At 43.9% G+C, this 57671-nt stretch carries 67 protein-coding genes, 1 rRNA gene and 1 other annotated feature (1 of these 69 running past the window's edge); of the genes, 2 read left to right on the top strand and 66 right to left on the bottom strand.

Annotation, left to right across the window (positions count from 1 at the left end; translation table 11 throughout):
- The 54 genes from rpsM to BLS49_RS18850 all read right to left on the bottom strand — a co-directional run.
- A protein-coding gene (gene rpsM, locus BLS49_RS19115) for a 30S ribosomal protein S13 (protein WP_018753970.1) crosses the window boundary here: on the bottom strand, positions 1-280 show its 5' portion. 89 nt of this gene lie to the left of the window's left edge; only the first 280 of its 369 coding nucleotides appear in the window; it begins with the start codon at positions 278-280; the stop codon falls past the left edge of the window.
- Between the two features lie 20 nt (positions 281-300).
- Positions 301-414: a 50S ribosomal protein L36 gene (gene rpmJ, locus BLS49_RS19110; protein WP_003333770.1), complete on the bottom strand. Its 114-nt coding sequence runs from the start codon at positions 412-414 to the stop codon at positions 301-303.
- 182 nt (positions 415-596) lie between these two features.
- Positions 597-812, bottom strand: a complete 216-nt coding sequence (gene infA, locus BLS49_RS19105; protein ID WP_017692098.1) for a translation initiation factor IF-1 — start codon at positions 810-812, stop codon at positions 597-599.
- 14 nt (positions 813-826) lie between these two features.
- Positions 827-1129: a KOW domain-containing RNA-binding protein gene (locus BLS49_RS19100; RefSeq protein ID WP_091234557.1), complete on the bottom strand. Its 303-nt coding sequence runs from the start codon at positions 1127-1129 to the stop codon at positions 827-829.
- A 3-nt stretch (positions 1130-1132) separates the two neighbouring features.
- Positions 1133-1885, bottom strand: coding sequence for a type I methionyl aminopeptidase (map, locus tag BLS49_RS19095; protein ID WP_091234554.1), 753 nt, complete (start codon positions 1883-1885; stop codon positions 1133-1135).
- A 4-nt stretch (positions 1886-1889) separates the two neighbouring features.
- A complete protein-coding gene (locus BLS49_RS19090) occupies positions 1890-2534 on the bottom strand; it encodes an adenylate kinase (RefSeq protein WP_091234551.1) in 645 nt (214 codons plus the stop codon).
- Positions 2535-2627: 93 nt separating this feature from the next.
- Entirely contained in the window at positions 2628-3926 is a 1299-nt protein-coding gene (secY, locus tag BLS49_RS19085; RefSeq protein ID WP_091234548.1) for a preprotein translocase subunit SecY, read from the bottom strand.
- Positions 3926-4366 (bottom strand): 50S ribosomal protein L15, encoded by a 441-nt coding sequence (gene rplO, locus BLS49_RS19080; protein WP_091234544.1) that lies wholly within the window; start codon positions 4364-4366, stop codon positions 3926-3928. The genes secY and rplO overlap by 1 nt, the downstream gene beginning before the upstream one ends.
- A 107-nt stretch (positions 4367-4473) precedes the next feature.
- Positions 4474-4659: a 50S ribosomal protein L30 gene (gene rpmD / locus BLS49_RS19075; protein ID WP_091234541.1), complete on the bottom strand. Its 186-nt coding sequence runs from the start codon at positions 4657-4659 to the stop codon at positions 4474-4476.
- Positions 4660-4671: 12 nt separating this feature from the next.
- Positions 4672-5169: a 30S ribosomal protein S5 gene (gene rpsE / locus BLS49_RS19070; RefSeq protein WP_091234539.1), complete on the bottom strand. Its 498-nt coding sequence runs from the start codon at positions 5167-5169 to the stop codon at positions 4672-4674.
- A gap of 27 nt (positions 5170-5196) precedes the next feature.
- Positions 5197-5565, bottom strand: coding sequence for a 50S ribosomal protein L18 (rplR, locus tag BLS49_RS19065; protein WP_091234536.1), 369 nt, complete (start codon positions 5563-5565; stop codon positions 5197-5199).
- A gap of 79 nt (positions 5566-5644) precedes the next feature.
- Positions 5645-6187, bottom strand: coding sequence for a 50S ribosomal protein L6 (gene rplF, locus BLS49_RS19060; protein WP_091234532.1), 543 nt, complete (start codon positions 6185-6187; stop codon positions 5645-5647).
- A 30-nt stretch (positions 6188-6217) separates the two neighbouring features.
- Complete coding sequence (gene rpsH / locus BLS49_RS19055) at positions 6218-6616, bottom strand: 30S ribosomal protein S8 (protein WP_091234528.1); 399 nt, start codon at positions 6614-6616, stop codon at positions 6218-6220.
- 31 nt (positions 6617-6647) lie between these two features.
- Positions 6648-6833, bottom strand: a complete 186-nt coding sequence (locus BLS49_RS19050) for a type Z 30S ribosomal protein S14 (protein ID WP_085279072.1) — start codon at positions 6831-6833, stop codon at positions 6648-6650.
- Between the two features lie 46 nt (positions 6834-6879).
- Positions 6880-7422 (bottom strand): 50S ribosomal protein L5, encoded by a 543-nt coding sequence (gene rplE, locus BLS49_RS19045; protein ID WP_091234524.1) that lies wholly within the window; start codon positions 7420-7422, stop codon positions 6880-6882.
- Between the two features lie 33 nt (positions 7423-7455).
- Positions 7456-7809 carry a 50S ribosomal protein L24 gene (rplX, locus tag BLS49_RS19040; RefSeq protein WP_091234522.1) on the bottom strand — a complete coding sequence of 118 codons (354 nt, stop codon included), beginning with the start codon at positions 7807-7809 and terminating at the stop codon, positions 7456-7458.
- Positions 7810-7855: 46 nt separating this feature from the next.
- On the bottom strand, positions 7856-8224 hold the full coding sequence (rplN, locus tag BLS49_RS19035; RefSeq protein WP_091234520.1) for a 50S ribosomal protein L14: 369 nt from the start codon (positions 8222-8224) through the stop codon (positions 7856-7858).
- Positions 8225-8260: 36 nt separating this feature from the next.
- Positions 8261-8524: a 30S ribosomal protein S17 gene (gene rpsQ / locus BLS49_RS19030; protein WP_091234517.1), complete on the bottom strand. Its 264-nt coding sequence runs from the start codon at positions 8522-8524 to the stop codon at positions 8261-8263.
- Positions 8525-8575: 51 nt separating this feature from the next.
- Positions 8576-8776: a 50S ribosomal protein L29 gene (gene rpmC, locus BLS49_RS19025; RefSeq protein WP_091234513.1), complete on the bottom strand. Its 201-nt coding sequence runs from the start codon at positions 8774-8776 to the stop codon at positions 8576-8578.
- A complete protein-coding gene (rplP, locus tag BLS49_RS19020; RefSeq protein ID WP_059040326.1) occupies positions 8766-9200 on the bottom strand; it encodes a 50S ribosomal protein L16 in 435 nt (144 codons plus the stop codon). Before rplP ends, rpmC begins: the two co-directional genes overlap by 11 nt.
- 2 nt (positions 9201-9202) lie before the next feature.
- Positions 9203-9871 carry a 30S ribosomal protein S3 gene (gene rpsC, locus BLS49_RS19015; protein WP_091234511.1) on the bottom strand — a complete coding sequence of 223 codons (669 nt, stop codon included), beginning with the start codon at positions 9869-9871 and terminating at the stop codon, positions 9203-9205.
- Positions 9872-9884: 13 nt separating this feature from the next.
- On the bottom strand, positions 9885-10217 hold the full coding sequence (gene rplV / locus BLS49_RS19010; protein ID WP_091234508.1) for a 50S ribosomal protein L22: 333 nt from the start codon (positions 10215-10217) through the stop codon (positions 9885-9887).
- A 35-nt stretch (positions 10218-10252) separates the two neighbouring features.
- Positions 10253-10531, bottom strand: coding sequence for a 30S ribosomal protein S19 (gene rpsS / locus BLS49_RS19005; protein WP_091234505.1), 279 nt, complete (start codon positions 10529-10531; stop codon positions 10253-10255).
- Positions 10532-10607: 76 nt separating this feature from the next.
- Positions 10608-11438, bottom strand: coding sequence for a 50S ribosomal protein L2 (gene rplB / locus BLS49_RS19000; RefSeq protein ID WP_091234502.1), 831 nt, complete (start codon positions 11436-11438; stop codon positions 10608-10610).
- A 26-nt stretch (positions 11439-11464) separates the two neighbouring features.
- Positions 11465-11755, bottom strand: a complete 291-nt coding sequence (gene rplW / locus BLS49_RS18995) for a 50S ribosomal protein L23 (RefSeq protein ID WP_091234499.1) — start codon at positions 11753-11755, stop codon at positions 11465-11467.
- Positions 11755-12378 carry a 50S ribosomal protein L4 gene (gene rplD, locus BLS49_RS18990; RefSeq protein ID WP_091234496.1) on the bottom strand — a complete coding sequence of 208 codons (624 nt, stop codon included), beginning with the start codon at positions 12376-12378 and terminating at the stop codon, positions 11755-11757. The genes rplW and rplD overlap by 1 nt, the downstream gene beginning before the upstream one ends.
- A 26-nt stretch (positions 12379-12404) precedes the next feature.
- Positions 12405-13028 (bottom strand): 50S ribosomal protein L3, encoded by a 624-nt coding sequence (gene rplC / locus BLS49_RS18985; RefSeq protein ID WP_091234493.1) that lies wholly within the window; start codon positions 13026-13028, stop codon positions 12405-12407.
- A gap of 44 nt (positions 13029-13072) precedes the next feature.
- Entirely contained in the window at positions 13073-13381 is a 309-nt protein-coding gene (gene rpsJ, locus BLS49_RS18980; RefSeq protein WP_017692074.1) for a 30S ribosomal protein S10, read from the bottom strand.
- 251 nt (positions 13382-13632) lie between these two features.
- Positions 13633-14823, bottom strand: coding sequence for an elongation factor Tu (gene tuf / locus BLS49_RS18975; RefSeq protein ID WP_091234489.1), 1191 nt, complete (start codon positions 14821-14823; stop codon positions 13633-13635).
- Positions 14824-14928: 105 nt separating this feature from the next.
- Positions 14929-17007, bottom strand: a complete 2079-nt coding sequence (gene fusA, locus BLS49_RS18970) for an elongation factor G (RefSeq protein WP_091234486.1) — start codon at positions 17005-17007, stop codon at positions 14929-14931.
- 47 nt (positions 17008-17054) lie between these two features.
- Complete coding sequence (gene rpsG / locus BLS49_RS18965; RefSeq protein WP_091234482.1) at positions 17055-17525, bottom strand: 30S ribosomal protein S7; 471 nt, start codon at positions 17523-17525, stop codon at positions 17055-17057.
- 71 nt (positions 17526-17596) lie between these two features.
- Complete coding sequence (gene rpsL / locus BLS49_RS18960; protein WP_091234479.1) at positions 17597-18019, bottom strand: 30S ribosomal protein S12; 423 nt, start codon at positions 18017-18019, stop codon at positions 17597-17599.
- Positions 18020-18161: 142 nt separating this feature from the next.
- Positions 18162-18413 carry a ribosomal L7Ae/L30e/S12e/Gadd45 family protein gene (locus BLS49_RS18955; RefSeq protein WP_091234476.1) on the bottom strand — a complete coding sequence of 84 codons (252 nt, stop codon included), beginning with the start codon at positions 18411-18413 and terminating at the stop codon, positions 18162-18164.
- Between the two features lie 223 nt (positions 18414-18636).
- Positions 18637-19563 carry an alpha/beta hydrolase gene (locus BLS49_RS18950; RefSeq protein ID WP_091234471.1) on the bottom strand — a complete coding sequence of 309 codons (927 nt, stop codon included), beginning with the start codon at positions 19561-19563 and terminating at the stop codon, positions 18637-18639.
- 376 nt (positions 19564-19939) lie between these two features.
- Positions 19940-23554 (bottom strand): DNA-directed RNA polymerase subunit beta', encoded by a 3615-nt coding sequence (gene rpoC / locus BLS49_RS18945; RefSeq protein ID WP_091234465.1) that lies wholly within the window; start codon positions 23552-23554, stop codon positions 19940-19942.
- Positions 23555-23635: 81 nt separating this feature from the next.
- Positions 23636-27181, bottom strand: a complete 3546-nt coding sequence (rpoB, locus tag BLS49_RS18940; protein ID WP_091234461.1) for a DNA-directed RNA polymerase subunit beta — start codon at positions 27179-27181, stop codon at positions 23636-23638.
- Positions 27182-27515: 334 nt separating this feature from the next.
- The gene (locus BLS49_RS18935; protein WP_091234458.1) at positions 27516-28115 is read right to left on the bottom strand and encodes a class I SAM-dependent methyltransferase; all 600 of its coding nucleotides are present in this window, start codon (positions 28113-28115) and stop codon (positions 27516-27518) included.
- 322 nt (positions 28116-28437) lie between these two features.
- Positions 28438-28803: a 50S ribosomal protein L7/L12 gene (gene rplL, locus BLS49_RS18930; protein WP_091234455.1), complete on the bottom strand. Its 366-nt coding sequence runs from the start codon at positions 28801-28803 to the stop codon at positions 28438-28440.
- 63 nt (positions 28804-28866) lie between these two features.
- Positions 28867-29376, bottom strand: a complete 510-nt coding sequence (rplJ, locus tag BLS49_RS18925; RefSeq protein WP_091234452.1) for a 50S ribosomal protein L10 — start codon at positions 29374-29376, stop codon at positions 28867-28869.
- Between the two features lie 164 nt (positions 29377-29540).
- Positions 29541-29689: a sequence feature (ribosomal protein L10 leader region), on the bottom strand.
- A gap of 81 nt (positions 29690-29770) precedes the next feature.
- On the bottom strand, positions 29771-30463 hold the full coding sequence (rplA, locus tag BLS49_RS18920; RefSeq protein ID WP_091234449.1) for a 50S ribosomal protein L1: 693 nt from the start codon (positions 30461-30463) through the stop codon (positions 29771-29773).
- A 153-nt stretch (positions 30464-30616) separates the two neighbouring features.
- Positions 30617-31042 (bottom strand): 50S ribosomal protein L11, encoded by a 426-nt coding sequence (rplK, locus tag BLS49_RS18915; protein WP_016310704.1) that lies wholly within the window; start codon positions 31040-31042, stop codon positions 30617-30619.
- Between the two features lie 71 nt (positions 31043-31113).
- Positions 31114-31647, bottom strand: coding sequence for a transcription termination/antitermination protein NusG (gene nusG, locus BLS49_RS18910; RefSeq protein WP_091234446.1), 534 nt, complete (start codon positions 31645-31647; stop codon positions 31114-31116).
- A 23-nt stretch (positions 31648-31670) separates the two neighbouring features.
- Positions 31671-31862, bottom strand: coding sequence for a preprotein translocase subunit SecE (gene secE, locus BLS49_RS18905; protein ID WP_091234443.1), 192 nt, complete (start codon positions 31860-31862; stop codon positions 31671-31673).
- Positions 31863-31883: 21 nt separating this feature from the next.
- Positions 31884-32033 carry a 50S ribosomal protein L33 gene (gene rpmG, locus BLS49_RS18900; RefSeq protein ID WP_071784256.1) on the bottom strand — a complete coding sequence of 50 codons (150 nt, stop codon included), beginning with the start codon at positions 32031-32033 and terminating at the stop codon, positions 31884-31886.
- A gap of 431 nt (positions 32034-32464) precedes the next feature.
- Positions 32465-33115: an RNA polymerase sporulation sigma factor SigH gene (gene sigH, locus BLS49_RS18895; protein ID WP_091234440.1), complete on the bottom strand. Its 651-nt coding sequence runs from the start codon at positions 33113-33115 to the stop codon at positions 32465-32467.
- Positions 33116-33275: 160 nt separating this feature from the next.
- Positions 33276-33797 (bottom strand): NYN domain-containing protein, encoded by a 522-nt coding sequence (locus BLS49_RS18890; RefSeq protein WP_091234437.1) that lies wholly within the window; start codon positions 33795-33797, stop codon positions 33276-33278.
- Positions 33798-33802: 5 nt separating this feature from the next.
- The gene (rlmB, locus tag BLS49_RS18885) at positions 33803-34555 is read right to left on the bottom strand and encodes a 23S rRNA (guanosine(2251)-2'-O)-methyltransferase RlmB (protein ID WP_091234434.1); all 753 of its coding nucleotides are present in this window, start codon (positions 34553-34555) and stop codon (positions 33803-33805) included.
- A 54-nt stretch (positions 34556-34609) separates the two neighbouring features.
- Positions 34610-35158, bottom strand: a complete 549-nt coding sequence (locus BLS49_RS18880) for a Mini-ribonuclease 3 (RefSeq protein WP_281243749.1) — start codon at positions 35156-35158, stop codon at positions 34610-34612.
- Positions 35155-36573 carry a cysteine--tRNA ligase gene (cysS, locus tag BLS49_RS18875; RefSeq protein ID WP_091234427.1) on the bottom strand — a complete coding sequence of 473 codons (1419 nt, stop codon included), beginning with the start codon at positions 36571-36573 and terminating at the stop codon, positions 35155-35157. Before cysS ends, BLS49_RS18880 begins: the two co-directional genes overlap by 4 nt.
- 43 nt (positions 36574-36616) lie before the next feature.
- On the bottom strand, positions 36617-37252 hold the full coding sequence (cysE, locus tag BLS49_RS18870) for a serine O-acetyltransferase (protein ID WP_091234424.1): 636 nt from the start codon (positions 37250-37252) through the stop codon (positions 36617-36619).
- Positions 37253-37678: 426 nt separating this feature from the next.
- Positions 37679-39133, bottom strand: a complete 1455-nt coding sequence (gene gltX, locus BLS49_RS18865) for a glutamate--tRNA ligase (RefSeq protein WP_091234421.1) — start codon at positions 39131-39133, stop codon at positions 37679-37681.
- 50 nt (positions 39134-39183) lie between these two features.
- Positions 39184-39669, bottom strand: a complete 486-nt coding sequence (gene ispF / locus BLS49_RS18860; protein WP_091234417.1) for a 2-C-methyl-D-erythritol 2,4-cyclodiphosphate synthase — start codon at positions 39667-39669, stop codon at positions 39184-39186.
- A 15-nt stretch (positions 39670-39684) separates the two neighbouring features.
- Positions 39685-40392: a 2-C-methyl-D-erythritol 4-phosphate cytidylyltransferase gene (gene ispD, locus BLS49_RS18855; RefSeq protein WP_091234414.1), complete on the bottom strand. Its 708-nt coding sequence runs from the start codon at positions 40390-40392 to the stop codon at positions 39685-39687.
- 95 nt (positions 40393-40487) lie between these two features.
- Positions 40488-41579, bottom strand: coding sequence for a PIN/TRAM domain-containing protein (locus BLS49_RS18850; protein ID WP_091234617.1), 1092 nt, complete (start codon positions 41577-41579; stop codon positions 40488-40490).
- Between the two features lie 209 nt (positions 41580-41788).
- On the opposite strand from BLS49_RS18850, the gene BLS49_RS18845 reads away from it, so the two are divergent.
- On the top strand, positions 41789-42184 hold the full coding sequence (locus BLS49_RS18845) for a nucleoside triphosphate pyrophosphohydrolase family protein (RefSeq protein ID WP_091234411.1): 396 nt from the start codon (positions 41789-41791) through the stop codon (positions 42182-42184).
- A gap of 83 nt (positions 42185-42267) precedes the next feature.
- On the opposite strand, the gene pssA is transcribed toward BLS49_RS18845, so the two are convergent.
- From pssA to BLS49_RS18795, 10 genes are all read right to left on the bottom strand, one after another.
- The gene (gene pssA, locus BLS49_RS18840) at positions 42268-42999 is read right to left on the bottom strand and encodes a CDP-diacylglycerol--serine O-phosphatidyltransferase (protein ID WP_091234409.1); all 732 of its coding nucleotides are present in this window, start codon (positions 42997-42999) and stop codon (positions 42268-42270) included.
- A gap of 51 nt (positions 43000-43050) precedes the next feature.
- Positions 43051-44127 (bottom strand): DNA integrity scanning diadenylate cyclase DisA, encoded by a 1077-nt coding sequence (gene disA / locus BLS49_RS18835; RefSeq protein WP_091234614.1) that lies wholly within the window; start codon positions 44125-44127, stop codon positions 43051-43053.
- 13 nt (positions 44128-44140) lie between these two features.
- Complete coding sequence (gene radA, locus BLS49_RS18830; RefSeq protein WP_091234406.1) at positions 44141-45508, bottom strand: DNA repair protein RadA; 1368 nt, start codon at positions 45506-45508, stop codon at positions 44141-44143.
- A gap of 441 nt (positions 45509-45949) precedes the next feature.
- Positions 45950-48394: an ATP-dependent protease ATP-binding subunit ClpC gene (gene clpC / locus BLS49_RS18825; RefSeq protein WP_091234403.1), complete on the bottom strand. Its 2445-nt coding sequence runs from the start codon at positions 48392-48394 to the stop codon at positions 45950-45952.
- A gap of 44 nt (positions 48395-48438) precedes the next feature.
- A complete protein-coding gene (gene mcsB / locus BLS49_RS18820; protein ID WP_091234400.1) occupies positions 48439-49497 on the bottom strand; it encodes a protein-arginine kinase McsB in 1059 nt (352 codons plus the stop codon).
- A 12-nt stretch (positions 49498-49509) separates the two neighbouring features.
- The gene (gene mcsA, locus BLS49_RS18815; protein WP_091234397.1) at positions 49510-50034 is read right to left on the bottom strand and encodes a protein-arginine kinase activator protein McsA; all 525 of its coding nucleotides are present in this window, start codon (positions 50032-50034) and stop codon (positions 49510-49512) included.
- 46 nt (positions 50035-50080) lie between these two features.
- Positions 50081-50539 (bottom strand): CtsR family transcriptional regulator, encoded by a 459-nt coding sequence (locus tag BLS49_RS18810; protein ID WP_091234393.1) that lies wholly within the window; start codon positions 50537-50539, stop codon positions 50081-50083.
- Between the two features lie 357 nt (positions 50540-50896).
- Complete coding sequence (locus BLS49_RS18805; protein ID WP_091234389.1) at positions 50897-51736, bottom strand: sugar ABC transporter permease; 840 nt, start codon at positions 51734-51736, stop codon at positions 50897-50899.
- Complete coding sequence (locus BLS49_RS18800) at positions 51733-53046, bottom strand: carbohydrate ABC transporter permease (RefSeq protein ID WP_091234386.1); 1314 nt, start codon at positions 53044-53046, stop codon at positions 51733-51735. Before BLS49_RS18800 ends, BLS49_RS18805 begins: the two co-directional genes overlap by 4 nt.
- Positions 53047-53132: 86 nt before the next feature.
- Positions 53133-54443 (bottom strand): sugar ABC transporter substrate-binding protein, encoded by a 1311-nt coding sequence (locus BLS49_RS18795; RefSeq protein ID WP_091234383.1) that lies wholly within the window; start codon positions 54441-54443, stop codon positions 53133-53135.
- A 340-nt stretch (positions 54444-54783) separates the two neighbouring features.
- Here BLS49_RS18795 and BLS49_RS18790 point away from each other — a divergent pair, with 340 nt between their 5' ends.
- Positions 54784-55494, top strand: coding sequence for an HAD family hydrolase (locus tag BLS49_RS18790; RefSeq protein ID WP_091234380.1), 711 nt, complete (start codon positions 54784-54786; stop codon positions 55492-55494).
- A gap of 142 nt (positions 55495-55636) precedes the next feature.
- Here the strand turns inward: BLS49_RS18790 and BLS49_RS18785 are convergent, their stop codons facing one another.
- Positions 55637-56671, bottom strand: coding sequence for a LacI family DNA-binding transcriptional regulator (locus BLS49_RS18785; protein WP_175471475.1), 1035 nt, complete (start codon positions 56669-56671; stop codon positions 55637-55639).
- Positions 56672-57589: 918 nt separating this feature from the next.
- A 5S ribosomal RNA gene (gene rrf, locus BLS49_RS25820) occupies positions 57590-57671 on the bottom strand; the annotation flags it as partial.

Here is a 57671-nt window from a genome sequence, read left to right as displayed (position 1 = left end):
GGCGATGACGAACACCGCGGTAGCAGCCGATTTCAATCAACCGCTTAATATTTAAGGAAATTTCACGACGCAAGTCGCCTTCAACCTTGACTGTTTTGTCGATCGTTTCGCGTAGTTTGCTAACCTCATCTTCCGTCAAATCACGAACACGAGTGTCCGGATTGATGCCTGTAGTGTTCAGGATTTTCTGGGAAGTCGTTTTACCGATTCCGAAAATGTAAGTTAAGGCGATCTCAACGCGTTTATCACGTGGCAAATCCACACCAGCTATACGTGCCATTTTACGCTACACCCCCTTCTTTAACCTTGTTTTTGTTTGTGTTTAGGATTTTCGCAAATCACCATGACATTGCCTTTGCGACGAATGACTTTGCATTTTTCGCAAATTGGCTTTACAGAAGGTCTCACCTTCATGTTGATTACCCCCTCAAAGTTAAGCCGAACAAAACTTTCATCGTAAGCGTATGCTGTTCTGCAGAGCAAAACTCTCATTATCACCTATGCTTGTTTTGCGAAGCAAAACTCTCTTCGTAAGGAATTCTAGTTTTACTCAACCTGAATATAATAACACACATTTGTTACAAATGGTACTAAATCTATTTACGATACGTAATACGACCTTTTGTAAGATCGTATGGCGATAATTGAACAACTACTTTATCACCAGTTAGAATCCGGATAAAGTGCATACGCAGCTTCCCGGATACGTGAGCAAGAATTTGATGACCATTCTCTAGCTCAACTTTAAATGTAGCGTTTGGCAACGGTTCTAAAACCGTGCCTTCGACTTCAATGACATCTTCTTTAGCCACAGTCAGTCTCCTTTCTATTCGGCATTAGAATTGGCGAATTCCGCATAAGCGTTCACTGCGAAACGCAGTTTACCGTTTGTTACGAAGCCGCATTCTTGCAAACTTTGAACTACCTCGCCGCTGATCATCGGCTGAAATTCAAGATGCTGTATATTTTTACGTTTAGGCTGGTCAAACTTCCGTCTGTCCCCATCCGCGATCATCACAAATTTGTCATCGACGATTCCAATGATCACGTAAACGTCACCTGCATCTCTACCCTTCAGAACTTTCACCAATTGACCGAGCTGTGCTTCCTTGAGGTGCTTCACCTTCATCACCTACGCATCCAGCTTAGTGAAAATTTCCATGCCATCCGCTGTAACAGCCACTGTATGCTCAAAGTGAGCACATAGTGATCCATCCACAGTGACGACCGTCCAATTATCTTCCAGTGTTCTGACATACCGTTTCCCAACGTTAACCATCGGTTCAATCGCAAGCACCATTCCTGGTTTCAGGCGTGGACCACGATCCGGAGTGCCATAGTTAGGAATTTGCGGTTCTTCATGCAATTCAGATCCTATGCCGTGTCCGACATATTCGCGAACAACAGAAAAACCTGCATCTTCAATGAATTTCTGGATTTCATGCGAGATGGTGAACAAGCGTACATCAGGTTTGACAAGTGCTAGACCTGCATATAGCGATCCTTCGGTTACTTCCAGAAGCTTCTTCGCTTCTTCAGAAATCTCACCAACTGGATAAGTCCAGGCTGAATCACCATGAAAACCACGATATTCAGCGCCAATATCAAGACTGACGATGTCGCCCTCGTTCAATTTGCGTTTGCTAGGAAATCCATGTACCAATTCTTCGTTAACCGATGCGCAAATACTATAAGGAAAACCGTTGTAGCCTTTGAAAGACGGCAAAGCGTCTTGACTGCGAATGAACTTATCGGCAATGTGATCGAGCTCGCCCGTCGTAATCCCAGGCTCAATCGATTTCGCCATGAGTCTGTGCGTTTCAGCTACGATACGCCCTGCTTCTCTCATAAAGCCCAGTTCCGTTTCGGATTTACAAATGATCATTAACCTAACCTCGCAGTATAGATACGATTTCTTTCGTTACCGTATCAATTTCCTGTTCTCCATCTACTTGACGAAGCAATCCTTTATCTTCATAGAACTTGAGGAGAGGTGCCGTTTTGTTGATATATTCGTCCAGACGTGTTCCTACGCTCTCTTCATTATCGTCGGAGCGCTGATACAACTCGCCGCCGCACTTATCACAAACACCTTCCTGAACAGGCGGATTAAAGAGCACATGAAATGTAGATCCACAAGACTTGCAAATTCGACGTCCTGTTAGACGAGCTAGCAATTTATTGCGATCTACTTTCAAGTTGACGACATGTTCCAGTTTTCTACCTAACCCGCTAAGCAATTCTTCCAGCGCTTCCGCTTGAGAAAGGGTTCTTGGAAAACCGTCCAATAAAAAACCTTTTTCGCAATCGGACTGCTGAAGACGCTCACGAACGATACCGACCGTTACATCATCGGGAACCAGAAGACCTTTATCCATATACTCTTTCGCTTGTACTCCTACAGGTGTTGCCTGTTTAATCGCCAGACGAAATGCATCGCCAGTGGAGATGTGAGGAATACCGAATTCGTTAACGATGGCCTCTGCTTGTGTTCCTTTACCTGCCCCAGGAGGTCCCATGAATAAAATGTTCATGTCTATCACTCCCTCCAAGACTGATTCTACTTAGAAAACAGCACAATAGGTGCCAGGCGAGTTCAGAATCCAACTCGGCCCGGAACCTATCGACTATTTATTGATAAAGCCTTTATAGTGACGCTTAATTAATTGTCCTTCGATTGTCTTCATCGTATCCAGTGCAACACCGATAACGATAAGGATCGAAGTACCACCGATTTGAACAGTACGCGGCAAATTAGCGAGCGCCCCCAAACCGATTGGCAAGATGGAAATGACAGCCAGGAAAATCGCTCCCGTCATTGTCAGACGAGTTAATACCTTAGTCAGGTATTTCTCGGTTGTTTTACCTGGACGAATTCCTGGAATGTAACCGCCATTTTTCTTCATATTTTCAGCCATTTGCTGTGGATTCATCTGTACGAAAGTATAGAAGAATGTGAAGCCAATGATCATGACAATATAAAGCACCATTCCCAAAGGACGGTCTATAGCAAAGTTATCACTGATCCATTTTGCCCAATTATGTGTCGACCAGAAGTTCGCGATTACAACAGGGAATTGTAGCAACGATACAGCAAAGATAACTGGAATAACACCCGCTGCATTGATTTTGAGCGGAATATGCGTGTTTTGTCCACCGTACATCTTGTTACCTACAACACGTTTAGCATACTGTACCGGAATTTTCCGAATAGCCTGCTGAATATAGATAACGCCGATAACGATCAATACACATACAAGAACGACTGCAATCGATTTAACTACGTTCATGAAGTTTTGACCCTCAACGATAAACTCGGATTGAGCGATACTCTGAATATGAGATGGAATAGCAGCAACGATCCCTGCAAAGATAATCAAGGAAATACCGTTGCCAATACCCTTCTCAGTAATCTGCTCACCAAGCCACATCAAGAAAGATGTACCTGCAGTCAATACAATTGCAATTACAAGATAATCAGCAAAGGTTGCATTAGGCACCATGTCCGTTCCATACAAGCGGTTGAAACCAATTGAAGTAGCAAAGGCTTGAATGATAGCTAGAATTACTGTACCGTAACGAGTAATCTGAGCCATTTTTTTCTTACCATGCTCCCCTTGTTTTGCCCATTCCGCAAATTTTGGAATTACATCCATAGAGAGAAGTTGGACGATGATGGATGCCGTGATATAAGGCATAATCCCGAGCGCGAAGATCGAGAAATTCTTGAGCGCTCCGCCCGAGAAGGTATTCAAGAGCCCAAACAACTCGCTTCCCGCACTATTTACTGATTCAAATACAGACGTATCAACGCCCGGAACCGGAACGAAGGAACCGATCCGGTAAATAATGAAAATAAACAGCGTGAAAAGAATTCGATTGCGCAGGTCCTGAACATGCCATATGTTCTTAATGGTTTTAATCATTAGATCACCTCGGTTTTACCGCCGGCAGCCTCGATTTTCTCTACCGCAGATTGAGAGAACTTATTTGCTTTCACTGTCAATTTGACAGTAACTTCACCGTTGCCAAGAATCTTGATTCCGCTCTTCGCGTTTTTCACGATTCCTTGTTCAAACAACAGTTCAGGAGTTACTTCCGTATCCGCCGCAAAGTTGTTAAGTTCCTCGATGTTCACAATCGCATACTCTTTCCGCGTTGGATTCGTAAATCCGCGTTTTGGCAAGCGACGATACAGCGGGTTTTGGCCGCCTTCGAAGCCCGGACGCACACCACCGCCGGAACGAGCGTTTTGACCTTTGTGACCACGCGTAGATGTTTTACCCATACCGCTACCTGTACCACGACCTACGCGTTTACGTTCATGACGTGATCCAGCAGCTGGGGAGAGCTCATGTAACTTCATCGTTCGTTGCACCTCCTTATTTATTGTTGACATTTGAGCATATCGTTAACCCGTTAACCGGGTTAACTCTATGGATCAAAGTGACGTTTCGCAGTTAGTCCAAAGGATTACTCCGAAATTTCTTGTACTTTTACCAAGTGGCTTACATGATTCACCATACCACGGATGGCTGGGTTGTCGTTATGAACCACAGTTTGGTTGATCTTGCGAAGTCCCAATGTTTTCACGGTAGTACGTTGGTTCTCCGGACGACCGATCAAACTACGCACGAGGGTAATTTGCAGTTTAGCCATGAGATTCCCTCCTTAACCGAGAAGTTCTTCGACGGATTTACCGCGTAATTTCGCAACATCTTCAGCGCGTTTCAGACGGGACAAGCCCTCTAAAGTCGCGTTAACCATGTTGATGGAATTCGAAGAACCTAAAGATTTTGTTAGAATGTCGCCTACGCCAGCAAGTTCGAGAACCGCACGAACTGGTCCACCAGCGATAACCCCTGTACCTTCAGATGCAGGTTTCAACAGTACACGACCAGCACCGAAATGCCCAGTAACCAGGTGAGGAATAGTAGTTCCTACGAGTGGAACATACACAAGATTTTTCTTAGCATCTTCAATTCCTTTGCGAATTGCATCAGGAACTTCGCCAGCTTTACCGATACCAGCGCCTACCCAGCCTTTGCCGTCGCCGACAACTACAAGAGCACTGAAGCTAAAACGGCGTCCGCCTTTAACTACTTTAGCAACGCGGTTAATATTTACAACTCTTTCAGACAATTCTAGAGTGTTCGGATCTACACGCAAGTCGTTAACCTCCTTTTAGCAAATATTTTAGAATTCAAGACCTGCTTCACGGGCAGCGTCAGCCAATGCTTGAATACGTCCATGGTAGAGGTATCCTCCACGGTCGAAGACAACATTTTTATGGCCTTTTTCTGCAGCACGTTTGGCAACCAATTCGCCGACTTTACGAGCAGCTTCTACGTTGCCCCCGTTGTTGATATCAGCGCTGATTTCTTTATCTACTGTAGAAGCAGATGCAAGAGTTACGCCAGCAGCATCGTCGATCAATTGTGCATAAATATGTTTGGAAGAGCGGTATACGTTAAGTCTTGGACGTTCAGCCGTTCCTTGGATTTTTTTCCGTACACGCAAATGTCTTTTCAGACGTGCTTTATTTTTATCACCTTTTGTAATCATGACTCCATTTCACTCCTTTCGGTTTACCTTCACAAGCTGTTCATATCAACACGCCAGTAAAAGCCCGCTAAGAAGAAACTTATTTCTTCTTACCGGCTTTACCTTCTTTACGAATGATGCGTTCACCTTCGTACTTGATACCTTTACCTTTGTAAGGTTCAGGTGCACGTACAGCACGAATTTTCGCAGCGTATTCGCCTACGCGTTCTTTATTGATCCCACTCACGATGATTTTTGTATTTGAAGGAACTTCGAATACAATACCGGCCTCAGGAGTGATTTCAACTGGATGAGAGTAACCAACGTTAAGAACGAGTTTCTCACCAGATTTGCTTGCACGGTAACCTACGCCAACGAGTTCGAGTGTTTTGGAGAAGCCATCGGTTACTCCACTCACCATGTTGTTCACTACGCTACGAGTAGTACCGTGAAGTGAACGATGCAATTTATTATCAGAAGGACGATCAACTGTAATTAGGTTTTCTTCAACCGTTACTTTGATGTCCTTATGAAGCTCACGAGTCAAGGTACCTTTAGGTCCTTTAACTGTAATTACACTATTATCGAGTGTGACATTCACACCACTTGGTACTGTAATTGGTTTGCGACCAATACGAGACATTTGCTGCACCTCCTTGTTTTGTGACGTTTATTACCAAACGTAGCAGACAACTTCGCCGCCAGCTTTTGCTTGACGAGCTTCTTTGTCAGTCATAACTCCTTTGGAAGTCGAGATAATCGCGATTCCAAGACCACCGAGAACACGAGGAACTTCATTACTCTTCGTGTACACGCGAAGGCCTGGTTTACTGATTCTCTTAAGTCCGGAGATGACGCGCTCATTGTTAGGGCCGTATTTCAAGAAAATACGAATGATCCCTTGTTTGTTATCTTCAACATATTCTGCATCACGGATAAAACCTTCACGCTTCAAGATCTCAGCGATTTGTTTTTTGATCGTTGACGCAGGCAACTCTACAGTCTCGTGGCGAACCGTGTTCGCGTTACGAATACGTGTAAGCATATCTGCAATTGGATCTGACATAGTCATACGTGTAAACCTCCTTCCCGTTGTTGATTGTTTACCAGCTTGCTTTTTTCACGCCAGGAATCTGGCCTTTATAAGCTAATTCACGGAAGCAAATTCTGCAAATTTTGTACTTTTGCAACACCGAATGTGGACGACCACAACGTTCGCAACGGGTATATGCCCGTACCTTAAATTTAGGTGCACGTTGTTGTTTAACTTTCATCGAAGTTTTTGCCACTTAGCCTGACACCTCCTAAATAGTTTCGGAGAATTTAAAACTCAACTTATTTCACAAATGGCATACCGAGCCCGGTCAACAATTCGCGGGATTCTTCATCGGTTTTTGCCGTAGTTACGATAACGATATCCATACCACGTACTTTATCAACTTGATCATACTCGATTTCAGGGAAGATCAATTGTTCCTTGAGGCCGAGTGTATAGTTACCACGTCCGTCAAATGCTTTCGTCGATACACCGTGGAAGTCACGTACACGAGGAAGCGTAACATTAAACAGTTTGTCGAGGAAATGATACATACGTTCGCCGCGAAGAGTTACCTTCACACCGATTGGCATGTTTTCACGGAGTTTGAAACCTGCGATGGATTTTTTAGCGCGAGTGATAACTGGTTTTTGACCAGAGATCAGTTGCAAATCGTTAACCGCAGAATCAAGTACCTTAGAGTTAGATACAGCTTCACCAACACCCATGTTGATAACAACCTTCTCAATTTTAGGCACTTGCATTACAGTCGAATAGTTGAATTTTTGAATCAAAGCAGGTGTCACTTCGTTCAAAAAACGTTCTTTCAATCTAGCTGCCATGAATCATGGACCTCCTTTCTTTACGTTCCTGGATTAGTCGATTACTTCTCCGGATTTCTTAGCAACACGAACTTTTTTACCGTTGTCCAATACTTTGTAACCGATACGAGTTACTGTTCCGCTCTTAGGATCAACGTGCATAACGTTCGATACATGAATCGGAGCTTCTTTCTCGATAATGCCGCCTTGCGGATTCAATTGGTTAGGTTTTTGATGCTTCTTAACCATGTTGACGCCTTCCACAAGCACGCGGTTTTCACGAGGATAAGCAGCGATAACACGGCCTTTTTTACCTTTGTCTTTACCGCTGATCACGATAACCGTATCGTCTTTTTTGACGTGCAGCTTATTGTTATGGGATTCAAGAACTTTTTTCAGTCTTGGCATTTTCGTACACCTCCTGTTTCTTCAGCTTAATAATCGGGGTTAGGTTTTAGATAACTTCCGGAGCCAAGGAAACGATTTTCATGAAATCTCTATCACGAAGTTCGCGAGCAACAGGTCCGAAAATACGAGTACCGCGTGGGCTCTTGTCATCCTTAACTACAACTGCTGCATTCTCATCGAATGCGATGTAGGAACCGTCTTTACGACGAACCGAACGTTTTGTACGAACAACAACCGCTTTGACTACGTCACCCTTTTTGACAACGCCGCCTGGTGTTGCTTGTTTCACAGAACAAACGATCAAGTCACCGATTTGCGCTGTACGACGACCGGTACCACCCAAAACGCGGATACACATCAATTCCTTCGCGCCGGAGTTGTCAGCAACATGCAAACGTGTAAATGGTTGAATCATGGATATTTCCTCCTTTCAGTCTAAGCTACCGAGCAATTAGATGATTACCGCTTCTTCTACCACTTCAACAAGTCTCCAACGTTTGTCTTTGGACAAAGGACGAGTTTCAGCAATTTTAACGATATCACCGATTTTAGCTGTATTATTTTCATCATGCGCTTTAAATTTCTTAGTGTATTTAATGCGCTTATGGTACAGATCATGTTTCTTATAGGTTTCTACAGCTACAACGATGGTTTTATCCATTTTGTCGCTGACGACTTTACCAATTTGCACTTTACGGGCATTACGTTCGCTCATGGTTAGCCTCCTTCCTAGAATTAGGCGCTTTCCTTAGCTAGGAGAGCGTTATTAACTAATGATCCCAAGTTCTCTTTGACGTAATACGGTTTTAGCACGAGCTATTTCCTTACGCACGTCACGGATACGAGTCGGGTTGTCAAGTTGGCCAGTAGCCAGTTGAAAACGGAGGTTAAAGAGTTCTTCTTTAAATCCTGCGACTTTTTGTTCAATCTCAGCAGTGGTTAAGTTGCGAAGTTCATTAGCTTTCATTTGCTTCACCACCCAATTCTTCACGTTTCACAAACTTAGTTTTGATCGGCAGTTTGTGAGCAGCAAGACGCATAGCTTCACGTGCGATTTCTTCAGATACTCCGGCAAGCTCAAACATGATTTTGCCTGGTTTCACAACTGCGACCCATTTTTCTACGTTACCTTTACCACTACCCATCCGGACTTCAAGAGGCTTTTGAGTAATCGGTTTGTCAGGGAAAATTTTAATCCATACTTTACCGCCACGTTTGATGTAACGCGTCATTGCAATACGCGCTGCTTCGATTTGACGGTTTGTGATCCAAGTTGGCTCAAGAGCTTGCAGACCGTATTCACCGAAGTTAAGTTCAGTGCCGCCTTTAGCTTGGCCTCTCATATTACCGCGTTGTTGCTTGCGGTGTTTTACGCGTTTTGGTACCAACATGATTAGTTGCCTCCTTCCTGAGCAGCTTGTTGTTTCTTAGCCGTAGGAAGAACCTCTCCACGATAGATCCATACTTTTACGCCGATACGGCCGTAAGTTGTATGCGCTTCTGCCGTACCATAATCGATGTCGGCGCGGAGCGTATGAAGTGGAACAGTTCCTTCACTGTAGCCTTCCGAACGAGCAATTTCAGCACCGCCGAGACGACCGCTGACTGCTGTTTTAATCCCTTTCGCTCCTGAACGCATAGTTCTTTGAATCGCTTGTTTCAGCGCACGACGGAAAGAAACACGACGTTCCAATTGTTGTGCGATGCTTTCTGCGACAAGAATCGCGTCAAGATCAGGGTGTTTGATTTCAGAGATGTTAATGTGAACCTTTTTGCCACCTGCGATTTTCGTAATTTCGTTGCGCAGATTTTCTACTTCAGAACCACCTTTACCAATTACCATACCTGGTTTGGCAGTGTGGATCGTTACGTTCACACGATTAGCCGCTCTCTCGATTTCAATGCGAGATACAGCGGAGTCTTTCAATTTATTTTTCAGATGTTCACGAATTTTTACGTCTTCAAGCAAAAGATCACCAAAGTCTTTGCCTGCGTACCATTTAGATTCCCAATCACGGATAATCCCTACTCGTAATCCGACCGGATTTACCTTTTGGCCCACACGTTTTCCCTCCTTATTTTTCGGATACCACCAATGTAATGTGGCTGGTGCGTTTGTTGATCCGGCTTGCGCGTCCCATTGCACGAGGGCGGAAACGTTTCATTGTCGGACCTTGGTTTACAAAAGCTTGAGATACAACCAATTTATTTACATCCAGAGAATAATTATGTTCAGCATTAGCAATCGCCGAGTTCAAAAGCTTTTCCACGATCGGGGAAGCCGCCTTTGGAGTGTGACGGAGAATTGCGATAGCTTCGCCAACTTGCTTGCCGCGGATCAAATCAACAACGAGTTGAGCTTTCCGTGGAGCAATGCGAATTGACCTTGCATGTGCTTTAGCTTCCATCTGTTTTACCTCCTCTCAAACGAAGAACTTATTAATTAACGTCTCGTTTTCTTATCGTCGTCCGTATGACCTTTGTAGGTACGGGTTGGAGCAAATTCGCCCAGCTTATGTCCTACCATATCCTCAGTAACATATACTGGCACATGTTTACGGCCATCATAAACTCCGAACGTATGACCAATGAATTGCGGGAAAATCGTAGAACGACGTGACCAAGTTTTGATAACAACTTTCTTGTTCGAAGCGCTCACTTCTTCCACTTTCTTCAACAGGTAACCATCAATAAATGGCCCTTTTTTCAGACTGCGACCCATTAAGATATCCTCCCTTCGTTACGCTGCTCGTTTCCATCTTTTATCCACAGCCGCGAAGCGATCCGCAAAAGGCGGATTACTTCGTGCGGCGGCGAACGATATATTTATCAGATGCCTTGCCTTTTTTACGCGTTTTGTAACCAAGGGTCGGTTTGCCCCAAGGAGACAATGGAGATTTACGACCGATAGGAGCGCGACCTTCACCACCACCGTGAGGGTGATCGTTAGGGTTCATAACTACACCGCGAACCTCTGGACGTTGTCCGAGCCAGCGATTACGGCCAGCTTTACCGATTTTCACAAGTTCGTGATCACCGTTACCTACAGAACCAATTGTAGCGCGGCAAACTTTAAGAATCTTACGAACTTCACCAGATGAAAGGCGAACTGTTACGTATTTTTCTTCTTTACCAAGCAATTGAGCTTCAGTACCAGCTGCACGAACGAGTTGTCCACCTTTACCAGGTTTCAACTCAATGTTGTGGATAACTGTACCTACCGGAATGTTTTCCAGTGGAAGAGCGTTACCGATTTTGATGTCGGATCCTACTCCAGATTCGATTACGTCGCCAACTTTAAGCCCTTTCGGAGCGATAATGTAGCGTTTTTCACCGTCTGCATAATGAATCAAAGCGATGTTAGAAGTCCGGTTCGGGTCGTACTCAATCGTAGCAACGCGGCCTGGAATTCCATCTTTGTTCCGTTTGAAGTCGATGATACGGTATTTACGTTTGTGTCCGCCGCCATGATGACGAACTGTAATTTTACCTTGGTTGTTACGTCCAGCCGTTTTGCTCAGTGGTGCAAGCAATGATTTCTCAGGCTGATTCGTTGTGATTTCTTCAAAAGTTGACACGGACATACCACGTCTAGCAGGTGATGTCGGTTTGTACTTTTTAATTGGCACTAGATTTCCCTCCTTACTTCAACGATTTATACCGATTCAAAAAACTCGAGCGGTTTGCTGCCTTCAGCCAATGTTACGAACGCTTTTTTCCATTCGGATCTGTATCCGAAATGACGGCCATAACGTTTTGGTTTTGCAGGAACGCGCAAGGTATTTACATTGCTCACTTTCACATTAAAGATCGCTTCTACAGCTTGTTTGATTTCGGTCTTGTTAGCACGAATGTCCACTTCAAACACATATTTCATGCCATCCATGTATCCAGCCGTACGTTCCGTAATCACCGGGCGCTTAATAATATCACGAGGATCTTTCATTACGCGAGCACCTCCTCTACCTTCTGAACTGCTTCTTTCGTAATGATCAGCTTGTCGTACGTAAGCACATCAAGAACATTAATGCCGTCAGCTGCTACGAATTTAACACCTGGAATATTACGAGCAGAAAGAGCTACATTATCGTCATAGCTAGGTGCTACAATCAATGCTTTACGTTCCACTTTCAGGTTGTTCAAAATCGCTGCAAACTCTTTAGTTTTTGGTGCATTCAAAGTAAGTGCATCAAGCACGATAATGTCTTGATCAATTACTTTCGCAGACAAAGCCGATTTAATCGCCAAACGACGAACTTTCTTCGGCAATTTATAGGAATAGCTGCGCGGAGTTGGTCCGAACACGATACCACCGCCAACCCATTGCGGGGAGCGAATGGAACCTTGACGAGCGCGTCCTGTTCCTTTTTGTTTCCAAGGTTTACGGCCACCGCCGCGAACTTCGGAGCGTCCTTTTACTTTATGGGTACCAAAACGAAGGGATGCACGTTGCATAACAACTGCTTCATGAAGCACATGAGTGTTCGGCTCAATACCGAATACTGCATCGTTCAACTCTACTTCGCCTACTTGGCTACCGCTAACATTAAAAAGTGCTACTTTTGGCATTTCTTGTTCCTCCTTTCTTCAATCAATTATTTCTTAATAGTTTGTTTCACTTTTACAAAACTGTTCTTAGGACCTGGGATCGAACCTTTAACGAGGATTACGTTACGTTCTGCATCCACTTTGATCACTTCAAGGTTTTGAATAGTTACTGTTTCACTACCCATGTGTCCTGGCAGGCGTTTGCCTTTAGGAACGCGGTTCGCTTGAATGGAACCCATGGAACCTGGTCTACGATGATAACGGGAACCGTGCGCCATTGGGCCGCGGCTTTGTCCCCAGCGTTTGATAACACCCTGGAACCCTTTACCCTTCGAAATACCTGTTACGTCAACAAATTCGCCCTCAGCGAAGATATCAACCTTGACCTCTTGGCCAACTTCATATCCTGCCAAATCAACATTGCGAATTTCACGAACGTAGCGCTTAGGCGTTGTATTTGCCTTCTTAGCATGACCTGCTTCAGGCTTGTTAGATCTGGATTCCTTTTTATCGGCATAACCGATTTGAATCGCTTCATAACCGTCATTCTCTACATCTTTCTTTTGAAGAACAACATTGGCACTTGCCTCAATAACCGTTACAGGAATAACATTCCCTTCCGGAGTAAACACTTGAGTCATTCCAAGTTTTTTTCCTAAGATACCTTTCATGTTGACACCTCTTTTCCTTTCCTGATTCCATTACTTAATGGATATTACAATTTGATTTCGATATCTACACCGGACGGCAGGTCCAAGCGCATCAAGGCATCCACAGTTTGTGGAGTCGGATTAACAATGTCGATCAGACGCTTGTGCGTCCGTTGTTCGAATTGTTCCCGGGAATCCTTGTACTTGTGTACCGCACGGAGAATAGTAATAATTTGTTTTTCAGTTGGCAGCGGAATTGGCCCGGATACACCAGCACCAGAACGTTTTGCCGTTTCAACGATTTTCTCTGCGGATTGATCAAGAATTCTGTGGTCATAAGCTTTCAAACGAATACGAATTTTTTGCTTTGCCATTTTAGTCCCTCCTTCTATCGCCCAATTTGGTATCGGACATACTCCGTGAAAATTTTCTGACCACTGCTCCATGGCAAAGGGGCCGGGTGTGTCAGTAACCTCTCACATCATCGCAACGTCACAGAACAACATTCATTATTATATAGAAAAGATAGACTAATTGCAACAATTACTTTATGTATTTTAAAAATAAAAAGAGCTGCCCCAGTCTAATGACTAGAACAGCTCTGTAATCAGGCAGTAAAACCTAATTATTTACTGATGTTAACAACTGCACCTGAACCTACTGTACGTCCACCTTCACGGATGGAGAAGCGAGTTCCTTCTTCGATCGCGATTGGAGAAATCAGTTGTACTGTAACTTCGATGTTGTCACCAGGCATAACCATTTCAGTACCTTCTGGCAGGTTGATGATACCTGTTACGTCAGTTGTACGGAAATAGAATTGTGGACGGTAGCCAGTGAAGAAAGGTTTATGACGTCCGCCTTCTTCTTTAGTCAATACGTATACTTGAGCAGAAAACTCAGTGTGCGGATTAACTGAACCTGGTTTAGCAAGTACTTGACCACGTTCGATTTGGTTACGGTCTACACCGCGAAGCAATGCGCCGATGTTGTCGCCCGCTTGAGCGGAATCAAGCAATTTACGGAACATTTCTACACCAGTAACGACGGATTTCTTAGTTTCTTCTTGGATACCAACGATTTCGATTTCATCGCCAACTTTAACAGTACCACGCTCTACACGACCTGTAGCAACTGTACCACGGCCTGTGATGGAGAATACGTCCTCGACAGGCATAAGGAATGGTTTGTCAACTGGACGTTCTGGAAGCGGAATGTAAGTGTCGATTGTTTCGAACATTTCAACGATTTTCTTAGCCCATTCGCCTTCTGGGTTTTGCAAAGCTTCACGAGCAGAACCACGAGTGATTGGAGTGTCATCACCAGGGAATTCATATTCGTTCAAGAGGTCACGAACTTCCATTTCAACAAGTTCAAGAAGCTCTTCGTCTTCAACCATATCACATTTGTTCAAGAATACTACGATGTAAGGAACACCTACGTTACGGGACAAAAGGATATGCTCACGAGTTTGTGGCATTGGACCGTCAGCTGCGGATACAACCAAGATCGCTCCGTCCATTTGTGCTGCACCAGTGATCATGTTTTTAACATAGTCGGCGTGACCTGGGCAGTCAACGTGTGCATAGTGACGGTTGTTAGTTTCATACTCAACGTGTGCAGTTGAGATTGTGATACCGCGTTCGCGTTCTTCTGGAGCTTTATCAATTTGGTCGAATGCTACAGCAGCACCGCCATAAGTTTTGGACAATACAGTTGTGATTGCTGCAGTCAAAGTAGTTTTACCATGGTCAACGTGACCGATTGTTCCGATATTAACATGCGGTTTAGTACGTTCATATTTAGCCTTTGCCATTTTAAACATTTCCTCCTTAAATATATGGATTGTTATGTTGGACTAACCAGGGAAATCCCGCAGACAAAAAGCCTGTTAAGATTCCCCAGTTAGTAGATACAATAATTATTCTCCGCCTTTGTTCTTGGATACGATTTCTTCAGCGATGTTTCTTGGAACTTCTTCATAGTGAGAAAGTTCCATTGAGAACACGCCGCGTCCTTGCGTACCGGAACGAAGTGTTGTCGAGTAACCGAACATTTCGGAGAGAGGTACTTTAGCACGGATAATTTGAGCACCACCGCGAGCGTCCATACCTTCGATACGGCCACGACGGGAGTTCAGCATACCCATTACATCACCCATGTACTCTTCAGGAACCGTAACTTCAACTTTCATGATAGGTTCGAGGAGAACAGCTCCACATTTGTCTTTAGCTGCTTTCAAAGCCATGGAACCTGCAATTTTAAACGCCATTTCACTGGAGTCAACATCATGGTATGAACCGTCTACGATTGTGGCTTTAACGTCTACAAGCGGGAAGCCTGCCAAGACACCATTCTTCATAGCTTCTTCAATACCTTGTTGTGCAGGAGCGATGTATTCTCTTGGTACGGAACCACCAACGATTTTACTTTCGAACTGGTTACCTGTACCTGCTTCAAGCGGTTCGAACTCAACCCATACGTGACCGTATTGACCACGACCACCGGATTGGCGAACGAATTTACCTTCAACGCGAGCTGGAGTTTTGAATGTTTCGCGGTAAGCAACTTGAGGTTTACCTACGTTAGTCTCAACTTTGAATTCACGGCGCATACGATCGATGATGATATCAAGGTGAAGCTCACCCATACCAGCAAGGATTGTTTGACCAGTTTCTTCATCAGTGTGAGCACGAAGAGTAGGATCTTCCTCAGTCAATTTACCAAGAGCAACACCCATCTTATCTTGGTCAGCTTTAGTTTTAGGTTCTACAGCGATTTCGATAACCGGATCAGGGAAGTTCATTGATTCCAAAATTACTGGAGCCTTCTCATCACACAGTGTATCACCTGTACCTGTATCTTTCAAACCAACAGCTGCTGCGATATCACCGGAGTAAACTTCAGTGATCTCTTTACGACTGTTAGCATGCATTTGCAGGATACGTCCGATACGTTCGCGTTTATTCTTCGTTGCATTCAGTACATACGAACCGGATTGCAAAATACCGGAGTATACACGGAAGAACGTAAGTTTACCAACGTAAGGGTCTGTCATGATTTTAAATGCAAGCGCTGAGAACGGCTCTTCATCAGAAGAATGACGTTCCACTTCGCTACCGTCGTCCAAATGTCCTTTGATACTTGGTACGTCGATTGGCGCTGGCAAGAAATCAATAACTGCATCCAGCATAAGCTGGATACCTTTGTTACGATAAGATGATCCGCACACAACAGGGAAGATTTTAACTTCTACTACACCTTTACGAAGAGCTGCTTTCAATTCCTCAACAGTGATTTCTTCACCTTCAAGGTATTTCATAGTCAAATCTTCGTCAAGTTCAGCAACCTTCTCGATCAGCTCTGCACGAAGCTCTTCAACTTGTGCCGCATAATCAGCAGGAATTTCAACTTCTTCGATGTTTTGGCCCAAATCATCTTTGTACATGTAAGCCTTTTGAGTGATGATGTCGATAATACCGACAAAATCATTCTCTGCACCGATTGGCAACTGAATTGCAACTGCATTTGCTTGCAAACGGGCGCGCATATCTTTAACTACGTTAAGATAGTCAGCACCGATGATATCCATTTTGTTGACATAAGCAATACGAGGAACGCTATATTTGTCAGCCTGTCTCCATACAGTTTCAGACTGAGGCTCTACGCCTTCCTTCGCACTGAACACGCCTACTGCCCCGTCCAATACACGCAGGGAACGTTCAACTTCTACTGTGAAGTCAACGTGTCCCGGGGTATCGATGATATTTACGCGGTGACCTTTCCATTGAGCGGTTGTCGCAGCGGACGTAATCGTAATTCCGCGCTCTTGCTCTTGTTCCATCCAGTCCATTGTTGCCGCACCTTCGTGAACTTCACCGATTTTGTGCGTAATGCCTGTGTAGAACAAGATACGTTCCGTCGTGGTAGTTTTACCGGCGTCAATATGCGCCATGATCCCGATATTACGTGTATTTTTCAAGGAGAACTCTCTTGCCATGAATTTGTCTCCCTTCAAAATATAAATTTATTAGGATGGACTGAATCCTACCAGCGGTAGTGAGCAAACGCTTTGTTCGCTTCAGCCATTTTATGTGTATCTTCACGTTTCTTAACGGAAGCACCCGTGTTGTTGGACGCATCAATAATTTCTGCAGCCAAACGTTCTTCCATAGTCTTCTCTCCGCGGTTGCGAGAGTAGTTTACGAGCCAACGTAATCCAAGGGAAGTACGTCTTTCTGGTTTAACCTCGATAGGCACTTGGTAGTTAGCACCACCTACACGACGAGCTTTAACTTCCAGAACTGGCATGATGTTTTTTATTGCTGCTTCGAACACTTCCATTGGATCATTGCCTGTACGTTCTTGGATAAGGTTAAACGCATTGTACAAAATACTTTGTGCAACACCGCGTTTACCGTCGAGCATAATGCGGTTGATCAAGCGAGTAACAAGTTTGCTATTATACACCGGATCTGGCAATACGTCTCTTTTTGTAACTGGACCTTTGCGTGGCATGTGAATCCCCCTTTCAGTATTAATAACAACCTATTCGTCGTTATAAAGTCGTCTTCCAGTTAGAAATCAAATTAAGATTTCTTAGCTTTTGGACGTTTTGCGCCATATTTGGAACGAGCTTGCATACGATTGTTTACTCCAGCTGTGTCCAAAGCTCCGCGTACGATATGATAACGCACACCCGGAAGGTCTTTGACCCGGCCGCCACGAATCAATACAACGCTGTGCTCTTGCAGGTTATGACCGATACCTGGAATGTAAGCCGTCACCTCTACGCGGTTCGTCAAACGAACACGGGCATATTTACGAAGTGCGGAGTTCGGTTTCTTAGGAGTCATAGTACCTACACGAGTACACACCCCACGTTTTTGTGGAGAACTGATATCCGTAGCCTCACGTTTCAGAGCGTTAAAACCTCTTTGAAGTGCTGGCGATTTGGATTTGTACACTTTGTCTTGACGTCCTTTACGGACTAATTGGTTAATTGTTGGCATGTTGTTGCCACCCCCTTCCTTAGGATTCAAATATCTTTACAAACCTTTTGATTAAGCCCACAGACCCAGGCGGTTCATAAAAGAACAAATGAAAAGTTCTTGCCCGAGAGTTAGACCCTCTGTGCAAAAACATTTCTATTTACTATGGTTTTACAATCACTGCCATCGCCGCTCCGACATCAATACCACACGCTTTGCCGAGATCGACCATCGTGTGTACCAAGGTAACCTTGACAGAATGCTGGTTGCATAATGCGATGATTCTGGATGTAAGACGTGGATCTGCATTTTCAGCTACATATACTTCCTCGGCGAGTCCTTGCTCTACCATTCTCACAGTTTGCTTGGTGCCGATTTTGACATGAGCGTCCTGTAGTTCTTTATGTTCAGACATGTTATCGTCCTCCAAAGCACAGGTAGTCTTCTTACTCACGCACTATGATATAGTATCACTCCACATAGGCAGTGTCAAGCGAATTATTATGTATGAGTTTTTCAGGTAATCTGACATTATGTATGCCCGCTAAGCTCTATAGGGAATAACTCCCATAGCTCTCCATTGGTCATATCATGCAGAGATTTCGACAAGCAGTCACCTCATTTCATTTTTGATAGTACTATTCAGTAAGACACTTTTCCATAAATGCAACGCAATACCTCTGCATCTGCTCCAATCCCTTCGACTCAATCGGGAAATGCCCCGCTCCCTCTAATATTTGCAGTTCCTTTTCGCAGGCCAGGCGATCGAAAAACAATCGGCTCAGCTCAACATCAGTCCAGCGGTCGTCTTCCGGATGCACTAACAGAAACGGGCACTTCGTGAAATTCTCAGGTTCTGTTTCCAGAAGAGGATTCAGCATAGAATAAACAAAAGCCAAAGATACTTTTGTACCGGAAGATCTTGTATCCTTCATTAGGATGTCTGCCAAATCCTGATTATTCGTGATTGCTTTCATATTGGCGATCATTTTCATAGGAATTTTCCACGAGCCGATTACCCTATGCGTCATGGAAAGGATTGCGTTTCCAACAACAGCCATAACAGGATTTACAGCCGTCTGCTTCGTGATAATCCTGTTACGCTGGTCAAGAATGCAAGTAGCCATAACACCGGTAATTTCGGGACACAGTGCTGCAATCTGATAAGCTAGCATTCCGCCTGCACTTAAACCTAACAGGAATGTATCCCGCTTCTCCCGCCGGAAGTAATTCACGATTTCCACTCCGCAGCTCACCCACATATCGTAGGTCACAATACCCCGATATTTCGTATATCCATAGAGTGGCAAATCGGGGCAAATCACCTCAAAACCACACTTCATAAGAGGAATAGCCATAAAGGAAAGCAATCGCCCGTTGCCTCCTACTCCATGAAACATAATGACTCTGCCCCTGGGCCTGTCCACTTTATAGTGATCAATATGAACTTCAGTATTCTGAATGGAAATAAAATATTCCTGCGGTTCCATATCGACCTTCATTCGGTTCTTAATAGGAAGATATTCCTGAATTTTTTCCCACTCACGGTTCTTAGCGTAGCTCATTTGATACGTCCTCCTGTATAAGGCGTTTAAATTTCGCGCGTTTACGGGTTCGTACGGATAATGCTCATAATTTCTCGCCATATCCGGATTTACGATTTCAGCGTCGATCGGCATTCCTTTGCTTCGCTAGATCCACATATGTCATTTCCCCGTAACTCAAGGATACCGTCATAGGCTCAAAATCTACCATATACAACATCATAAACAAAGGAGAATAAAGGTGAAGAGCCATAACTGCTGGATCGCATTCGATAAATACACCACGATGATGAGCTTGTTGAACAAATTCGTTTGAAATTCCAAATCATCATTAATAAAAAAACGCCGATGCTGCCCCGAATGTTATCGGTGCTGCATCGACGTCATACTATCTCACTTATTCAACAGATACAGGTTCCAAGTTTTCCTCAGTAGTCTCGTCTTGCTCAGGCTCTTCGAATTGAACGCTGCGGTAACGGTTCATCCCCGTACCAGCCGGTATAAGTTTACCGATAATCACGTTCTCTTTCAGGCCGAGAAGTTTATCCACTTTACCTTTGATAGCAGCATCGGTAAGAACACGTGTTGTTTCCTGGAAGGATGCTGCAGACAAGAACGAATCTGTCTCCAAAGATGCTTTGGTAATACCAAGCAAAACAGGTTTAGCAACAGCGGGCTCATTACCGGACAAGATTGCTTCTTTATTTGCTCTTTCATATTCGTGCAAGTCGCAGAAAGATCCAGGGAGCAAAGTAGTATCGCCAGCATCAACGATCCTGATTTTACGCAGCATCTGTTTGATCATAACCTCAATGTGCTTATCGTTAATTTCTACACCTTGGTTACGATATACGCGTTGAACTTCCTGAAGGATATAGTTCTGTACGCCACGGATACCTTTGATGCGTAATATTTCTTTCGGGTCAATGGAACCATCGGTAAGTTCGTCACCTGCTTCAATTTCCTGTCCTTCGCTTACGCGCAGACGGGAACCATAAGTAACGGAATATACTTTAGTTTCAGCTTCACCTTGGACTTCGATTTCACGACGGTCCTTAGCTTCGCGAATTTCTTTTACAACACCGTCAATTTCACTGATTGTGGCTTGACCTTTAGGATTCCGAGCCTCGAAGAGCTCTTGAATACGCGGCAAACCTTGAGTGATATCGTCACCCGCAACGCCCCCGGTATGGAACGTACGCATGGTGAGCTGTGTTCCCGGTTCACCGATGGATTGTGCAGCAATGATACCAACAGCTTCCCCTATTTCAACAAATTTACCTGTTGCAAGGTTGCGACCGTAACATTTCTTACACACACCATGACGAGCACGGCAGCTGAGCACGGAACGAATTTGTAATTTTGCGACACCAGCATCCACGATTTCATGTGCTTTGTCGGAATCGATCAGTTCATTACGGTGAATGATAATTTCACCAGTCTTCGGATGTTTAACCGTTTCAAAGGCATAACGTCCTTCAATCCGATCATACAATCCTTCGATAACCTCTTTACCGTCTTGGATAACACCGACAGTAAAGCCTTTATCTGTACCACAATCCTCTTCACGAACAATCACGTCCTGTGCAACGTCTACGAGACGACGAGTCAAGTAACCCGAGTCAGCAGTCCGAAGCGCTGTATCCGCCAGACCTTTCCGGGCACCGTGAGTCGACAGGAAGTACTCGAGGACTGTCAAACCTTCACGGAAGTTCGATTTGATCGGGAGTTCGATAATACGACCTGACGGGTTTGCCATCAGACCACGCATACCACCGAGCTGTGTAATCTGCGATTTGTTACCGCGCGCCTTGGAATCAACCATGAGCATGATGGAATTAAAGCGATCCATCGATTTCATGAGGACATCTGTAATTTGATCCTTGGTTTTAGACCAAATGTCGATAACACGGTCGTAACGCTCTTCGTTTGTAATAAGACCACGACGATATTGATTTGTAATAACTTGAACCTTTTCATCTGACTCACGCAAAATTTCTTGTTTCTCTTCCGGAACGATAACGTCCGACACCGCAATACTTACACCGGCACGAGTTGAGTACGTAAAACCAGTTTGTTTGATGCGGTCAAGAATCATAGAAGTTTCTGTCGTGTGATAGATTTCAAAGCAACGGCCGATGATTTCGCCAAGATACTCCTTACCCACACCACTCATTAAAGGTACTGCCATCATACGTTCAAGTACATTGGCACCTTTTTCATTAATAAAGTAATGATCAGGTGTACCTTGGAAAAGATTAGCACGGGTCGCTTCGTTAATGTATGGGAAGCTAGATGGGAAAATTTCATTAAAGATAATTTTACCCACTGTTGTAACAAGCAATGCTTCTTGTTGTTCAGCTGTAAAGCCTGTTTTGCCTAAAGCTTTCGCTGGAATCGCTACACGCGCATGCAACGAAGCTGTACCACGTTGATATGCAGATACCGCTTCATTAATCGAACCAAGAATCATGCCTGATCCTTTGTCTTCCTTATTATCCATAGTCAGATAGTAAGAACCAAGGACCATATCCTGAGAAGGAGTTACGACTGGTTTACCATCTTTAGGGTTCAGGATGTTACCGGATGCCAGCATCAGAATGCGAGCTTCGGCCTGAGCTTCTGCAGACAATGGTACGTGAACAGCCATTTGGTCACCGTCAAAGTCGGCATTATAAGCCGTACATACGAGTGGGTGAAGACGAATAGCGCGTCCTTCTACAAGAATTGGTTCAAACGCTTGAATACCGAGACGGTGAAGCGTAGGTGCACGGTTCAGAAGAACTGGATGCTCTTTAATTACTTCTTCAAGAACGTCCCATACTTCTGGACTTACGCGCTCAACTTTTCGTTTTGCACTCTTAATGTTATGAGCCAATCCTTTGTTAACCAGCTCTTTCATTACGAACGGCTTAAATAGCTCAAGAGCCATTTCTTTTGGCAAGCCGCATTGATACATCTTCAGATAAGGACCTACGACGATAACGGAACGACCAGAATAGTCAACCCGTTTACCGAGCAAGTTTTGACGGAAACGACCTTGTTTACCTTTCAGCATATGGCTGAGAGATTTAAGAGGACGGTTGCCTGGTCCAGTAACTGGACGGCCACGACGACCGTTATCAATCAATGCATCTACCGCTTCTTGAAGCATCCGTTTTTCATTTTGCACGATGATATCCGGTGCACCAAGATCAAGCAGACGTTTCAAGCGATTGTTACGGTTAATTACACGACGATACAGATCATTGAGGTCAGACGTTGCAAAACGTCCGCCATCAAGTTGTACCATCGGACGAAGTTCCGGTGGAATAACTGGAAGTACGTCGAGAATCATCCACTCTGGCTCATTACCAGAGTTACGGAATGCTTCAATAACTTCCAGGCGTTTGATAGCACGGTTACGGCGTTGGCCTTGTGCTGTGCGCAATTCTTCCTTCAGAAATTCCAGTTCTTTCTCGATGTCGAGATCCTGCAGCAATTTTTTGACCGCTTCAGCACCCATGCCGGCTTGGAATCCGTAGCCATATTTTTCACGATAGCTACGGTATTCTTTTTCGGACAATAGTTGCTTTTTCTCAAGCGGAGTTTCACCTGGATCTGTAACAACATAAGATGCAAAATAGATAATCTCTTCCAACGAACGAGGAGACATATCAAGCGCAAGGCCCATACGGCTAGGAATCCCTTTGAAATACCAAATGTGGGATACCGGAGCGGCGAGTTCAATATGACCCATCCGCTCGCGACGAACCTTTGCTCTAGTTACTTCAACGCCGCAGCGATCGCAGACAACGCCTTTGTAACGAACACGTTTATATTTACCGCAATGACATTCCCAGTCTTTGGTCGGGCCAAAAATTTTCTCGCAGAACAGCCCTTCCTTTTCTGGTTTTAATGTACGGTAGTTGATCGTTTCTGGTTTCTTTACTTCTCCGCGGGACCAAGAACGAATTTTATCTGGGGAAGCAAGCCCAATTTTCATAAACTCGAAGTTGTTGACGTCCAACAAGGAGCATCCCTCCTTAACCAAGTCCTGATATTGACAAATTCCGGTTATCATCATCACAAGGCGGCAGGCCGCCAGTGATGTCTATTCTACTCCGACTTCCGAACCTTCCAAATTCAGGCTCAGCTTATCTCCTGACGCATCATCTTCATCGTCACTTTCCTTCATCTCGATCTCTTCTTCGTTTTCAGTAAGGATCTTAACATCCATACCCAAACTTTGAAGCTCTTTGATCAATACCTTGAACGATTCAGGCACACCAGGTTCCGGTACATTTTCACCCTTGACGATGGATTCGTAGGTTTTAACACGTCCGACTACATCATCTGATTTGACTGTCAAAATTTCTTGCAGTGTATAAGCGGCGCCGTATGCTTCAAGCGCCCAAACTTCCATCTCCCCGAAACGTTGTCCACCAAACTGAGCTTTACCACCCAGCGGCTGTTGCGTAACGAGAGAGTATGGTCCAGTCGAACGGGCATGGATTTTATCATCAACCATGTGCGCCAGTTTGATCATGTGCATGACACCAACCGTAATTTCACGTTCGAAACGTTCACCGGTACGGCCATCATAAAGCACAGTCTTACCATTGCGCTGCATGCCTGCTTCTTCCATCGTATCGAATACGTCGTATTCATTTGCCCCATCAAATACCGGTGTAGCAACATGAATACCTAGACGAAGTGCAGCCATACCTAGATGGATTTCGAGAACCTGACCAATATTCATCCGTGACGGAACCCCGAGTGGGTTGAGCACGACTTGTACTGGTGTACCATCCGGCAAGAACGGCATATCCTCTTCTGGCAAAATACGTGCCACGACCCCTTTGTTACCGTGACGTCCGGCCATCTTATCGCCTTCAGAGATTTTACGTTTTTGAGCAATATATACACGAACGAGCTGATTAACACCTGGAGGCAATTCATCTCCGTTTTCACGAGTGAACACCTTCACATCAACGACAATACCGTCGGTACCATGTGGTACACGCAATGAGGTATCACGTACTTCACGTGCTTTCTCACCAAAGATTGCATGCAGCAAGCGTTCTTCTGCTGTAAGTTCAGTTACGCCTTTTGGCGTTACTTTACCAACGAGAATATCACCAGCACCGATTTCAGCACCAACGCGGATAATACCACGCTCGTCAAGATTGCGGAGCGCCTCTTCCCCAACGTTTGGAATATCGCGTGTAATTTCTTCAGGTCCAAGCTTCGTATCACGGGCTTCAGATTCGTACTCCTCAATATGAATCGAGGTGTATACATCTTCTTTCACCAATTTTTCACTAAGCAAGATCGCATCCTCATAGTTATAACCTTCCCAAGTCATGAAGGCTACGACTACGTTACGCCCAAGAGCCAATTCTCCCATTTCAGTAGACGGCCCGTCCGCAAGGATATCACCTTTCTTAATAACATCTCCGCGTTTAACAATTGGACGTTGATTTATACAAGTCCCTTGGTTCGAACGCATAAATTTGTGTAATTTATGTTTAACAAGGTCGCCTTTAACTTCCTTGCCATCGATAGTTTCAACACGACGCAGCCAAATTTCGTTAGCCGCAGAGCGTTCAATGATTCCGTCAAATTTGGACACAATACAAACGCCGGAATCTTTTGCAGATTTATGTTCCATCCCTGTTCCGACTAATGGAGCTTTAGGAATAAGGAGAGGAACCGCCTGACGTTGCATGTTCGATCCCATTAGCGCACGGTTGGAGTCATCGTTCTCCAAGAACGGAATGAGCGCCGTTGCAACGGATACTACCTGTTTAGGAGATACGTCCATATAGTCAACGCGTTCACTTGGCATCGTCAAGATATTATCGGACTGTTTGTTGTAACGAACGATAACATTCTCATCTTTAAACGTACTGTCCTCATTCAGAACAGCGTTCGCCTGAGCAATAATGTAGTTATCTTCTTCATCTGCAGTCAAATATGCGATTTGATTAGTAACCTTACCTGTCTTTGGATCTACCCAACGATATGGAGCTTCGATAAAGCCATATTCGTTAATACGAGCAAATGTGGACAGAGAGTTAATCAAGCCGATGTTTGGACCTTCCGGTGTCTCGATAGGACACATACGACCATAGTGGGAAGGGTGAACGTCACGTACTTCAAAGCCTGCGCGCTCCCGAGTCAAACCACCAGGTCCGAGTGCTGACAGACGGCGTTTATGTGTAAGCTCTGCAAGCGGGTTCGTTTGGTCCATAAATTGCGACAATTGTGAACTACCGAAGAACTCTTTAATCGAAGCAATAACAGGTCGAATGTTAATCAACGCTTGTGGCGTAATTACATTGGCATCCTGAATTGACATTCTTTCACGAACAACGCGTTCCATCCGTGACAGACCGATACGGAACTGGTTCTGTAACAATTCGCCCACAGAGCGAAGTCTACGGTTACCCAGATGGTCGATATCGTCTGTGCTGCCGATTCCGTGCAGCAGGTTCAGGAAGTAACTGATAGAAGAAATAATATCAGCAGGAGTAATGTGTTTTACAGACTTGTCAATGTTGCAGTTCGCGATGACTTTTACTACTTTACCGTCTTCAATCGGCGAAAATACATCGATCGTTTGAAGCGGTACATCTTCAGCATCAAGCACACCGTTTGCTACATGATAGGTCTTAAAACCTACGCCATTTTCCAAGTTCGTAATAATCTCATCAAGCAAACGACGGTCAACCATTTTCCCAGCTTCAGCAATGATTTCACCCGTCGATGTATCGATCAGTGATTCTGCCAGCCGTTGATTGAACAGACGGTTCTTGATATGCAGCTTTTTGTTGATTTTATAGCGACCAACATTAGCCAGATCATAACGTTTTGGATCGAAGAAACGGGCAACCAGCAAGCTCTTAGCATTATCAAGAGTTGGCGGTTCACCCGGACGAAGACGTTCGTAGATTTCAATCAGAGCTTTCTCTGTTGAATCTGTGTTGTCTTTATCCAGTGTATTACGAATATATTCATCGTTTCCGAGCAAATCTAAGATCTCAGCATCTGTACCGAAACCAAGTGCACGAAGCAACACAGTAACCGGGATTTTACGGGTACGGTCAATACGAACATAGACGATATCCTTAGCATCCGTCTCCAGCTCCAGCCACGCACCGCGGTTCGGAATTACCGTAGCTGTATAAGTTTTCTTACCGTTCTTATCCACTTTTGTGTTGAAATAGACGCTAGGAGAGCGAACCAACTGGCTGACAATTACCCGTTCCGCACCATTAATAATAAATGTGCCAGTTTCTGTCATTAGAGGGAAATCTCCCATAAATACTTCCTGCTCTTTGACTTCGCCGGTTTCCTTATTAATGAGCCGGACTTTTACCCGAAGCGGAGCCGCGTACGTAACGTCACGCTCTTTCGCATCATCTACCGTATACTTCGGTTCGCCAAGGCTGTAATCGATAAACTCCAACACCAAATTACCAGTGAAATCCTGAATTGGAGAGATATCCTGGAACATTTCCCGAAGACCTTCCTCTAAGAACCACTCGTAAGATTTCTGTTGGATTTCGATCAGGTTCGGAATTTCGAGTACCTCGTTAATCCGTGCATAACTTCGCCGAGTGCGTCGACCATATTGAACAAGATGTCCTGCCAACTTAAACTCACCCCTCATGTCTACTCACTTAAAAATACATTGCGAACCCGTGTTTGTACCCTTATAATAGGTTCATGAACTACGGATTGATCCACAAATAAAGAAAAGCCCTTATCGAAATCTTTCGAAAAAAGAGCACCATTATCTGTGTCATTTCTGCCCTGATGTCCCTCTATTCAGTAGATTTACCCGAAATGTACTTATTATACGTAAAACGACGAAGTTTTATACATCGCCATTTAAAAATGCTTGACATTTCAGTTAACTAAAGCCACAGAGGGCATCCTAATACTGACATTTTATAATAATAACACAATGATTTTGTCGAGTCAACCTATTTTTTTGTTGCCTTGTAAATCCGATAGCCTTTATCTTTCGTTACTTCTTCAACCTCTGCAAATAACGACTCCAGCTTCTGTTTAGCTGATGGCGCCCCCTGTTTCTTCTGGATTACTATCCACAGTGCACCACCTGAAGATAATCGTTCATATGCACCTTCAAAAATAGCATGTACTACTTCTTTACCAGCACGTATCGGCGGATTAGAAAGCACGACGTCAAACTCCTTATCTTCTACAGCCTCGAACAGATCGCTCTCCAACACGGTAACATTATGAATCCCGTTAGCAAGCGCATTTTCTCGCGCTAATTCTACTGCACGACTATTTACATCTACCATCGTAACATGGCCCTTGCTTGCTATTCGAGCAGCGGCAAGTCCGATTGGACCATAGCCACAACCCACATCCAGCACATTTGCATCAACCGAAAAATCCATAGCATCAATTAAGGTACGGCTCCCATAATCTACGTTACCTTTGGAAAACACCCCAGCGTCACTTATAAAGCGAAGTCTTTGCCCTCTAAGAACAGCGTCCCACACCTTGCGATCATGAGCAGTTGTTGGTCGATTGGTATAGTAGTGATCAGGCATTTTATGGCTACCTCCGTTATAATTACCTTCATCTTTAATTCTTTGCAGTTTTTGGAACTGGGGTTCCTTTGCGATCCGACTTTAACTTTAGATAGATGCTAAATTAATTGAATCAGGGAGCAACCGAGCACCAGGTCCAAAAACTAAAGACCTATAAGAAAAACGTCTATCGACGTACACTCAAAGAAGACAGACCACGTTCAGCGGAAGTTTTTCTTGCGATATCAGGAAGCATTAGCTTCGAAGCTTATTACTTTCTGACATCTTAAACAAAACCCCTTGAATCAAATTCAAGGGGTTCGCTATAAGAGCAAAAGTGAAATTATTTAACTTCTACAGTTGCGCCTGCTTCTTCCAATTTAGCTTTAACAGCATCTGCTTCTTCTTTACCCACTTTTTCTTTCAGTGGTTTTGGAGCATTGTCAACCAAGTCTTTTGCTTCTTTCAAGCCAAGACCAGTGATTTCGCGAACAACTTTGATAACGTTGATTTTGGATGCACCAGCGTTAGTCAAGATTACGTCGAACTCAGTTTGTTCAGCTGCTTCGCCAGCGCCTGCTGCACCACCTGCTACAACTACTGGAGCTGCTGCAGTTACGCCAAATTCTTCTTCGATTGCTTTAACAAGATCGTTCAATTCAAGAACAGTCATGCTTTTAATTGCTTCCAAAATGCTTTCTTTACTCATGGTAGAACCTCCATTATATTAATTTATTTTTTATTTGCTTATACTGCTTGTTTCAGAAGAAACTTACGCGCTTGCGCCCTCTTCTTCTTTCTCTGCAACGGCTTTGACTGCAAGTGCGAAGTTGCGCACTGGAGCTTGAAGCACGCTGAGGAGCATAGAAAGGAGACCTTCGCGAGAAGGAAGTTCTGCGAGTGCTTTGATTTGGTCGACGCCAACTACACGGCCTTCAACCACGCCACCTTTCAGTTTAAGAGCATCGTTCTTCTTAGCAAAATCGTTAAGGATTTTAGCTGGAGCAATTGCATCATCTGTACTGAAAGCGATGGCTGTAGGACCAGTCAATACTTCATCCAGTTCAGTAAGCTCTGCAGCAGCTGTAGCACGACGAACGAGCGTATTCTTAAGCACTTGGAATTCTACACCAGCTTCACGAAGCTGTTTGCGAAGTTCCGTAACTTGTGCAACGTTAAGTCCACGATAGTCAGCAACAACTGTCGTTACACTTTCGCGCAACTTTGAAGTCACGACATCAACAGATTCCTGTTTTGCTTGAATTACTTTTGCGTTTGCCAAACTGTACACCTCCTATAAGTTTTGTAAGCGTTACTTCCTTGTTTGTACTCCGTACAAAACTTGCTTCGAAAGCATACGCTGAGTTTTGTGAGCGCTACTTCCCTGTTCGTACGTCCATACAAAACTGACTTCGGAAGCATTTCGCTAAAATTACGCGGCTTTTTCATTTCATGAAAAAAGCCTCCGTAGAATCACGAAGGCTTGACGATTCAACATTGCAGAGAACTGCATCATGCTGACATTCTATCACAACACCTCGGTAGGAAATTAAGCACTAGGCACCTACTGTCTACGGTAAACATATTCAATTTCAACCTCACATTAAGACAACTCAATCAGTTTACCAAGGGATCTTCTTTATGTCAATCCCATTTCTCGCTAGTAGCGAACGGTATTATCTGTAAACAGCTGTATTAACGCGAGCACTAGGGCCCATCGTCGAAGAAATCGCGATGTTTTTCAAATACACGCCTTTAGCAGCGGCAGGCTTAGCCCGGTTCAATGCGTCAATAAGAGCCTTAAGGTTCTCATTTAATTGTTCAGCAGTAAAGGATACTTTACCGATTGGCGCATGAATTTGACCCGCTTTATCAAGACGGTATTCGATTTTACCCGCTTTGATTTCTTGAACGGCTTTAGCTACGTCAAACGTAACTGTACCTGCTTTAGGGTTAGGCATAAGACCTTTACCACCGAGCAGACGGCCGAGTTTACCAACTTCACTCATCATATCCGGTGTTGCTACGCAGACATCGAATTCGAACCAGCCTTGTTGGATTTTGTTGATCATGTCTTGATCGCCAACGTAATCAGCTCCAGCAGCTTCCGCTTCCTTCACTTTCTCACCTTTAGCGAATACCAATACGCGTTGTGTTTTACCTGTGCCATGCGGCAAGACAACTACACCACGAACGGCTTGGTCTTGTTTACGAGGGTCTACACCCAAACGAACAGCTGCTTCAACGGTTTCGTCGAACTTCGCAGTCGCTGCCTTTTTCACCAGATCAACGGCTTCTGAAGGCTCATATGTTGCTTCGCTGTCAATCAGCTTAGCAGCTTCAAGGTATTTTTTACCGTGTTTAGCCATGAATTTGTCCTCCTTTGTGGTATTAGCGGAAATTCCTCCCACCGTGGATGAAAATTGAATCGCGATGCAAATTTCCATCCAAGCAACTTCAGTTGCTTCATCATGCTTTATTCTTAGTTGTCATGCAACTTAGTTGCTTGTACATTCCAAGAATTAGTCTTGGATTGTAATGCCCATACTACGAGCTGTACCTTCAACCATACGCATAGCTGCTTCTACAGAAGCTGCGTTAAGGTCAGGCATTTTTTGCTCCGCAATTTGACGAACAGTGTCGCGTTTAACGGTAGCAACTTTCTTCTTGTTTGGTTCACCAGAACCCTTCTCAATCTTCGCAGCTACACGAAGCAGAACGGCTGCTGGAGGAGTTTTGGTGATGAATGTGAATGAACGGTCTTCAAACACCGAAATCTCAACCGGAATGATCAAACCTGCTTGATCGGCAGTACGAGCGTTGAATTCTTTACAGAATGCCATGATGTTGACACCTGCTTGACCGAGCGCCGGACCTACCGGAGGTGCAGGATTCGCTTTCCCTGCAGGAATTTGCAGTTTTACTACTTTGATAACCTTTTTCGCCATGTAAGACACCTCCTTGCCCTAGTAGTGGTTGACGGAACCATTAGTCCCTCCCACGTAAAACCCTAAGAAACCTATATTTTCTCCACTTGATTATAATCAAGCTCAAGTGGGGTTTCTCGTCCAAACATGTTGACGTGAACCTTCAGCTTGCTTTTTTCGATCAAAATTTCTTCGATCGAACCAACAAAATTGGCAAACGGACCAACTTTGATGCGTACCGATTCTTTCAAATCGAACTCAACAACCGGTTTCGGTTCTTCCATGCCCATATGCTGCAATATCTGCTCCACTTCTTCAGGAAGCAGAGGCGTAGGCTTGGAGCCCGAACCCGTAGAGCCGACAAATCCAGTGACTCCAGGCGTGTTGCGAACAACATACCAAGAATCATCAGTTTGGATCATTTCCACCAAGACATAACCCGGGTAAACTTTACGCATGACGGTTTTTTTCTTACCATCTTTGTTCACCACTTCTTCTTCCATTGGAACAAGAACTCGGAATATCTTGTCTTCCATGCCCATAGATTCGACGCGCTTCTCCAAATTGGCTTTGACTTTGTTCTCATACCCGGAATAGGTATGAACGACGTACCATCTTTTTTCCATATCAAGCCACCTAAGGACCCTTCTTAAATTATCGCTTCGATTACAGCAGAAATGCCGATATCAAGAACCCAAAAATAAATCGCGACAACTACAATTGTACCGAGCACAATCAGCGTATAATTAGTCAGCTCTTTACGATTAGGCCAGCGAACCTTTTTAAGCTCAGCCCAGCTTTCAGAGAAAAAAGTGAACAACGATTTGAAACCTTTTTTCATCCGCGACTACACCTCCAAGGACTATCTGGTTTCGCGATGAGGAACTTGCTCGTTACAAAACTTGCAAAATTTCTTCATCTCCATGCGGTCGGGGTGGTTACGCTTGTTTTTCGTTGTCGTGTAGTTTCTTTGTTTGCAGTTCGTACAAGCCAACGTTATAATTACCCGCATGATGTGCACCTCCCGAAGACATCTTCAAGTGAGAAGTCTCATAAATTGACCTTAAATCATTAACGAATTTAGGCCTACCTAAAACACTTTATCATAAGGCCCTACCCGTGTCAACGAGCCATCCACCTTATATCTTCGATTATTGGTACGTTCAAAAAATCATTTGAGAATCATTGGATAAATCTTCAGTATGATTCCCTATTCCTATGAGCCATCTAAATTTAGTATAACTCAGTGCTCGGTACAATAAACCTAGTAATTCAGAAAAGTAACCTTATCACTCGCTATCACATCTGATATACCCTTTTATTTCTATTAAACCGCATCAACATCCTCTTAACAAAATAAAACTAAAAAGAACGACTACTCTTGTAGTCGATCTCCAATAGAATCACTATATTCACCATGCTAACGTTAGAACATCAATCAAATCAGAATCCTCCGTCGCGCACTTCCAAATATCGTTCCAATTTACGTTTTACCCGTTGCAGGGCGTTATCAATCGACTTCACATGACGGTTTAAATCGACAGCTATTTCCTGATAGGATCGCCCGTCCAAATATAACATTAGAACTTTTCGCTCCAAATCACTAAGAATTTCCGACATCTTATCTTCAAGACCAACAAACTCTTCCTGATTAATAATTAATTCCTCGGGATCACATACCTGGGAACCACAAATCACGTCGAGCAGCGTTCGATCTGAATCTTCATCATATATCGGCTTGTCCAAGGATACATAAGAGTTAAGCGGTATATGCTTCTGTCTCGTCGCTGTCTTAATCGCCGTAATAATCTGACGCGTAATGCACAGCTCGGCGAATGCTTTGAACGATGCCAGCTTATCCCCCCGGAAGTCCCGAATCGATTTATAAAGACCTATCATCCCTTCTTGGATGATATCTTCGCGATCAGCACCAATCAGGAAATAAGATCTAGCTTTAGCTCGAACGAAACTGCGGTACTTGTTAATCAAATACTCCAGTGCCTCGCTGTCGCCTTCGCGGACCGCTTCGACAATTTCTTCGTCACTCTGGATCTCATAGTCAAACCTTACCCATGTCTCGAGGTTGACACTCACAACTAATCCCTCCGGCCGCAACGCACGGTGCCCCGTCACTCAGTCAAGTAATACGAACAGTATATATGATGGTGCATATTAGCGTCAATAAAAAAAGTACCAAAAGATGTAAAGTCGAACTTTGTCAAGAGTATTTAGAAGGAAGCTATGTGAAAACGCTCTATTCTCTACGCCATTGTTCGAACAGCTTTCTCATTTCCGGACTGAGCTTTGCATCGATTGTGTTGCGTCCAGTACTGCTGCTGCGTTCAGCAATTGTGTTCTGAATCTCTTTCTCACCCTGCTCAACCTGTGTCAGTAACTCACGTGCCGAAACACGCAAGGCACCTTGCCCGAAAATGACGTGCTGTTCTACCATATCGCTAGTAGCAACATAGATTTGCCTGCGACGATGTGTATATTCTCCAACCAGTCGTTCGATGCACTCATCGGCCGTCTCTTTCTCCTTAGTGAAATAAACGGCAACTTTGTTCTGTGCAAAAGCTTTACCAAGTCCAGGGACTCTATACGCATCAAATATGACGATAACCTTTCTATCTGAAAAAGCCTGATAATCAGCCAATTTCTCCAGCAGACGATCACGTGCTTCCTGCAGCCCCATTTTCGACAAAGCTGAGAGCTCCGGCCATCCACCGATCATATTATAGCCATCTACCAGCAGTACGTCGCGCATTTCGCGCATCTTGCCTATCCCTCGGCGCGGCGTCTGCGCAGCACTTCATACATAACGACACCCGCAGCAACAGAAGCATTCAATGAATTCAATCGCCCATTCATCGGAAGCTTCAAGAGGACGTCGCAGGTTTCGCGAACAAGGCGCCCCATTCCTTTATTCTCATTCCCGATCACAATAGCAACAGATCCCGTAAAAATATTACCGCCCTGATACATCTCTTCCTTAGCTTCAACATCTGTACCAACTACCCAAACTCCAGACTGCTTCAGTTGTTCGATAGTCTGAACCAAATTGGTCACTCTGGCAACAGGGACGTATTCTACAGCGCCCGCAGAGGTTTTGGATACAGTTGCAGTGACCGCAGCAGAACGTCGTTTCGGAATAATAACACCGTGGACCCCAGTACACTCAGCAGTACGTAAAATAGAGCCCAAATTATGAGGGTCTTCAATTTCATCCAAAATTAGCAAAAACGGAGGCTCCCCCTGTTCGGCTGCCTTAGCCAATAAATCTTCAACTTCAACATAAGCATAAGGCGCAGCTTGAGCTACAACTCCTTGATGCTGCATACCTGGTGCCATTTGATCCAGCTTTCGCTTGTCTACAAATTGCACAATGATACCCCGATTTTTAGCTTCTGCCAAAATAGGTTGAGTCAAATGCTTTTGAGCACCTTCAGCCACCCATATTTTATTAATTGTACGTCCGGCCCGAAGCGCTTCAAGCAACGAGTGTTTCCCGGCGATCCATTCTTGATCTTCCATGTGTATCCTCCTGTGGAGACTCAATATTAATTGTGCCTTTTATTGATGTCTAACTTACTTGCTACTCTCTTCTTCCAGCATTTCAAATCCACTGGCGATAAGCTCCCGGAGCCGTTCATGCGTTCCTTTATAGTACAGATAGCCGATCAGGCTCTCAAACGCGGTAGCATGTCGATAATCAAGTACGTCCGCATTTTTGGGAACTGTACCTGATTTGGCATTACGTCCCTGTCTGACGATATCCTTCTCATCCTCTGTCAATCTTGGTTCAAGGAGCGCAAGCAGCCTTGCCTGAGCTTTAGCGGAGACGTATTTTGTCGATTGACCATGCAAATGATGCGGTCTCAAGTTAGGCCGTGCCATTACATGCTGACGTACAGCTACTTCAAAGATAGCATCTCCGATATATGCCAGAGCCAGCGGGGGCAATAAGCGTGCTGGTTTGGAAGGCGCTTCAGGGAACCAGAGAGGCTGGGGTGCAGGAACAGCTCCCGCACTCCAGCTAGTTTGAATATCACCTTGGACTTTATCATCAGCTAATCCGTTCTCTTCGGCAGCTCCGCCACCTCTTGGTTTAAGTTCATCTGACTTCGGCCCCATCATTTGCGCCGCCATCTCATACCTTGTGGTGTATCTTCCAGCAAAATCCCCTCTGCATCCAGTTGATCACGGATTTCATCAGCTCTGGCCCAGTTTTTTGCTTTACGAGCATCCACACGCTCCTGAATCAACGCTTCGATATCATGATCCAACAGCTCGGTTTCCGCTTCAGCCGCAATACGCAATACGCCATTCATTTCTGCAAACAATTTCTCAGCAGCCTCCAAATCGGAGTGTGAGACATCCGTACGCTGGAGAAGACCATTTACTTCACTCACCCATTCAAAAATCGCTGTAATGGCATCAGGCGTATTGAAATCATCCTGCATTTTGGCATGGAATGTTGCTTTAATGTGCTGGAGCTTTTCATTCCATTCAGGAGTTACATTAACTTGATCACCGCCGTTGGAAGCTCCTTCCCCTTCCTGCAGTCGATAACGCAAATTGTTCACCGCATTGGAAATGCGCTCTACACTCCGCTCTGCTTGATCCATCGTGTCATCCGAAAAATTCAGCGGATTGCGATAATGTGTCGACAGCATAAAATAACGCAACGCCTCACGTTTGTAACGGGAACGTAAATCCTTAACAAGGATGCCATTCCCCAGAGATTTCGACATTTTCTCTCCATCGATATTAATATATCCATTATGCATCCAATAGTTAGCCAAAGATTTCCCTGTAACAGCTTCCGATTGTGCAACTTCACACTCATGATGAGGGAACTTCAAGTCCTGTCCGCCGCCATGAATATCAATCGTATCGCCAAGCAAATGACGAGACATTGCGGAGCATTCAATATGCCATCCAGGGCGACCCTCGCCCCATGGACTGTTCCAATGGATTTCCCCAGGCTTAGCGCCTTTCCAAAGCACAAAATCCTCAGGATTTTCTTTACGTTCATCTACATCGATCCGAATACCAAACTGCAGCTCCTCGATATTTTGTCCAGAAAGCTTACCGTAATCTTCAAACTTATTCGTACGATAAAAAACATCGCCTCCATTCTCATAGGCAAAACCCTTACGCTCCAGTTCGGAAATGAACTCAATAATCACATCCATATTGTCAGTAACTCTAGGATTCGCAGTAGCTCTCGAGATGCCAAGTCCGTTTAGATCCTCGTTGTACGCATCAATAAACATGCTGGCCACCTCGGGCACAGTTAATCCCATTTCTTCAGACTTGCGGATCAATTTGTCGTCCACATCTGTAAAATTCACTACATAGTTCACATCGTAGCCTTGATTCTCCAAATAACTGCGTACCACATCAAAAAAGATCATTGGACGCGCATTCCCGATATGAACATATCCGTATACGGTTGGTCCGCATACATAAACTTTCGCTTTTCCCGGCTCCTGACTCACAAAAGTCTCCTTTGATCGGGTTAACGTATTATAAATTTGCAGTGGCATATTCCCTGTCCTTTCATTAAATATTAAGAGGTTCGAGGTTCACCTATTGATGTTTCTTTAGATCCTTAATTTCATTTTGTAATTGCTCAATCTGCTGCTGAAGTCCGCCCATAGCATCTACAACCGGATCCGGAAGCTGATGATTTAGTCGATCCAGACGTTTGCCAGCCTGACGAACGACCTTGCCAGGGATACCTACGACAGTACTGCCTGCAGGAACTTCCTTAAGAACAACCGAATTTGCACCGATATTGGATTGATCTCCAATTTTAAATGAGCCTAATATTTTTGCACCTGAACCAATCACGACATTGTTGCCAATCGTCGGATGACGTTTCCCCTTTTCCTTACCGCTTCCCCCAAGGGTCACTCCCTGATAGATAACCACATCATCCCCAATTTCGCAAGTTTCCCCGATCACGACCCCCATACCATGATCAATAAAGAGTCTATTTCCGATTCGCGCGCCCGGATGAATTTCAATACCAGTAAAGAAACGGCTGCTCTGGGATACAATTCGAGCAAGTGTGAACCATCCCCGCCGATAAAAAGCATGGGCGATCCGATGGTTCCAAATCGCATGCAAGCCGGAATAAGTAAAAATTACCTCAAATTTACTTCTCGCAGCAGGGTCATTTTCAAATACCGTCTGGATATCCGACTTCATTCTCTTGAACATAATGTCCCCCTCTTTTCTAATCCGGTTTACCGGTCTCCCCATGCAAAAAAAGGCGTCCCTGCAGCTTTCGCTGCAGAGACGCCTTGTGCGCGGTCCCACTCTGCTTTGGATCATAGTCTGTCCCAACTGCTCACTCACTACAAAGCTCTATTGGACATGATGCATGATCCCTCATGGTATCCTTAACGCGGATCAGACGGAAGAATCTACCTGTGTGTCTCTATATAACACGCTCGATTCTACAGCTCCCGGGTGCATTTCCGCGTGTGTATCGGGATAACTTTCAGCCTGGAATGACAAAACACCCCATATTATCCTCTCTGAGCGATACATCTACTACGTACTTCTCCCGATCAATGCCGATAAACTAACAATATTGTCTATATATTACCTGAAATAATATGAAACTGACAATACGATTTTTATTTACTTTATTTGCACCTTAAGACGTTCGATTGTGCGATCCTTCCCCAGCAAGTAGATCGTCTGATTCAAATCACGGCCGTGGGTTTGACCTGTCAGAGCAACACGAATAGGCATAAACAATCCCTTGCCTTTAACCCCCGTCTCCTTTTGAACTTCCTTGATACGAGCAGCAATATTCTCTGGAGTGTATTCCGTGAGCTCCTCTATTTTACCAAGAAAGGCGCTCAGCACAGTGTTTACTTGCTCCTCAGCCAGAACAACGGCTCCTTCTTCCTCCAAATTCAAATCGGCACGGAAGAACATCTCGGATAGCTCAACGATATCCGATGCTGATGCCATTTGCTCCTGATACAGAGCAACCAGCGATTTAGCCCATGCTTCCTGCTCCGACGTCAAATTCTCTGGCAGGCGGGAAGCCTTCTGAAGATGAGGAATCGCAAGCGCAGCAATTCGATCAGGATCAGCGTTCTTAATATAATGATTATTCAAGTGAGCCAGTTTTTGCTTATCAAATACCGCAGGACTCCGCGACAAACGATTCGCATCAAAAATGGAGATCAGCTCTTCCTTAGTGAAAATCTCTTCTTCACCCTCAGGAGACCAGCCGAGCAAGGAAATAAAGTTAAACAGTGCCTCAGGCAAATAACCAAGCGAGTCATACTGTTCAATGAACTGGATGACTGATTCATCGCGTTTACTAAGCTTTTTATGGTTATCGCCAACAATCAGCGTCATGTGACCAAACCGGGGAGGCTCCCAGCCAAAAGCATCATAAATCATAAGCTGACGCGGTGTATTGGATACATGATCCTCTCCGCGAAGTACATGTGTGATTTTCATAAGATAGTCATCTAGCACAACTGCAAAGTTGTAAGTCGGAATGCCGTCTTTTTTGACGATAACAAAGTCGCCGCTCACATCGGATTCAAAAGAAATCGGACCTTTTACAAGATCATCAAACGTAAAGGTACGACCTTCCGGTACTCTGAATCGAATACTTGGAACACGACCTTCTGCTTCAAATGCAGCACACTGTTCCGGCGTCAGGTCCCGATGCTTGCCGGAATAACGAGGCATTTCACCGCGTGCAGTTTGCTCCTCGCGCTCCTGCTCAAGCTCTTCTTCCGTACAATAGCAGCGGTACGCCAGACCACGATCCAGCAGATCCTGCCAATATTTACGATAAATATCAAGGCGCTCTGTCTGACGATATGGACCGTATTCGCCGCCTACATCAATGCTCTCATCCCAATCTATTCCAAGCCATTTGAGATAAGTCAACTGATTTTCCTCTCCGCCTTCAACATTACGTTTTACATCAGTATCCTCAATCCGAATGATAAATTTCCCGCCGTGATGTCTTGCAAACAAATAGTTAAACAGCGCCGTTCTAGCATTACCAATATGTAAATGTCCCGTTGGACTCGGCGCATAACGCACGCGAACCTCCGTCATAACAATCCCCTCCTGTTAATAATGAATCATACTATAGATTTCTTGTATTTCTACCGAAGCATATCCTTGACCAGACACACAATACATTGTGCAGCGATACCCTCGCCCCGCCCAGTAAAACCAAGCTGCTCCGTTGTTGTAGCCTTCACATTTACTCGTTCTGGCTGTGCCTCGAGAGCGCTGGCGATCACCTCTACCATTTGCGGAATATATGGAGCCATTTTAGGCTTCTGGGCAATGATCGTAGCATCCAGGTTGCCAAGACGATAACCACGTTCTTTAGCCATTTCCCATACACGCTTCAACAAAACAAGGCTGTCTGCATCCTTAAACGCTGGGTCTGTATCCGGGAAGTGACGGCCGATATCCCCCAATGCTAATGCTCCCAAAATAGCGTCACTAATCGTATGGAGCAATACGTCAGCATCGGAATGTCCTAGCAGCCCCTTCTCATGGGGTATCGTAACTCCGCCAATAATACACGGCCTTCCTTTTACCAGTTGATGAACATCAAAACCTTGACCAACAGCTATCATAACATGTTCTCTCCCCTAAAGTTCCTTCTTCTTACGAATCCATTCCGCATAATCCAGATCTTCCGGCGTGGTGATTTTAATGTTACTATAACTGCCTTCTACCACCAGCACAGGAACACCGAGACGTTCAACCAGCATTGAGTCATCCGTCCCGATAAAGCCCTCTTGTTCTGCCTGCTCATGAGCCATAAGCAGATCAGAACGCCGAAAAGCCTGCGGGGTCTGTATCGCCCACAAGCTGCGACGGTCCGGAGTGGCTGTAACCCATCCTTCTCCGTCTACTTGCTTCACGGTATCTTTAACTGGCACAGCCAAAATAGATGCACCGTGCTTTACAGCCGCCTCATAACAGGACGTTACCTGAGACTCCGTGACAAAAGGGCGAACGCCATCATGCACCAGTATCCAAGGTGTGCTGATATGAAGCAGCCCCCGATGTACTGAATGCTGACGCTCAGCGCCGCCCGGTATAACTTTTACGCACTTGGTAATGCCATATTCCCCGACCCAGACAGCACAACGATCAACGTCCTGCTCTCCGGTTACCAGCACGATTTCACTTATTAATGGATGACGTTCAAACACTTCCAGTGTATGAATGACGATCGGCTTGTCCTGAAGCTTAAGATACTGTTTGCTCTCTTTTGTACCCATTCGCGTACCACGACCGGCAGCCACCACGATAACCCCTATTGCTGGACCTGCTTCATTTACAGTTACCATGTACTCCTTGCCTCACCCTGCCCGAAATTATGCGATAGCGCCTATCAGCAAAATATTAGCCCAGGGCTTTGCGCATTACTTCCATCATACCGAATTTACTGGGCTTTTTCCAACAGTTTTGGTTTGGCAAAAATCATACGACCCGCCGAGGTCTGCAGAACGCTTGTTACAAGCACCTCAGTAATGCTGCCTATAAAGTCACGTCCACCCTCTACTACTATCATAGTACCATCATCCAAATATGCAACTCCTTGACCATGCTCCTTGCCGTCCTTGATGACCTGAACCATGATCTCCTCACCTGGCAATACAACCGGTTTAACTGCATTAGCCAAATCGTTGATGTTAAGGACAGACACTCGCTGAAGCTCGCAAACTTTATTCAAGTTAAAATCATTCGTTACCACCTTGCCTTGCAGCACCTTGGCCAGCTTGACAAGCTTACTATCCACTTCAGATATTTCTTCGAAATCACCCTCATAAATCATTACATTGACATCCAATTCTTTCTGAATCTTGTTCAAAATATCAAGCCCACGCCGTCCGCGATTGCGTTTGAGCAAATCTGAAGAATCTGCAATATGCTGCAGCTCCTCAAGGACAAATTCCGGGATGACGATAGTCCCTTCAATAAATCCCGTTTTGCAAATATCAGCGATGCGACCATCAATGATTACGCTGGTATCCAATATTTTGTGCTCTTCCAGTTTCCGTTCTTCTTCAATACCGGCCCCATTTTTCCATGATCCCGATTTCCATAACGATGATAGCTCTTCCTTCTTCTCAAGTCCAACATACAGTCCAATATAACCGAGCAAGCCTGATAGAGCTAATCTTGCCAGTTCCTCAAGAGATCCAAACCAGGACAATACGGGATAGAGCATTAGAGAAAGTAGAAGTCCTGCAGTCAGTCCGGCTGCACCTGCTGCCATTTCATTCATCGGAATTCGTGTCAAACTAGAAATCCATTTTTTAATTTTTGCTGCCACCACTTCCGCGACAAGGGAAAACAATAACAAGAACAGACATGCACCGGCCACTGCCATAATCAAATGGGACAATATTGGATTCATATCTCCAAACCATGTTCCGATCGGCTCCGGTAATAGCAGAGCTGTTCCTTCAAGCGTATAACCGAACCAAGCCCCTACAAGTCCGAAAGCCATCAGCAAACTTTTTTTTAACAACATGCCTCTCTCCACCTCCTAATAGTATCTTCTTTATCCAGTATGATCCATTTTTTTACTGCATAATCGTAGGGAAGAGGAACTTTTTTTCAAGTGATATATACCGAACAAATCGTGTAAGAGTCGCAGCTTAGCTGGATTATAGGTTGATTAGTGGGGAAAATGTGGCATATAATGGACTCAATTCATAATATTGAGGTGGATGGATAATGAGCGCACCAAGTCTTCAATCTTTTCAAGAACAAGTTTCTGAGTTGTTGCTCCGTCACCGCAGCCTGCTTGATGTCATGTCCAAGTTGGGACAAACCAATGCCGCTGCTGTCCGTAGTGTGACCAAAGCCGTCACGGAGTGCGGTTGTATTGAGCTGCACGCCACCAAACAAGACTTTAAGCCAGGTATGAATTTAGAGCAAGCCCAAGAAACAATCCATAAGCATGTCCAGGGCGAATTATGTGAGAATTGTCGAGACGCCATCACCAATGAACTAGGGCGTAACTTATTTTATATGTCCGCGCTTTGTAATCTGGTAGGCATCGATATGGATGAAGTTGTCGAGCTTGAATCACAGAAATGCTCAACGCTTGGATTGTTCAATATGTCTTAGATTCGTCGCATTCGCAAGCATTTATAAGATTAATAAAAAGGCATCATTCCTTTCCCTGATGGAAGGAACGATGCCTTTTTGATTTAACGTTTCGGTCTGTAAAGCTCTTCCGATTCTTCCTCCTCACGACGTTTGCGACGCAGGAGCCTTCTTACGTTCTGTCTTAGTCCGTAACCGGCATAAATAACTAGCGGTACAAAAATCAGCTTGGAAAGCTCCTCCGGAAAAATGACGGCAATAATGACAGCCAAAATAACAACGAAAGGAGCAACAGCAACTGCCTGTCTTGGCAGTCCTATCTTCTTAAAGTTTGGATATTTTACGCTACTGACCATGAGATAAGATAACAATAAGATCGAGACAATAAAATACGGTGTCGTTATAGTTTTATGAAACAGAGCAATTGTCGCAAGAACACCGCCCGCAGCAGGTATAGGCAATCCGATAAAATAACCCGGTATCCCCTTTTGCACATTGAATCTGGCAAGTCTCAAAGCACCACACATCGGAAAAATCGCTGTAATGATCCAGGCAACGCCTGGCTGTGGAATCAAGTGCAGGGATAATGTATACATAATGAGTGCAGGAGCAATTCCAAAAGATATAATATCAGATAATGAATCGAGTTCTTTGCCAAAATCACTTTGAGCGTTAAGAGCTCTGGCAACACGCCCATCAAGGCCATCGAGCAGCATAGCTACTATAACCATAATCGCAGCCAGACTATATCTGCCGTCAAAAGTCAGCATAATAGCTAACATTCCTAAAAACAAGTTACCTAAGGTAAACATGTTTGGAATTGATTTAGTAATCATCTTTTCACCTCTAATAGTTATTCCTTACATTACCCTCTGATTTTAGGAGAATTATATTTGTCTGTCAATGAACACTTGCTCTTGAAGACGTTTTAATCCTTCTTTAATCGCACGGGCACGCACCTCTCCAATACCGTCAACCTCATCTAACTCTTCAATTGATGCCATCAATACATTGGGAAGCTGGTGGAATCGTTCAACAAGATTATGAATAATTACGTTAGGCAGACGAGGTATTTTATTCAATACCCGGTAACCCCTTGGTGCTATCAATTCCTCAGACGTTGCAGCAGAGGTTGGATAACCAAGCAGCTTAGTAAGATGATTGTCATCCAGCAGCTCGTCATCACTAGAACGTTTGAGTCCGAGAATAATTTCTCTGATCGCTTCATCATCGTCATCCTTGGCATAGTCCTTATACAGTAGCCATGCCTCTTCCTCCATGTTGCTGACGAGCTCTTCCATCTGCATGCTGATCAGACGTCCCTCTGTACCCAGTTCATTGATGAACCGCTTGATCTCCATCTTAATCCGAATAACCATTTCGACCCGCTGCATAACGTTGATTACTTCAGGAATTGTAACGAGCTCTTCAAATTCTGAAGCAGTCAAATTCGTCAAGGCTTGATTCAGAACGGACCTATACTTCTCGAGCGTCTGAATCGCTTGATTCGCCTTGGTGAGAATTACACCTATTTCCTTGAGAGCGTATCTGAGTCCACCTTGATACAACGTGATAATGTTGCGGCGCTGAGATATTGACACAACAAGCTTGCCCGTCTGCTTGGCAACACGCTCCGCTGTCCGGTGGCGAATTCCAGTCTCAGAAGACGTGATTGAGGAATCCGGTATTAGCTGCGTGTTCGCATACAATATCCGCTTCAAATCCTCGCTTAAAATGATGCCGCCGTCCATTTTGGCAAGCTCATATAAATAGTTTGGTGAAAAGTCGCAATTAATGGAAAAACCGCCCTCTACGACTTCCATTACCTCAGGGCTGTAACCCACTACGATCAATCCACCGGTTTTCGCCCGAAGCACATTTTCTAAACCATCACGAAAAGCAGTCCCCGGCGCAACTAACTTAAGCAAATCATTCATTTTTTCCGCTTGGGTAGTTTCCTTCATCATTTAGTGCCCCCTAATCTAACGCAACAGCTAATGCATCTGCAACGGTATTTACACCGATTAATTGAATTCCTTCAGGCCCTTTCCAACCTTTGAGACTCTTCTCAGGGAGAATAACTCTCTTAAATCCAAGTTTGGCAGCTTCTCTAACCCGCTGTTCTGCCCGAGAGACAGCCCGGACTTCTCCAGTTAATCCAACTTCTCCAAAAAACACATCATAAGGTTTTGTCGGCATATCACGAAAGCTTGAAGCAATGCTTACGGCGATTGCTAAATCTACAGCCGGTTCATCCAGCTTTACTCCTCCGGCAAGGTTAACATAGGCGTCCTGGTTTTGCAGAAATAGCCCCATCCGCTTCTCCAATACCGCAATAATCAAGTTCATCCGGTGATGGTCGACTCCAGTCGCCATTCTACGCGGAGCAGGGAAATGGGTAGAAGCGATTAATGCTTGTAATTCCACAAGCATAGGCCGCGTGCCTTCCATACTGGCTACAACTGTTGATCCGGCAACTCCAAGGGGTCTCTCTGAAAGAAATAGCTCCGAGGGATTTATGACCTCGTCGAGCCCGGATTCATTCATTTCAAAAATGCCAATTTCATTCGTCGATCCAAAACGGTTCTTAACGGCTCTGAGCAAGCGGTAGGAATGATGCCGCTCCCCTTCAAAATAAAGAACACAATCCACCATATGCTCAAGCAAACGTGGACCTGCAATAGCGCCTTCCTTCGTCACATGTCCAACCAGAACCGTGGCAATTCCCTGCCCTTTAGCTATGCGCATAAATCGGGCTGTACATTCTCTTACCTGAGAGACGCTGCCTGGCGCACTTGTCACTTCCGGTAAGTACACAGTCTGGATCGAGTCAATCACGAGAAAATCCGGTTTCACATTGTCGATAGCGTCCTCTATCCCATCCATACTACTCTCACAGAGTACATACAACTCCTGGGATAATGCTCCGAGTCTTTCCGCCCGCAGCTTCGTCTGACGGGTAGACTCCTCCCCTGATATATACAGCACCCTGAGACCAGCCTTTGCCATCTCATGTGAGGTTTGCAACAACAATGTTGACTTCCCTATACCGGGATCTCCTCCCACCAAAATAAGTGAACCAGGTACAACACCGCCACCAAGCACACGATTTAGTTCACTGATGCCCGTCTGGATCCTCGGCTCTTTGCCACTCTCTATATTTATGATCGGAAGTGGTTTTTCTTTCGTCTGAAATAAACCCGAAGAAAGACCCTGTGTCTTGACTACTTTTTCCGTTTCTTCGACCATGGAGTTCCATGCGCCACATCCCGGACATTTCCCGTACCACTTCGGCGTTTCATATCCACAATCTGTACAGAAAAATTTTGTTTTTACTTTAACCATTTATCTCTCCTTTTCATTCTGCTTCTCATTTCCATGCTTATATTATGCTAAAAACTAACATATTGGGAAATAAGGTAAAAAGGAGGCAATATTCTCCCTTATTCTACACTTGTCCAAACTGCCACTCATAAAGTATACGGAAGTCTGAACCTATACGTGCCAATCAAAAACAATACAATAAAAGTTTAACATTGTTTAAGATTTGACGTAAAGTTATTTCCCTGTTCGAATTGTTAGGGCGAAGCAAATAAAACATTTACCTTATTATGTTATATATACCCATCTACCTATGTACAATCTTGTTAGAAAAAAAAGCAGCTTCCAGAGCATCGCTGTGGAAGCTGCCTTACTATATTTCATCGGTTTTTTTTCGCTAAACCATTAATCCAATTATCCTATGGCGGTAGTTCAAAAGTTCACTTTTTGAACGATCCACTATTTTTATCCTTTGTTCGAATAACTGCCCGTTATCTGTACAGTGAGAGCGCCATTCTCCTCATCGATTGTGAGCGCATCACCCTTCTTCACATGTCCAGTCAGCAATTCCTCGGACAGACGGTCCTCAATATGCTTTTGGATTGCTCGGCGAAGCGGACGCGCACCATAAGCAGGATCGAATCCTTCCTTGGCGAGGAATGCTTTTGCTTTATCCGTCAAGATGAAGTCAACATCATATTCCTGCAGCCGTTTCCGCAGCTCGTCGGACATCAGAGACACGATTTCGCCAATATGCTTCTCTTCGAGTGAATGGAAGACGATTATTTCATCGATCCGGTTCAAGAATTCAGGACGGAAGCTCTTCTTGAGCTCTTCCATCACTTTACCCTTCATATTATCATAATCAGCCCCGGAATCCTCTACTGCTGTGAATCCAAGTCTTGTGTTGCGTTTGATGGCCTCAGCGCCAACATTCGAAGTCAGAATAATCAGTGTGTTGCGGAAATCGACAACCCTGCCCTTAGAATCTGTAAGACGTCCGTCTTCAAGAACTTGAAGCAGGATGTTGAACACTTCAGGATGCGCTTTTTCAATTTCATCAAGCAGCACAACCGAATACGGTTTACGGCGAACCTTCTCCGTTAATTGACCGCCCTCTTCATATCCTACATATCCTGGAGGCGCCCCTACAAGGCGAGCCGTAGAATGCTTTTCCATATATTCAGACATATCGATACGAATTACGGCGTTCTCATCGCCAAACATCGCTTCTGCAAGTGCTCTTGCAAGCTCTGTCTTACCAACGCCGGTTGGTCCAAGGAAAATGAAAGATCCCATCGGACGCTTAGGGTCTTTGAGCCCGGCGCGAGCCCGGCGGATCGCACGGCTAACAGCTTTAACGGCTTCTTCCTGACCAATAACGCGCTCATGCAAGATTTGCTCCATATTCAATAAGCGTTCGGTCTCTTCTTCTTTCAGCTTGTTAACCGGAATTCCTGTCCAGCTGGCAACAACCTGTGCAATATCTTCGGGCGTTACTTCAGAATCAGTGCGTCCTTGTTTTTCTTTCCACTGGTTCTTCGTAACATCAAGCTCTTCACGAATCTTCTGTTCCGTATCACGAAGGGCAGCCGCTTTCTCGAATTCCTGACTTTGTACTGCTGCGTCTTTTTCCTTACGGATATCTTCGAGACGGTTCTCAAGCTGTTTCAGATTAGGTGGTACGGTGTACGTATTCAGCCTTACCTTGGAGCCTGCTTCATCGATCAAGTCAATCGCCTTATCCGGCAAGAAACGATCCTGAATGTAGCGATCAGACAATTTAACAGCCTGCTCAATAGCTTCATCTGTAATTTTAACACGATGGTGGGCTTCATAACGATCACGTAGTCCGTGAAGGATTTGAATCGCCTCATCCACAGAAGGCTGGTCGACCGTAATCGGTTGGAAACGACGTTCCAAAGCTGCATCCTTCTCAATATACTTACGATATTCATCAAGCGTTGTAGCACCAATACATTGCAACTCACCGCGAGCCAGTGCCGGCTTCAAAATGTTTGAGGCATCGATAGCACCCTCTGCCCCCCCTGCACCGATCAATGTGTGCAGCTCATCAATGAACAGGATAATGTTACCTGCTTGACGGATTTCGTCCATAATTTTTTTCAGGCGATCTTCAAACTCACCACGATACTTGGTACCCGCAACAACTGAGCCCATATCAAGTGTCATTACTCTTTTATCACGGAGAGTTTCAGGAATCTCATTGTTAATAATTTTTTGTGCCAAGCCTTCAGCGATAGCGGTTTTACCAACCCCTGGTTCACCAATCAGCACCGGATTGTTCTTCGTACGACGACTTAGCACCTGAATTACACGCTCAATCTCTTTGCTTCGTCCAATGACAGGGTCAAGATTGCCTTCTTTGGCGCTAACAGTTAAATCACGAGCCAGGCTATCCAACGTAGGCGTATTTACATTTGCTGGAGCGCCGTGGTGGCTGGATACAGCTTCACTGCTGCCAAGCAGCTGCAGCACTTGCTGACGTGCTTTATTCAGGCTAATACCCAAATTGTTAAGTACACGTGCAGCAACGCCTTCACCCTCGCGAATCAGACCAAGCAGAATATGTTCTGTTCCTACATAGGTATGGCCCAGTTTACGAGCTTCATCCATAGATAATTCAATAACTTTCTTCGCCCGCGGAGTATAAGCGATATTGGCAGGCTGCTCTTGTCCACGACCAATCAAGGTCTCTACTTCATCCTGAATTTTCTCAAGACCTAGCCCCAGGCCTATCAGCGCCTTGGCCGCAATGCCTTCACCTTCACGAATCAAACCGAGCAAAATATGTTCTGTACCGATATTGTTGTGTCCCAGTCTTACTGCTTCTTCTTGAGCTAAAGCCAATACTTTCTGTGCACGCTCAGTAAATCTACCAAACATCATCTCTCCTACACCTCCACTGTTGATGAAATCCTTATTTTCTACCCTTATTTACCCACTTTTTCCCGAATCAATTTTGCACGATACATATCCCGTTCACCTGCTGACAAATTCTCACCATATATTTTCTGCAAAAAACCGGGCTGTGTCAGTACATTAAGCTCATTAAGCACTTGTGGGGACAAAGTATCAATTAATCCGAGATCCACTCCGAGGCGGACATCAGATAACCGTTGAGCTGCTTCTTTTGAATCCATGATTGCCGCATATGACAAAGTACCATAAGAGCGCATTACACGGTCAACCATATGAAGACGGGAATCAGATAACAGCTTCTCACGAGCTGTCTTCTCATGCTCAATGATTTGCAAAACGACGCCGTACAAATTCTCAATAATTTCCGTTTCGCTTTGTCCCAGTGTAATCTGATTTGAGATTTGAAACAAGTTCCCCATCGCTTCGCTGCCTTCACCGTATATGCCGCGTACAGTCAAACCTACCTGCGTAACAGCAGATAATATGCGGTTAATCTGTTGTGTAATTACAAGTGCGGGTAAATGCATCATAACTGAAGCTCGAAGTCCTGTGCCGACATTTGTAGGACAACTGGTGAGAAAACCACGATGCGCATCAAATGCATAATCCACATGATCCTCAAAAACATCATCAATGGCAGTTGCCCGTTCCCAGGCATCCTGAATTTGAAACCCGGGATATAGACATTGAATTCGTAAATGATCCTCTTCGTTCACCATGATGCTCAAACTTTCGTCTTCACTTATAAATACCGCACCGCTGCGCGATTCTCCTGCAAGATTTGGACTAATCAGGTGCTTCTCAACAAGCACCCGTTTATCCAGATCCTCTATGTCATTGAGAAGAATTGGATATAACTTCCCGTATGCCGTCATTCTCTCATCGTTTAACACTTCGCGCAACTGATTCAACACATCTTCGGATTGTTGATTGGTCGCAAGCATTGGAAAAGGTTGATGCATCAGATTTCTGGCAATCCGCACGCGTGTGCTGATTACAATATCTGATTCCTTGCCTTCACGGCTCATCCATTCGCTTAGCGGCTGTTCTGTAAAGCGTAGATTTACCATCATGCATCCCTCCTACTCTGCGGAAATGTTCTTCTCGAGCTCGCGAATTTGATCCCGTAGCGAAGCTGCTTCTTCGAACTCTTCCTGAAGTATCCGATACTGCAGTTCACGACGAAGGTCATCCAGCTTACGTTTTACTTCGATATGTCCGCCTACCCGTTTAGGTATTTTTCCGACATGAACCGTGTTGCCGTGAACTCTTTTGAAGAGCGGATCTAATCGATCATTAAAATATTTATAACAGGAACTGCAACCAAAGCGACCAATCTTGCTAAATTGCGAGTATGTTAAGCCGCATTCTTCACAGCGCAAGTTTTCAGCGGGTTTCGTGCCTGTATTTTGACCTTTCAAACCGGGATTAAAATCAAGCAGACCCGACAACAGGTTATGGATGGAGAAACCTCCCGTTGTACCTGGAATGATCTCTCCTTTTTCTCTTGCGCACGCTTCACATATATGAAATTCCGTCTTCTCCCCGTTTACGATCTTCGTAAAGTGAAGCGAAGCGGGGCGTTTACCGCATTCCTGACATTGCATAGGATGTCCCTCCTCGGGTGGATAGACTAAATAACCTAATTAAATATTAAGCTAATAAAGAAATCAGCATTGCTTTCATGATTTGAGCGCGTATCTGATCTCTATACGGCAGCTTCACCATGAGTACTTCTCTGGCTACAGCCGCTCGCATTAATCCTGCTTCCCTTTTGCTTATAAACCTCGCTTCTTCCAGTTGATAAATAAGCCCCTCTGCCATCGTCTGGCCTATTTCGTCACCAATGGTCTGTTGCAGGTGTGTATGCAAGGACGTTGGACCAGGAAACTCAATCCTTCGAATTCGGATGTAACCTCCGCCCCCACGCTTACTCTCTACCAAGTACCCCTTCTCAACGGTGAACCTTGTACTTATCACATAATTGATCTGTGATGGTACACAGGAAAATTTATCAGCCAAATCGTTACGCTGAATTTCTACAGCTCCTTCAGGACTTTCGTGCAAAATACTCTTGAGATATTTTTCTATAATATCGGAGATATTACGCATCACCCATCCTCCATCACTCATTCTCCAGCACATAGCCGACTTGCTTCAAATGATTCACACTTTAGTATTAACCATAAGGCTTTATTTGATATCGAGCAGAACTAACATTGTAACCTTTGTTGACTTTGACTTTCTTTGACTTTATTTGTATTATAGCATAATTTTTTCGTTTGCCAAGTGGACTACAAGAGTCCATATCACTCTCTTATATCGCGTTCTATAACAAGCCCCATCTGTAAAGAACACTAAAAAGCCGACGCGATAAAGTATCGGCGTCAGCTTGTAGGTTAGGTGTTTGCTTTACAGTCTCTTGCTATTCCAGACTAGGAATCTTTAGCTCCTGTACCATCGGAATACTCATCCCTTATTTGCACCTGCAGTAATCCCTTCAATTAGAAAACGTTGCAAGAATAAGAACAGTATTGCAATTGGAATAGAGGAGAGAACCGCACCGGCTGCAAACAGAGTAAATTCTGTACTAGAGTATGAATTTACCAATTCGTACAACCCTACTGCAAGAGTCCAATTTTCACGTGAACGAAGAATAAGTCGTGCAAATATAAAATCAACCCATGCCCCCGTAAACGTTGTTAGAGAGATATATGTGATCATCGGCTTAGAGAGGGGTAACATGATCTTCATAAAGACATCCATGTGACTTGCTCCATCGAGCTGAGCCGACTCCGCTAAACTATGCGGTATTGTGTCGAAGAATCCTTTTGCTACGAACATATGCAGTGCCGCTCCTGCTGTATAGACCAATATTAAAGCATAGGGGGTATTTAGCAAATTCAATTGCAAAAGAATGATGTAAATAGCTATCATGCTCATAAATCCAGGAAACATGCCTAAAATAAGAATTAATGACATAATCGTTTTACGGCCATAAAAGCGGAAACGTGAAATAGAATAAGCTGTTAGTATTTGAATAAATGTACCTAGAACCATACTAGTAGTAGCAATTTTTAAAGTATTCCAAAACCATCTCATGAAAAACACTTGCTTATCGCTTTGCTCAATAAACAGATCCCGATAATGAATAAACGTTAATTGTTTCGGAATTAGTGAATCACTAAAAAGTGAATCACCCACTCGAAGGGAGGACATGACAACCCAAATCGCCGGGTAGAGGAAACCAATGGCAAGGATAATAAGCATCAAATAACTTAATGTTAAAGATATATTTCCCTTTCTCATTGAACCATATCCTCCTCTTTATAAGATTTTGTTCTTCTGAAATTGTATATGGAGAGACTGGCTATAAGAATGAATACAATGAGTCCAACCGCTGATGCTATATTATACCTTTGATTATCTAACGCGAGCTTGTATAACCAAGTAACTAACAAATCAGTACTTCCAGCAAACACATAGTCACCATTGGCCGGGAGTCCCTCTGTTAACAAGTAAATTACGTTAAAGTTGTTAATATTAAATGCAAAGGACATAATAAGAAGCGGTGCAGTAGCAAATAAAATATACGGTAAAGTTATGCTTCTGAATTTTGCAAACTTTGACGCTCCATCAACATCCGCTGCCTCGTAAAGATCCTTGGGAATATTACCCAAAAGACCAATAGTCAATAGCATCGAGGATGGTATACCTATCCACATGTTGACTATGATTATGGTGACTTTTGCCCAGAACGGGTCATTAAGCCAAGGAAGTCCGCCAAGCCCGAAATATCTTAAGTATTGATTGATCGGACCAAACTGATAGTTAAGCATATTACGCATTACCAGCAACGAAATAAATTGTGGTATGGCATATGGAATTATATAAATCATGCGCCACATCACTTTAAACTTGATTCTCTTTTGTTGAATAAGCAACGCGACAAGAATACCGCCTAGGTAGCAAGTGAATGTGGAAAGAACTGCCCATACGATTGTCCACATTGATACCCCTATAATGGTATTTTTCCATTGTTTCAGAAACAACAGATCTTTAAAAGTGCTTAATCCTACCCAATCTACCAAGCTTTTGGGAGGGATATGATTGGGGGCAGTATAATTTGTAAATGCCAAAAAAATCATAAAAATAATGGGAACTATGGTAAACAACAATATTCCTAACCCTGGTATGAATAACATAGCGTAAGGGAAGCTATTGTCGTTAATATTGCGAATTGTATTGTGGAAATTGGGGGCATTAAGGCCTTTTTCCCTAAGTTGACCATTTTTATAGGCGTCTTTAATATTTGAAACATACATAGAAATAAATAGAAGAAGGATAATAAGTGATATCAAACCTTCAAGTAACATAAAAATGGAATGGTCACCAGGAATGTTTACATAGACTCTTCCCACCTTTTCGAGGTGAGTAGGAACGGAGCCTAAAGTAATCAAACCATATATTTTTTCGATCAGCATGGTCACCATTAAATACAACGCTAAAATTTCTGTGAGAATAAAAATTATTCCTTTAATAATTTGCTTATTATACAATTGACCAATACCCATAAATAATACGGATAACAGAGCAGCCATTTTTGCGTGTTTACCCATAAATATTCTCCTTTTCCCCATAAAAGGGTGGTAACATCTCCTCCCAGTGTTTATGAGAAAAGATGTTACGCTAAATAGCTCAGATATTAATTGCTGACCTGATTAAAATTACTTTTCATTTGATTAACCATATTGTCCATGACTTCTTTAGGATCTTTGCCCTCATTCCAAAGTGAAGCAACCGCTGCACCCATTGGAGTCGGATATTGAGCATATTCTGCAATAGAAGGCATCGGCACAGAATTTTTGAATTGTGCCAGAAATACTGATGCGAACGGATCACTTGTAACCTTTGAATTCTCTGAGGCTTTTTTGTTGGCAGGCAATGCACCTGTTAATTCAAAATTTTTAATTTGCCATTCTTCAGAAGTAATTAAGTTAGCAAACAGTTTTGCTGCATTTGGATATTTGGTATGTGCACTTACATAGTAAGCCTTAACACCGGAGAAAGGTTTCATTGGCTGTCCATTAGGAAGGTTTGGATATACACTAACGCCAAGATTTTTGACAGTTTTACCGAACGAGACCGTATCCCAAGGGCCACTTACATTCATAGCAAGCTTGCCGTCAGAGAATAAGCTCTTTCTAATATCTTTGTTAACATCAGATGTTTGAAGTGGCAAAATCGCATTTAGACTCTGATAAAATTTTGCTGCTTCAACACCTTGTTCGTTATTTAAACCTATGTCGGTTGGATCTGTACCATCATTACCAAAGATGTATGCTCCATATCCACCAAAGAACCCATAGTTCCAATACGAGCTTCCAATATCCCACATGTAAGCGAATTTATTGGCTTTCGGATCGTTAAACGTTTTTGCAAATTCGATAACACCGTTCCAATCCGCCGGAACTTCTGAAATCAAATCTTTATTATAGAAAACAGCAGAAGTTTCTACAGACATAGGGTATCCATACATAATATCGTCTGTCGTCACTGCTAATACTGCCAATTCATTATTGTTTGCTTTTGTTTCTTCCTCGAACCAGTCATTTGGCAAGAAGACTCCTGCATCAACCCCGCTTCCTGTTCGATCATGCACCCCCATAAACACGTCTGCACCAATTCCTGCCGGTCCATCTGTAATCATTTGACCGATAGATTCACTAGCTGACATTTCTGAGAAGGTTATGGACACACCATACTTCTCCGCAAATACTTTCCCTGCTGATTCAATTAACGCCTTGTCCTCCCCACCATCCCAAACAATCAGTGTAGCACCTGGTTCAGGCTTTAATTCTTCTTCCACTGCGGCTGAATTTCCATTCGGTTCCTGCGCAACCGTCGGATCAGGATTCTGCTCAGTGGTTGGGGTCTGACTTGCTGTACCGCCACATCCTGCCAGTGCAACCACAATAACAAATAACAGCAAAACATTTAATAATTTTGTTTTCAATACAAACCCACCTTTCAATAATATTTTATTATCTGCGCAACCGTCTGCACAATAGTAAGTAAGCGCTTACCGATAATATACAATAAGTTTGTTTTTTACGCAATATTAATATTTTCTTAAAAAAAACGTTGTTTATTGAGGTATTACATGGTTTTATGATAGTATCATTAATGATGATGAGTTATCATCAGATCATTAAACAGTAAAAAAATACGAAATAGATACCGAAATAAGTATGTGCAACCGGTTCGACAAAGGAGAGCTTTAAAACGGATCTTTGAAAGGGGGAGTATTGCAGCATTCGGCAGTAAATTATTAAACATTGATCGGAGGCATCAGCATGTATAATACTTTTATTTTTGATTTGTATGGAACTCTAATTGATATTCATACAGATGAAGAGTCACCTGAATTTTGGGAGAGACTAAGTTATCATTTTCTATACAGCGGTTATCCCATAAAACCTGAGGCACTTAAAGAGCAATATCGCGAGGAAGTTTCCCGGCAATTTTCTAACCCGGCAGTTAAATGCGAATTTCCTGAAATAGATGTCCATTTAATATTCAAAACTATCGCTTCTCGAAAAGGGCAATGTCCAGATGTGGAGTGGATTGAGGAAACGGTGCGTTGGTTCAGACGACTGTCCATTCGCCGTTTGCAGTTGTATGAGGGTGTAAAGGAAACTTTAATTATATTAAAAGCTCAGAATAAAAAAATCTATTTATTATCTAATGGACAAAAAACATTTGTGGAAGAAGAAATGCGTGCTTTGGGTATTAATGATTTGTTTGATGGCATCGCCATCTCATCTAACCCGGGGATATGCAAACCTGATCCGCTATTTTACGACTATCTAGTGAACACATTTAAGGCCGATCTTTCTTCTGCTATTATGATTGGTAATGATGCGACAACAGATATTGAGGGAGCAAAACGTGTAGGTATCGATGCATGCTACTTCCATTCCAACTGCTCTCCAAATACAATAGAGGTAGATTGTAAATACCAGATATGGGATGGTAATTTCCGACGTATCTTGGATATGCAGTAATCTCAATTAATACTAAACCGACCTTCAAAGTGAATTGGTCGGTTTAGTATTAAGTTAGCAGCTACGAGTACGTTTATAGTCTAAATTGTGTAGAGATTGGTAAATGGAGAGGGAGCTATTTCCGGGAGCACTTCCATTGCGATTAACTATTTTTTGGTGGTGCAGTAGATTTGCGTTTGACCAGATGATGTTTTATAATTACTGGTTTCAGATCCGGCTTCCCGCCCCCAATCCATTTCAACAATTTCTCTGTAGCTTGGTAGCCTACATCATAGGAATAAAGATCTATCGTTGTTAATGGTGGGGCTGAAATTTCCGAGAACATAATGTTGCTAATACCTGCAATTGAACATTGTTCGGGTACTGATATCCCCAGTTCATGAAATAAACTCATTACACTCATGGCAATTACATCATCAACCGCCACTACTGCTGAAGGAGCATCAGGCAATAACATAATTTCACGCAGCTTATTTAATCTTTCTGATCTAGTGCCAAAAATAACTCGTGATACCGAGTTTGCAGAATCCACTGGTAGCTTAGCTTCCTCCATCGCCAGTAAAAAACCCATCAAACGATCCTGATTAACGACAAAATTCAATCTGCCACTAAGATAAGCAATCTTCCTGTGCCCCATTTGTATAAGATACTGCGTTACCTCATGAACCGCTAAAACGTTATCATTAGTAACGTAGGATATAGAACCATCATCGGAAGAGGGTTTACCAACCATAACAAAAGGGACATTCTGAGTTTTAATAAAATCTATCATTGGATCTGTTTGCTCTGAGTATAACCAGATAAATCCGTCAACACGTCTTCCTTTAATCATCTCGACAATATTTTGTGAATGCTGCTGATTGTCAATGCCATTTGAGAACACCAAACTGTATCCCTTTTTTATTGCACAATCATTAATTCCTCTAAGCACTTCAGGGAAAAACGGATGCTTATAAAACGAGACATCTGATTGAGGCAATACTATAGCAATATTATTCGATTGTTTTGATGCTAAAGTGTGGGCATGATAGTTTCGATGGAATTCCAGTTTTTCCATCGCATCCATTACTTTTTCTTTTGTCTCTTTACTAATGCGGTCACTGTCAGCCAATACTCTGGAAACTGTAGAAGTTGCAACTCCTGCCAGCTTGGCTACATCTTTAATTGTAGCAGCCATACTTTTCCGGTTCACCACCATTTTTGCATTAAAAACATGCACTCTATTCTGATTAATGAGCATATCATATGAATACTGTAACTTCAAGAATGGAAAATTGCATCTCTAAGAGCATCCGTGCAAATTGAATAGCAGGTGGGGAATCCCCCTGCCTTCCTTACCTCGTCATGTCCTGGTAGCCAAGAAGTTTAAGCAAGATGGTGTGGGCATCATTCTCGGAATTGCACTTTTATTCATGGGGGTGGGAGTGCCGCCCTATGAATGAAAATGTGCAAATGAGCTATTCTTCAGTAGCTTCAGCATATTCGGGTACATTTGTAATCGAGTAAGATTGTTTTCCTGGGGTGTCTTTATCCCGAGAATACCTTGTCCCATATCGACCTTATCAAAGGGCTTACGGGAGCTTTTCCCGCTAATGAATCTGGTCTTCTACCAAGTGAGCATACAAAAAGCACCACCGAATATCGGTAGTGCCTCTTCATTGTGCTTGACGGCTTCCTACTCTCCCAGAACCCTTCGGTTCAAGTACCATCGTCTATTTCTCGATGTTTGAGCCACGCACAGCGGCTATAGTGGGTAATGTCGTACTATATAACAGTAGTTGATTGCCTGACGCTCCTGGTATTGAGTAGATGACTAAAAAAATGAGGAAAAACCTGCAAAAGTGCATTTTTTTCTAAACTACCAACTCGTTTACGGAAAAAGCCTGTAAAAGTGCAGGTTGTTTGCTCCATCTTCTTCATTTAACTCATTTTGCGGTAAAATTGTTGCAGATTCGCAGGCTTTATCTCCAGAACATCAGTTTGGCCAGAAAATAACTGCACTTTCGCAGTTTTTTATTTTCATTGATTGATCCCTGTCCAATCAACTTCACAAACAAAAGAAGCACCGCCTATATCGGCAATGCTTCTTCCTTGTGCTTGGCGGCGTCCTACTCTCCCAGAACCCTTCGGTTCAAGTACCATCGGCGCTGGAGGGCTTAACGGTCGTGTTCGGGATG

Origin of the sequence: Fontibacillus panacisegetis (genome assembly GCF_900102215.1) — a bacterium.
Lineage (GTDB): Bacteria > Bacillota > Bacilli > Paenibacillales > Paenibacillaceae > Fontibacillus > Fontibacillus panacisegetis.
Note: the sequence above shows the minus strand (reverse complement) of the source record. Positions and strands in the feature narration are given on the sequence as shown.

Excerpts from the sequence above, each read along its gene's own strand:
- rpmJ (WP_003333770.1), bottom strand. The coding sequence starts at position 414 with ATGAAGGTGAGACCTTCTGTAAAGCCAATTTGCGAAAAATGCAAAGTC.
- BLS49_RS19100 (WP_091234557.1), bottom strand. The coding sequence starts at position 1,129 with ATGAAGGTGAAGCACCTCAAGGAAGCACAGCTCGGTCAATTGGTGAAA.
- map (WP_091234554.1), bottom strand. The coding sequence starts at position 1,885 with ATGATCATTTGTAAATCCGAAACGGAACTGGGCTTTATGAGAGAAGCA.
- BLS49_RS19090 (WP_091234551.1), bottom strand. The coding sequence starts at position 2,534 with ATGAACATTTTATTCATGGGACCTCCTGGGGCAGGTAAAGGAACACAA.
- secY (WP_091234548.1), bottom strand. The coding sequence starts at position 3,926 with ATGATTAAAACCATTAAGAACATATGGCATGTTCAGGACCTGCGCAAT.
- rplO (WP_091234544.1), bottom strand. The coding sequence starts at position 4,366 with ATGAAGTTACATGAGCTCTCCCCAGCTGCTGGATCACGTCATGAACGT.
- rpmD (WP_091234541.1), bottom strand. The coding sequence starts at position 4,659 with ATGGCTAAACTGCAAATTACCCTCGTGCGTAGTTTGATCGGTCGTCCG.
- rplR (WP_091234536.1), bottom strand. The coding sequence starts at position 5,565 with ATGATTACAAAAGGTGATAAAAATAAAGCACGTCTGAAAAGACATTTG.
- rplF (WP_091234532.1), bottom strand. The coding sequence starts at position 6,187 with ATGTCTCGTATTGGTCGCAAACCAATTACAGTACCAAGTGGTGTGAAT.
- rpsH (WP_091234528.1), bottom strand. The coding sequence starts at position 6,616 with ATGACTATGTCAGATCCAATTGCAGATATGCTTACACGTATTCGTAAC.
- rplE (WP_091234524.1), bottom strand. The coding sequence starts at position 7,422 with ATGGCAGCTAGATTGAAAGAACGTTTTTTGAACGAAGTGACACCTGCT.
- rplX (WP_091234522.1), bottom strand. The coding sequence starts at position 7,809 with ATGCCAAGACTGAAAAAAGTTCTTGAATCCCATAACAATAAGCTGCAC.
- rplN (WP_091234520.1), bottom strand. The coding sequence starts at position 8,224 with ATGATTCAACCATTTACACGTTTGCATGTTGCTGACAACTCCGGCGCG.
- rpsQ (WP_091234517.1), bottom strand. The coding sequence starts at position 8,524 with ATGAGCGAACGTAATGCCCGTAAAGTGCAAATTGGTAAAGTCGTCAGC.
- rpmC (WP_091234513.1), bottom strand. The coding sequence starts at position 8,776 with ATGAAAGCTAATGAACTTCGCAACTTAACCACTGCTGAGATTGAACAA.
- rplP (WP_059040326.1), bottom strand. The coding sequence starts at position 9,200 with ATGTTGGTACCAAAACGCGTAAAACACCGCAAGCAACAACGCGGTAAT.
- rplV (WP_091234508.1), bottom strand. The coding sequence starts at position 10,217 with ATGGAAGCTAAAGCACATGCAAGGTCAATTCGCATTGCTCCACGGAAA.
- rpsS (WP_091234505.1), bottom strand. The coding sequence starts at position 10,531 with ATGGGTCGCAGTCTGAAAAAAGGGCCATTTATTGATGGTTACCTGTTG.
- rplW (WP_091234499.1), bottom strand. The coding sequence starts at position 11,755 with ATGAAAGATCCTCGTGATATTATTAAGCGCCCGGTGATTACGGAACGT.
- rplD (WP_091234496.1), bottom strand. The coding sequence starts at position 12,378 with ATGCCAAAAGTAGCACTTTTTAATGTTAGCGGTAGCCAAGTAGGCGAA.
- rplC (WP_091234493.1), bottom strand. The coding sequence starts at position 13,028 with ATGAAAGGTATCTTAGGAAAAAAACTTGGAATGACTCAAGTGTTTACT.
- rpsJ (WP_017692074.1), bottom strand. The coding sequence starts at position 13,381 with ATGGCAAAGCAAAAAATTCGTATTCGTTTGAAAGCTTATGACCACAGA.
- tuf (WP_091234489.1), bottom strand. The coding sequence starts at position 14,823 with ATGGCAAAGGCTAAATATGAACGTACTAAACCGCATGTTAATATCGGA.
- fusA (WP_091234486.1), bottom strand. The coding sequence starts at position 17,007 with ATGGCAAGAGAGTTCTCCTTGAAAAATACACGTAATATCGGGATCATG.
- rpsG (WP_091234482.1), bottom strand. The coding sequence starts at position 17,525 with ATGCCACGCAAAGGTCCAGTTACAAAAAGAGACGTATTGCCAGATCCG.
- rpsL (WP_091234479.1), bottom strand. The coding sequence starts at position 18,019 with ATGCCAACAATTAACCAATTAGTCCGTAAAGGACGTCAAGACAAAGTG.
- BLS49_RS18955 (WP_091234476.1), bottom strand. The coding sequence starts at position 18,413 with ATGTCTGAACATAAAGAACTACAGGACGCTCATGTCAAAATCGGCACC.
- BLS49_RS18950 (WP_091234471.1), bottom strand. The coding sequence starts at position 19,563 with ATGAGCTACGCTAAGAACCGTGAGTGGGAAAAAATTCAGGAATATCTT.
- BLS49_RS18935 (WP_091234458.1), bottom strand. The coding sequence starts at position 28,115 with ATGCCTGATCACTACTATACCAATCGACCAACAACTGCTCATGATCGC.
- rplL (WP_091234455.1), bottom strand. The coding sequence starts at position 28,803 with ATGAGTAAAGAAAGCATTTTGGAAGCAATTAAAAGCATGACTGTTCTT.
- rplA (WP_091234449.1), bottom strand. The coding sequence starts at position 30,463 with ATGGCTAAACACGGTAAAAAATACCTTGAAGCTGCTAAGCTGATTGAC.
- rplK (WP_016310704.1), bottom strand. The coding sequence starts at position 31,042 with ATGGCGAAAAAGGTTATCAAAGTAGTAAAACTGCAAATTCCTGCAGGG.
- nusG (WP_091234446.1), bottom strand. The coding sequence starts at position 31,647 with ATGGAAAAAAGATGGTACGTCGTTCATACCTATTCCGGGTATGAGAAC.
- secE (WP_091234443.1), bottom strand. The coding sequence starts at position 31,862 with ATGAAAAAAGGTTTCAAATCGTTGTTCACTTTTTTCTCTGAAAGCTGG.
- rpmG (WP_071784256.1), bottom strand. The coding sequence starts at position 32,033 with ATGCGGGTAATTATAACGTTGGCTTGTACGAACTGCAAACAAAGAAAC.
- BLS49_RS18890 (WP_091234437.1), bottom strand. The coding sequence starts at position 33,797 with ATGCGCGAAATGCGCGACGTACTGCTGGTAGATGGCTATAATATGATC.
- rlmB (WP_091234434.1), bottom strand. The coding sequence starts at position 34,555 with ATGGAAGATCAAGAATGGATCGCCGGGAAACACTCGTTGCTTGAAGCG.
- BLS49_RS18880 (WP_281243749.1), bottom strand. The coding sequence starts at position 35,158 with ATGATGGGGCCGAAGTCAGATGAACTTAAACCAAGAGGTGGCGGAGCT.
- cysS (WP_091234427.1), bottom strand. The coding sequence starts at position 36,573 with ATGCCACTGCAAATTTATAATACGTTAACCCGATCAAAGGAGACTTTT.
- cysE (WP_091234424.1), bottom strand. The coding sequence starts at position 37,252 with ATGTTCAAGAGAATGAAGTCGGATATCCAGACGGTATTTGAAAATGAC.
- gltX (WP_091234421.1), bottom strand. The coding sequence starts at position 39,133 with ATGACGGAGGTTCGCGTGCGTTATGCGCCGAGTCCAACGGGACATTTA.
- ispF (WP_091234417.1), bottom strand. The coding sequence starts at position 39,669 with ATGATAGCTGTTGGTCAAGGTTTTGATGTTCATCAACTGGTAAAAGGA.
- ispD (WP_091234414.1), bottom strand. The coding sequence starts at position 40,392 with ATGGTAACTGTAAATGAAGCAGGTCCAGCAATAGGGGTTATCGTGGTG.
- BLS49_RS18845 (WP_091234411.1), top strand. The coding sequence starts at position 41,789 with ATGAGCGCACCAAGTCTTCAATCTTTTCAAGAACAAGTTTCTGAGTTG.
- pssA (WP_091234409.1), bottom strand. The coding sequence starts at position 42,999 with ATGATTACTAAATCAATTCCAAACATGTTTACCTTAGGTAACTTGTTT.
- disA (WP_091234614.1), bottom strand. The coding sequence starts at position 44,127 with ATGAAGGAAACTACCCAAGCGGAAAAAATGAATGATTTGCTTAAGTTA.
- radA (WP_091234406.1), bottom strand. The coding sequence starts at position 45,508 with ATGGTTAAAGTAAAAACAAAATTTTTCTGTACAGATTGTGGATATGAA.
- clpC (WP_091234403.1), bottom strand. The coding sequence starts at position 48,394 with ATGATGTTTGGTAGATTTACTGAGCGTGCACAGAAAGTATTGGCTTTA.
- mcsB (WP_091234400.1), bottom strand. The coding sequence starts at position 49,497 with ATGGTAAATCTACGCTTTACAGAACAGCCGCTAAGCGAATGGATGAGC.
- mcsA (WP_091234397.1), bottom strand. The coding sequence starts at position 50,034 with ATGCAATGTCAGGAATGCGGTAAACGCCCCGCTTCGCTTCACTTTACG.
- BLS49_RS18810 (WP_091234393.1), bottom strand. The coding sequence starts at position 50,539 with ATGCGTAATATCTCCGATATTATAGAAAAATATCTCAAGAGTATTTTG.
- BLS49_RS18805 (WP_091234389.1), bottom strand. The coding sequence starts at position 51,736 with ATGAGAAAGGGAAATATATCTTTAACATTAAGTTATTTGATGCTTATT.
- BLS49_RS18800 (WP_091234386.1), bottom strand. The coding sequence starts at position 53,046 with ATGGGTAAACACGCAAAAATGGCTGCTCTGTTATCCGTATTATTTATG.
- BLS49_RS18790 (WP_091234380.1), top strand. The coding sequence starts at position 54,784 with ATGTATAATACTTTTATTTTTGATTTGTATGGAACTCTAATTGATATT.
- BLS49_RS18785 (WP_175471475.1), bottom strand. The coding sequence starts at position 56,671 with ATGGCTGCTACAATTAAAGATGTAGCCAAGCTGGCAGGAGTTGCAACT.